We start from the raw sequence: 57,671 nt of genomic DNA, 5'->3' as shown, positions 1-57,671 counted from the left end.
CGGGTAGGCTCGCCGGAGTGGATTTCAAGCGCAGAGGATTTCGCACGGGACATCTCCCGTATCCTGGACCTTGGTGCCGCGCACGGTGATGACATTGAGCCAAAAAGAGCGTGCTGACGCTAGTTTCGCTGCGAGTCGGATCCGCCAGGACGCTCTGGCAACGTAGGCCTCCGTTTCTCGCTGCTGCTAGACGGGTACCCGTGCTGGAGCGTGCGCTTCATTATCGCCGCAAGCATACGCCGGCGCCCAACCGACGCATGAGTCACGAATTTTCCAAAAGAAAATCGATCTGATTCTCTCGACCGATGCTGCATAGCGTCTCATACAGCCTGAAGGCTGCATAGTGCTGAAGGTTCTCCGGCGACATGGTCGCTGCGACTGCTGGGCATGAATCGGCCCCCGACCGGATACGGAACGACGAAAAGTCCTTGTGGATCCACTTCATGGCGTGCAATCGATCTTGCTTTAGACGATCCACCAACATGAACCCCAAGCCAGATTTCGCTTCGGCAGCTTTTCGCAACATCTCATCCACTGCGTCGAAGCCCTTAATGTCGGAGATCGCGTAGGTAATCAGCGTGTGTACCAGCGCCTCGACCTTTTCCAACTGAGCATCTGAATCCAATTCGTAAGGCCGGCTCTGTGCCATGTGAAGCACCTCCTTCTTAACTTGTTCCAGCGTTCGGCCCTCGAAAGGTACGTCAAGCTGGCCAGCCATAATATGGAGGTCTTTCGGCCCACCTTGCCAGGCTGCGGGATCGAAATTCCAGCTAGTTATCTTTTGCAAGTACTTCTCGACACCTGGATTTCCAGAATACGTGGACGACAGGTGAACGTATTTCTGGATTGCGCCGAACAACTCTACGTAGCAATAGAGGTCTCTTCCCCTTGAAAACAGGAAGAGCTGGTGATTGGGATACCAATCCTCGTGATGGTATTTACCCGTCTCATAAAGCTTTTCCTCGTCGGTTGTCGGATAATATTGCGTGACCGCTCCGAGCAACTCCGTGTCATCGCACGACTTGATAAACCGGTCTCTGAAGTCGACAAGGTCCTTGATAGAAACCCCGCAATGCAGCGCGTATTCAATGGCAATCTTCGCCAGCCCCCGCAATACTTCGATGCTTTCGAGGTCGACCCTCAATGCCGATTGGACAACAAATTGCGCCATATCACTTGCGACAACGACCCTGTACCCGTCATCGCGTAGTTTTCCGATTTCCGCGTTTTGCATGAAGGTCTGCGCCTGCTTATGAATTGAGCAGCAGATTGTAGCCAGTCGCTCGTCCTCGTCGACAAAATAGATGGGACGGTCTGGTGTGATGGTGAAATCGCTATTCAATGAGAAAGTCACCGATTTCTTACCGCCCATTGGCGTGACGCGGGAGATCACCTCTACGGCAGCCTTCTTCGACTCACCTCTGTCACGCGAGACCCCGTGCAAAACCGAAAAGACCTGTAGATGCTCATTGAATGATGAATCGATTGAAACGGATAGCTTTCCGCCGCAGCATTCGCATAAAAACTCCGATGACTTGAGCTTGCCTCCGATTGCGTTGGGGATGATGTGCTCATCATGACGTTTCACCTTGACGCCGTCGAAGGGCTTATCGCAAAAGTAGCAGGTTTCCATCGTTACCTTGAAGTGTGTTTTCAATACGGGTGGGGGGTGCGAATGGCTATATGCTCGCGCCTCGGCCTAGTGGCCGGGACCGCGCGGTAGCCGCCAATGGCAATGTCGTCGCCTCCTGCGTAGCTCGCCCAACAGCGTTGCAGTCGGAAAACCAGTACGGCGAGGCGACAATGACCCGTCAAACAGGATTATGGCGCCTTAACCAATCCGGAGGATGAGCTACACGCGCTCTGCTTCACAAACTCTGTTGCGACCCGCCGACTTCGCCCTGTATAGCGTTGAGTCGGCCATATCAAGCAGAGCAGTACTTTCCTCAAAGGTTCGATTTCGCGAGGTAACCATACCGATACTCGCTGTCACACGCCCGCGATGGCTTTGCGCATGCTCAATGCCGAGGTCGTAGGCAGCATTGCGGACCTTCTCTGCTACATACATCGCCCCGACTGTCCCCTGTGTCGGGAGCGTTCAACAAGCTTCTAGCCAGCGCATTTCGGATGCCCTGCCCGACAACTGCCTTCGTATGGCAGGCGGGTGCGTACCCATCGGCGCACAGTCGCACTCACGTCAATTCTGAACAAGTCGAGATGCTTGCATGGATTTGTTGACGCATCAAGGCGGCACAAATTAGTAGCAGTTGTACACGAACATAAATTCGGATTGATGGATCATATGGATTCGCAAAGATAAGATTGATTCAACTGTTCTTTCAAAGCCACAAGCTTGCGAGAGAGGAGAATCTGCTTATCCTCTGATGACAGAATCGCTTCGTCCGAGCCGGGCGTACGCATCGAGTTGCACGCGGAAGTTTTGCTTTGCTGCGAAGCAGGTATCAATCCCGCCACGTTTGCGGGACTTGACGCGCTCTCCAAAGGCCCGGAGAAACCGCACCTTTCGTAGTTCCCGCCAAGTTAGACGCGTCTTCATCGACGATGTGTCGCTTGCATTGCCCGCGCCGATCAATCGCTTCCGCATTGCCGTTCAGTCAACCAAATATGGGACAAGCAGCAGAGGCCCCGCTGCGACGACATCGACACTCGGCATCCCGGCGTCAAACCGACGCACGGCATCTCGCACGAACGTTGTCAGGCTTTCCCTGCGTACTACCCTCTTTCTAACGAAGCGATTTGCGACGCGTCTCCGGCGCAGAAATGCCGCCGTACGGGATCATGCGGGCCACCCGCCCACCAAAGCATTGTGAACGTGACGGAAATCGGGCGAGGCCGAAACGCACTAACTCTCACGAAGGACAGTATGGTCCGCCGGCGCTCGAGACTTATTGATGTAAAGACGGCCGCCGTGCTCAGCACCCTGGACGAGGAAGGTCAACAGAGGTTTTTTGACCAGGTTTTTTTCTCCAACCGAAGGATAGAGGTGTCACGCCTCCCAAGGTACTTCGTTACGCTTTTCTCCGGTTGGAGGTTCGCCTGACCACACACCTAGCGAGTGGTACAACATGAACATAACAATCTCTAAACGCATCGCGATTACATTGGCAATAGCGGTGCTGTCCATGGTTTTTATCGGGTCTTATGGGACCTGGCAACTCAGCGGCGCGCAGCACAGATTCGAATATTTTCAGGACAATGTCACACGGACCATCGCAGATCTGACCACCGGCGATGAGCTAGTCTTCTCAAGTCGCATCCGGGCCTACCGCTACCTGACACACACGGATCCGTCCATAAGAGCTGAGACCGAGCAGCAAATGTCGTCGAACAACGAAAAAATCAGACGAGTTCTAGGTCAGTATGAAGAGAATGGCATCGCTGACGAAGCCGACAGAAAACTTCTCGAACTAGACAAGACAAACCTCGTGGCATTTGCGGAAGCACAGCGCAAATTCATAGAAGTGTGCGAGGCGAACAATACCCAAGAGGCATTGGCGATGCAGGAGGAAGGTGGATCTCTACGCACTGCAAGCATAGCCCTGCAGACATCGCTTGAAACGCATGCTGCGTTTAAAGCCAAAGCAGGCGCAGACTTACGTGCTGACAATGCGGCTTCTTATACCAGATCATTTTGGACTTTGGTCACCGTCATATCGCTCGCCGCATTGCTCTCGGGGACCATGGCCGTTCTGCTACAGCGCGGAATTCGACAAAGCCTCACCGGCATTCGGTCTGCTCTGGAAGAATCGAAGGAAACCCTCGACCTTACACGCAAAGCCCCAGTACACCGTATGGACGAAATCGGCCATACAGCTACAGCGTTTAATGAGCTGCTGGCCCGAGTGGCGGAAGTGATTGCGTCGGTCCGACAATCTGCGGGCGCCGTCTCCATCGCCTCGCAAGAGATCGCCAGCGGCAACACCGATTTGTCCGCTCGCACCGAAGAGCAGGCCGCCTCGCTCGAGCAAACTGCATCGAGCATGACGCAACTGACGGAGACAGTAAAACAGAACGCCGACAACGCTCGCCACGCCAATACGCTTGCGACTAGCGCCACAGACATGACCGATTCAGGGAACGAGGCAGTTCAAGCGATGGTTAAGACCATCGAGATGATGAGCGATAGCTCCGGAAAAATTTCTGAAATTACGGGAGTAATTGAAGGCATCGCGTTCCAGACTAACATCCTTGCCCTCAACGCGGCCGTGGAGGCGGCCCGGGCGGGCGAGCAAGGTCGAGGATTCGCAGTCGTCGCAAGCGAGGTTCGCAGCCTGGCTCAAAGGTCATCTGCCGCAGCAAAAGAGATCAAGAATCTGATTGAATCATCGGTTGCGACAATCCATGACGGCGCCCGACAGGCGGTGGATGTGGGCACCACCATGGGCCATGTGAAGCAGGCCATCAAGCAGGTTTCCGATATCGTCGGCGAAATTGCTGCTGCGTCAGGGGAACAAAAGAACGGCGTTGAGCAGATTGCCGTTGCAGTCAACCAGATGGACGAAGTAACGCAGCAAAATGCGGCGCTGGTCGAACAGGCTGCTGCCGCGTCGCAGTCGCTGGAACAGCAGGCGAACAATCTCAAAGACGTGGTTTCGGTGTTCAAAGTCAGTGAAGCGGAACATGCTGGCTCTCATGTGCCGGCGCGACGAGGCGGAACCGTCCCCCCGGTCGCAAAGCCTCTATTGCAGCCCCGAACGGCGCCGGCGAGAACGAAGACCGGGCGGCCGAACGTTAGCGGCGGAAACATCGCCGCCGTCGAAGCCGCAGATTCCGACTGGCAAGCCTTCTGAGCGAGGCGGAAATTGGACAAGACAACTGAGTTGCTCGATTCGATGAGCGCACTTATTGCCAAACACACCAAAGCTGCGGCAGTCCTTTCCGCACGCGCCATGGTCTTGGGTAAGTTCCTGGACGCAACGTTTCTGCACCTTACGCAAGCGCAAAGCGCAGAGATCCGAAAATCATTTCGGGCGGGCGTCGAGGACTCAATGGCGATGATGGATGACGTCCCGCTGTCTGCCGACTATCACGCCTCGCTGCTCGAGTTAACGAATTCCATCTTGGAGGCACTTGCCCAGCGAGGAGCAGGGAACAGTTGAGCCACAATCGGTTATATGCCATATTTTCGCGGCCCTCTCAGTCAGGATTTTGCCCCCTTCACCGGCTTCACATTCTGAAATATCGCAATCACTCTTTGATTCAGAGCCGAATCTCTGTGGTCAACAACGCGGGGGGCGCCGTTATCGGCGCGATGGAGGAAATGAGCAAGGCCGATATCCGATTGCGGACCCCGATGCATCTTCGCGTCTAGCTTTTACGGTGGGTGACGCCCCTTAAACCTTCAAATCAGATCTGGCCGAATCGCCTACGCCGAGCCAACGTACGGTCGAGGGCTCCCTGCATCAAGGCCATCGCCCCCTAACGCGACTTTCAAACGCTAGGCGACGCGACGGGTGAAAGAGTCGGTCCTCCTTGCACTCACCATCCTGGAAAATCTCACTCAAAGCTGAGCTATTTGCCTGGTGAGGCCTGTTCATGAAAACTGCTCACCGGCGAGAACCCGCCTTAGTGAATGCGGGTATTCACCGCGAGACCGTCTGTATGCCGCATCGCAATAATCGCCTCACCCGGAGGGTGATTATTCTCCATCTGCAACCTTCACCTGCTAGCAATCTGCCTGCCGCGTACCGCGCGACTCCTTCGGGTGATCTTGATGCGCCGAAAACACTCACCTTTCCATCAACCATTCGCTCTCCTGGAAGTCCTCACCTTTGCGAAGGGTGGAGCACCTCTCCACGGCTCTTTGCCTCCTGGAAACGCTCACCATCCAGGAATTCCTCACCATTCCCGAAGCTCGATCTGCGTCCTCCGGATGAAAAAGTTTCGCGGTAAACTACCTTGTCACGTTAAGGAGCAGCGCATGTCGCAGTACAGCGAGCTATCGAAGCAGCTCGAGGAACTAGTTCGTAGGATCGAGGAAACGAAGCGCAACGAATATGGGCCGGCGCTCGAAGATGTGCGGGCGACCATTGCGGCCTTTGGCTTTTCGCCGGTTGAAGTGTTCGGACAGTCCCATGGGAGCGCGGCCAGATCGAAACGCGAAGCCAAAACTGAAAAGCGCGGCACACTAGTAAAACGTTCGGGATCGACCAAGTCGGATAGTGCGGATCCTAGGCAAACTCAGATTGAATTTGCATAGTTAATCTACTGGTGGCACGTGTCTTTGCGTCCTTCGCCTTGCTCGCGGCACCGTGGAGGAGAAAACACCAGTTGCACGCGCGTTTCTCCAGCGAGTGTCGTGGACCAATTTTTGAGCTCTTCAAGCTGAAGTCGATGTACGGGCCCAGTAGCCTGCCGTTATCCCAAAGGTTGTGATGCTGATCGGCCTGCCCTCCGCGTAGTTACGCCCGAGAGACACCACGTTGAACGTTTCACAGCCGCGCGAAGTCTGGATGCAGCCGGGGCACGCACCGCCCACGTCGCTGCAGATAGGGTCAAACGCACAGTTGAAACCAAACATAGACGCGTCTTCAGTAACCGTCCGACCCTGACCGTATAGACGCCTGATGAAGGCGAAGCCATGCTTTCCGGGGGCACAAATGTGACTGTGTCCACAAAGGAATCATGGACACAGTGACTGAATTCACCGAAGTCAAAGGCGCCCGGAAGTATCGTCGGCGCACCGTGGACGAGAAACGCCAGATCGTCGAAGAGACGTTATCCAGTGGACGTTCGGTGGCGGAGATTGCACGCAGTCACGAGGTGAACGCGAATCAGTTGTTCGACTGGCGCAAGCAGTATCTGGATGGACGCCTTGGCGTGAACGCTCGCGAATGTGCCTTACTGCCGGTCACCGTGAATGAGGCCAGCGACAACGGCAGCGGCGCGGCCGAACCGGCTGCACCGACGCCTTCGGCACAGGCGCCCGGCACGATCCGAATCCAGCTGTCACGAGGCGAGGTACTCGTTGAAGGGAGCGTCGATCCCGACACACTTCGCGTGGTGATCCAGTGCCTGGTCCGATGATTGGTCCGCTCGCAAACACGCGAGTCTGGGTTGCCGCCGGATTTACGGATATGCGCTGCGGCTTCGACGGACTGGCCGCGAAGGTGCAGACCGTGCTGGCGAAGGATCCATTCTCTGGCCACATATTCGTGTTCAGGGGCAAACGTGGCGACCTCATCAAATGCCTGTACTGGCGCGACGGCGGCCTATGCCTGTTCGCCAACTAGCTGGACTCATACTGCAACTCCTATTCGCGGATCAGAGGGTTTTAGAGGCTACGCTCGATCGCGCCACTTTCGCGCGGTCAGTGAGTCGATCCCATCGGCTGCTGTGCTTTGTTGGCGGGTCGGAATCCGGGACTTCATAGAGAAACGCATAATCGTTATAGGCGTGTCGTTTGACGAGGCCGTATTCGACCCACCTGATGAGCGTTGCAACGTGAATTCCAAGGCGGCTCGCAGCTTCCTCCTTCGTCAACATGCCTCGTTCCCGCAACCTATCGCGGCGGGATCGAAGTCCGTTTCGCTGTGCGATGTATGAGACGCGCAGTGCGTCGAACCGAATGTTGCTCTTACCTGGACGGACACAACCGCCGGGGCGGATACCCCGATCATTAAGGAGCCGCGCAATCTGAGAGCACGTATGGTCATCGAGAAGCTTGTCGATGAGCTCCAGGACCTCTGGCTGGGTTTTGACCTGTTGTGCAGATGTTTTGGGATTCTGCGCCGTGAGCGTTTCAGTCTTGCCGGCCTTGAAGCGAACGTGAATCTTTGTTGTCCCTTCGTCTGGAAGTTTGACCAGTGTGACGTCCTCGACGATGTAGGCTAGCAGCCGCTTCCGCTCTCGATTCGCCAGCGATGGATCACGCCAAAGTGTTTTGAAGTCCCCCGTCATTGCTATGAGCCGGTCGCGGATCGCATCGTCGAGTATGAGACGTTCCTGCTGCTGGCTACGCTCCCTTTGTTCCTTCGCATCGGCCAATGTGCGCAACTTATCGTTCCATTCCTGCTCGAGGGTGTCGGCAACCAGCCGGTTGTTCGGGTCGACCAGCATGAACCGCCGTTGTGCAAGATCTGCGTCGAACTGGGCGCGTTCGATTGCGCGCAGACGTAACCGGTCGGCTTCATCGTGGCGGGCTTCGATCTCCCTGCGAATCTCACACGCCAACTCAACCGCCGCCGGAGTCATCGATGCGACGACCAGTGCACCAACTGCTTCATCGATCGGTGCTCCGGCAATCGACTGGCACGTAGGTTCTCCATGAGCGCCTTGTGCTCGGTCGCAGACATACCAGGCTTCCTGTCGTCCGCGTCGCGTCGCGTACCGAAGCCGGAGATACCGGCCACAACGTCCGCAGACGGCGCGGCCCTGCAGTAGAGCAGCTCCCTCGCGTGGTGGCGACGATCGCGCAACTTTGTACCCGCGACCATTCGTCTCCAGAACCGTAAGGTTCTGCTGGAATTGCTCCCACGTAATGTATCCAGGATGTGCGTCCGGGATACAGGCAAGCCAGTCATTGCGATCACGCTTTCTCGGCACTTTCCGTCCGTCAGCAAGTCTTCGATAATGCCGTCGGCCGTAGGCGTAAGCACCGGCGTAGCGCGGATTGTTTAGCATCCGAAGTGCCGTCGACGCGGTGAGGTGCTGGAAGACCAAGAACTTCGCGTTGCGCATACGGGACGGAAACAGGAGGCCTTCCTTCTTGAAGACCTTGACTGTCTGGGTGGCAGAGCCGACTCGCAAGAACGTCTCAAAGAAGTATGTGATGGTCTCTCTGACCTGGGAATCTGGGTCAAGCACTACGTTACCAAGGTCGTCGTACACGAAGCCGGTCGGTAGCAGGCACCGATACTCACCTCGATTGACCTTGTTCAGAATTCCCCCTCGTAGTCGCGCTTTAAGAACATGGAGCTCGGCTTCACTCATTGTTCCCTTGAGCCCAAGCAGGAGCCGGTCATTGAAGCTTGCTGGATCGTATATCCCGTCTTCGTCGAGAATCAGCGTATCAGCGAGCGCGCAGATTTCCAGGAGCCGATGCCAGTCAGCATTGTTTCGGGCCAGGCGTGACACCTCCAGGCCCATGACGATGCCTGCGCGGCCCATGCCCACGTCAGTGACCAATCGTTGAAACCCCTCCCGCCAGGACGCCGATGCTCCAGACTCCCCCTGGTCGCTATCGATAGTGACGATCTGCTCGTCGCGCCAGCCGAGCGCCGTGGCGCGTCCACGCAGGGCATATTGCCGCTTTGTGCTTTCGACGTTCTCGAGGACTTGCCGCATCGACGACTGCCGGACGTAGAGGTAAGCGCTCCGTTCGAGGTGGTGAGGCTGAACTTTAAGGGACGCGTTCATCGTGTTCTCCGCTCATTGACCGTCACAGCCATGCCTGCGAGTACGTAGATAAAGCTTTGGCGCTCGATGATGGGCTGAGCGTTCGGCGATGACCGGGTAATGATTGGTTCGAGCGGTGCGTGCCCTGGAACCATCATGCGTGCCCACACCCACATACCGCGAGCAAGAAAGACGCTGAGTCCGCGCCGGGCTTCTGCGGGCAACGCCTCGCCAAGAGCGGCGGAACGCATCACCTCGTATTGCGCGACGATCGGCGACGAAACTGCCGACGGCCAGGCACAGCATCCCGTTATTCCACCGTTTTTTTTACACCGAACGCTCGCTCGATCGTTCTCGGGTGTACATCCAGACCAAATTCTTTGCGAACCAGCTTTGCCAGTTCACGCGCCCGAAGTGGCTCTCCGGGCGTGTGTTGTAACTTGAGGAACGCCAACACCTCGCCCTGGATCTTGTGCGGACCGTGCGGCCCTCGTTTCCTCGGAACCAGCCCTGCGATTCCTCCTTGCTCGAAGTCCGCCCGCGCCTGATAGAAGGTTGGCCGCGAAACACCATATTCGTCGGAGATCTGCGTTATGGAGGCCTTCTCAACAGAAACGCGACGCAACATCTCATACTTGACCTGCACAGCGTCATGGGGATCGAAGAATCCACCCTCTTGGAACTTGGCATCGAGAACGTTCGACGGCGTTGGATTCAGCGTACCGTCCTCCGCGAGGACATCCGTCTTCGAGCGCTTGCGTTCATTGGGCGGCACATTCACTCCAAATGGTTGCATCTCAATGTAATTAAATTATGCCGCGAAACACGCTTTGTCAAGCTAGATTGTGTTCGGTTTTTAACACCAAAAAAGGCTGTCATATCTCCACGTGTTGAGACGTATCCTGGAATTCAGCGGCGTTAATTACCTTACATGTGCGGCAAAAATCCCTTTACGGTTAAATACCGCTCCCGGCACGCCTGTACGAAAGGCGTCTCACGAGTAGCGCAAGCTCCATCAAGTCGTTGACCGTGAACAACGCGCGCTCTCGTCCCATGGACATCTCGGGATCAGGCTCGCTCATATCGGTCCACTTCGGAGGAACGGAGCAATAACTCCTGTCGTCGATGCGCAGCAGGAGGCGTCGACCAGACCGGTTATAGCGCTCGCCTACACAAAGAAGTTGCTGTCCGCTGAACGGATGGAACGGGTGAGTGATGCGGACAAGATGTTCTGTGGCAGCCCCAGAGCCTGCATTTCGAGGTATGTTACAAACGCCTGGAGCGTGGGCGCTTTGCGTGGCCCCGTGCCGACGGCGGGGTCGTTTCGCTGACCAGCGCTCAACTCGCACTTCTGCTCGAAGGATTCGACTGGCGACAGCCAGTTGATGCAGCGCGCCCCTGCAGCGCTTTGTAAACGTATGTGACAACGCGGCCGTAGCGCAATGCACGCGCGTAAACTGCCTGCATGGCATCCAGCGACGCTACGCTTCCGGACGATATCGAGGCCTTGAAGGCTCTCTTGATCGCGCGTGAGGCGGCGTTACGTGAACACGAAGGCGAGCTCACGGATCTGCGCGACACTGTAACGGCGCTCCGGAAGACACTCTCCGACCGGGCGCTCGAGATCGAGCACCTGAAGCTGTGGATCGCGAAACTCCAGCGCATGCAGTTCGGGCGCAAGTCGGAGAAGATTGATCGCCAGATCGAACAGCTGGAATTGCGTCTCGAAGATCTGCAGGCCGACGACAGCGCGGCGACGATCGACGCACCGACAAGGCCCCGTCCAGAAACCGGCAAGCCGACAGGACGTAGGCCACTTCCGGAACATCTGCCGCGCGAAGACGTTGTACATCAGCCCGACGACGCGTGCTGTCCGCAATGCGGCGGCACGCTTGGCGAACTCGGCGAGGACGTTTCCGAGCAACTCGACTATGTACCGGGGCATTGGCGAGTGCTTCGTCACCGCCGACCCAAGAAGGCCTGTACGTGTTGCGACTGCATCGCGCAGGCGGCTGCGCCCAGCCGGCCAATCGATCGCGGTATGCCGGGTCCGGGATTGCTCGCGCATGTCCTGGTCGCCAAATTCTGTGACCACCTTCCCCTGTATCGACAGTCAGTGATTTACGCGCGCGACGGTGTGCAGCTCAGCCGTTCGACACTCGCGGACTGGGTCGGCCAGTGCAGTGCGTTGCTCCGACCACTGGTAGAGGTCGTTCGCCGGTACGTGATGGCCGCCTCGAAGATCCACGCGGATGACACGCCCGTACCTGTGCTCGAGCCCGGGAACGGCAAGACCCGTACCGCACGTCTTTGGACATACGTTCGGGATGACCGGCCAGCCGGCTCGAAGGACGCGCCGGCGGTCTGGTTCGCATACAGTCCCACAAGGGCTGGTGAATATCCGCAGGCCCATCTGAAGGACTTCAGCGGAACGTTGCAGGCCGACGCGTTCGCTGGGTACAACGCGATCTATGAAGGTGGTGATGTGCGCGAGGCTGCATGCATGGCGCACGCGCGCCGTAAATTCCACGATCTGTTCGTCGCACGCAGGAACGAGGTCAACACTGAAGCGTTGCGCCGGATCGGCGAACTGTACGCAATCGAGGCTGCGATTCGCGGCAGCCTCCAGACGAACGAAGACGTGTCAGGCAGGAGCAGGCGCGTCCGCTACTCGATGCGTTCGAGATCTGGCTGCGCTCGACATTGGGTACGGTGTCGCAGAAAGGCGATACCGCCAAAGCCATCAACTACGCGTTGAATCAGTGGGCGGCGCTCACACTGTACGTCGATGACGGCGCCGTGGAAATCGACAATAACGCAGCCGAACGCGCTTTACGTGCCGTCGCTCTCGGCCGGAAAAACTTCCTGCACTTCGGTTCCGACAGCGGCGGCGAACGCGGGGCCGCAATCTACACCCTGGTCGGTACCACCCTATGCCGGATGCGGCATAGGGCTGTTCATGCCGAATCCCGTGCTATGCCGAACGGCTGATGCTGATGGCGATTTGGGCACCGCAAAAGCGACCTCGCTGCCGATCATACATCGGTCGCGCTCGGCATAGTCGGACTCTTCACAACGCGGTTAGGAACTCAAGTAGTTTATCGCCTGCACGGTATCGACCCAATGGTTTACCGTTCGAAGACTTGACTTTAGCCAGCGCGGCTTCCTTGAGGGCTAAATGAGCGTGCAAATAGACCTGAGTGGTTTCGACCGATTCGTGTCCTAACCACAATGCAATGACGGAGCAGTCGACGCCGGCATGAAGTAGTTCCATTGCAGCGCTGTGCCTGAGGACGTGTGGCGTGATTCGCTTACGTTTCAAGGACGAGCAGCAGGCACTCGCGGTGGATACATACTTGCCCAGAAGATGTTGCACAGAGTCAGAGCTGAGCCGACCACCACTTATATTAGGGAATAACGCGTGCGCGCCGTTGCGCGGGGGCTCTTGCAGCCAGGCTTTGAGCGTGGCGATGGTATGCGTTGTCAATGGCGTGCATCGTTCTTTCCGATCATGCAAATATTTGCATGAACGGAACTATGACGAACTCGGGAATATGCGCAGCTCCGCGCAGGGACGTCCGTTTGGCGCCTTGTAAAGGGTGTTTGGTCACGGGTACCGGTAGTGGACTGCGCATAATAAAAGTGCTTTCCTCAGGAGGCAGGTCGACAAGTTCGGCTTTTTGAGGAGGGGTATCATGAACAGCGACTTCGCGTTACCGCAGCGGACCCGGGCATGGTTGACGGACGGCGTGCTCAAACCCAGCTATCAAGCCTATTCGACGTATTTGATTGGGCGCGGATATTCGTCGTGGAGCGTCCGTAAGTATTTGTGCTGCGTCGCGCACTTTGCTTATTGGCTGCGCAAGCGACGCATCAAACTCAGTCAGATTGACGAAGCGCTGATCCGCTATTTTCTGGATGAACACCTGCCTCAGTGCGACTGCCCATTGCGCACGCCAAGAAGCAGGAACCATGTCGGGTCGGCCTTAAAGCATCTGCTTGTCGTGCTGCGCCAGAGGGCGGACATACGCCATCAGCCCGACTTCACACCCCGTCTGATACGGGAGGAGATCAGGGAATTTGACGCACACCTTGACCAGGTCTGCGGGCTGGCCGCATCTACGAGAAGGTTGCGTACACGCATCGTACGGACGTTCCTGTCGGAGCGATTCGGTGCATCGAGAATCACTATGGCACAGGTCAAACCGGAACATGTTCATCGATTTGTAGTCAGCCACCTCGAAGGATGCAAGCCGAGCACCGGCAAAGTCCTTGGGAGTGCACTACGGAGCTACTTGCATTTCCGAGGAATGCACGGAGATCACGTCCGGTGCCTTATTGCCGCGATTCCACAAATCGCCCAGTGGCGGTTCGCATCGTTACCAGACTCGCTATGTGAGGCGGAGCTGGAACGGTTTCTTAACGCATTCGATCGCAAATCCGCGATCGGCCGCAGAGACTACGCAATGGCCCGGTGTATGGTCGACCTGGGACTACGCGCCGGCGAAGTCGCTTCGCTACAGCTGGACGACCTGAACTGGCACGACGGGACGTTGCGGTTATCAGCAGGCAAGGCGCGGCGAACAGATGTGCTTCCGTTGCCGCCCCGGACCGGGCGCGCAATTGCTCAATACCTGACTGACGGGCGCCCGGTCTCCGATAGCCGGGCGGTATTTCTGCGGCATCGCGCTCCACTTACCGAACCCGTCGGCTCGAGCGTCGTTCGCAATACCGTCCGTGCCGCTCATGCGCGATGCGGCAGCGATCCACGCTGCAGGGGAACCCATGTATTGCGGCACAGCGTAGGCAGTCGGCTGATTAACGCTGGAGTCCCTATGAAGGAAATCGCCGATATCCTTCGACACCGCAGCCTCGATACTACCGCGATTTACACCACGGTCGATATCAGGAGCCTTGCCAAGGTCGCGCTGCCCTGGCCGGGGAGCGAATCATGAAACGTTCAGTGAGAATGCTATCGCTCGCCGAGGACTACCTTGCGTCAAGACGCCGCCTTGGTTTTGACCTGCGGTGTACGGGACGCCGGCTTCTTGATTTTGCCTGCTTTGCCGACCGGATCGGCCACCAGGGGCCGCTCACCGTAAAACTGGCAGCGTCCTGGGCTCGATCTGCATCAAGTCAGGTGCCCTTTACCTGGGCGCGTCGGATTGAGATCGTTCGCCCGTTCGCAAGGTATCTCCAGCAATTTGACCCTGCCACCGAAGTTCCTCCGCTTTATCTTTTCGGCCGAGCCCATCGCCGTTTGACACCGCACATCTATGCCGATGAGGAGATCCGGGAACTGCTGGCCGCTGCTTCGACGTTGCCCTCGAAGGAGAAACTGCGGCCCGTGACCTACTCAACCCTGTTCGGGCTGATCGCGGCCACCGGACTGCGGATTTCTGAGGCGCTTAACCTGAGGCGCGCAGACGTCGACCTCGATCAAGGCCTGCTGATGATTCGGGTAACGAAGTATCGTAAGTCCCGCGTCGTTCCACTTCATCAAACGGTCGTGCGAGCACTTGCACACTATGTAGAGCTGCGGGATCGCGATTGGCCCATCACGCTAAGCGATCACTTCTTCATCGTGCACGGAAGCAGCATGAAGATCAGTACCGTTGAGGAGGTCTTCAGTTCCTTGCGTTCGCAGTTGGGATGGGTCGCCCGTGGTGATCATCCGGCTCCACGCATCCACGATCTGAGGCACTCGTTTATCTGCCGAAGGGTGTTGCTCTGGTACCAGCAAGGGGTGGACGTCGACAACGCAATGATCATGCTTTCGACTTACGTAGGGCATGCCAAGGTGACCGACACCTACTGGTATCTAACGGGCATCCCGGAACTGATGGCAATTGCGGCTCAGCGCTTCGAGCACTTTACAGAAGGAGTCTGTCATGTCTAAAAGGCAAAGCCATTGTTCGTCGTCGAACTTCGCCGCGCTGCTACAGCAATTCTTCGTTGAGCGGCTAATGCAACAACGGGCAGTCAGCCCGCAGACGATAGCCAGTTATCGGGATACCTTTCGACTATTCCTTCAGTTTGCTCAGGCGCGTCTGCATAAGTCGCCTGTCGAGCTGGCGTTAGCAGACGTCAACGTGGATCTGGTGCTGACCTTCCTTCGTCATCTGGAGGACAACCGGCATAATTGCGCGCGCACCCGGAATTCGCGGCTTGTTGCCATCCGTTCATTTCTGAAGTACGCAGCCCTCAAGGATATTTCTTCGCTGGCTGTTATCCAAAGCACTCTAGCTATCCCAATGAAGCGCTTCGACAGGCCGCTCATCGGCCACCTGTCGCGTGACGAGATCGAGGCACTACTCGCCGCACCCGACCCCAACACCTGGTGCGGGCAGCGGGACCGGGTACTGTTTGCAACGCTATACAATACTGGCGCACGCGTTTCCGAACTGATCGGTCTGCGGGTGGGTGACGTCGTTCTGGATAAGGCGCCCTGTGCACATATCCACGGCAAAGGCCGGAAACAGCGCACCGTACCGTTGTGGCGCTCAACCGCGAGCCAAATCAGAAGCTGGTTGCCGCGGATCCGGTCATCGCCTGATCAGATTCTGTTTCCGAATCGCTCGGGGAACCCGATGACGCGATCCAACGTTACGGATCGGCTCAAACTCGCAGCGCGGACAGCCACCAGGCAATGCCCTCAACTATCAAGCCATCCCATTTCACCGCATGTCATCCGGCACTCGACTGGGACTCATCTGCTGCAATCGGGCGTTGACCTGAGTGTCATTGCACTGTGGCTTGGACACGAAAGCCCAGCGACTACTCACATGTACGTCGAGGCCGACCTCGCGATGAAGGAGCGTGCGCTCAATACTTTGCAACCGCCTCACAGCAGAATCGCGCGATATCGACCGCCCGATCGCTTGATGCAGTTCCTGGAAAGCTTGTAATTATGCGCAGTTCACACCACGGATCCGCCATCCACAGCCCATCGCAGAAGAACGAATTGGCGTCTGTGGCGCGGAACTGCGCATATTCCCGAGATCGTCATAGTTGCGCCCCTTGCCAAGGCAGCGAACGTGTGCGCCGCAACCCAATTGCACCGAATCACGATCGAGCCCTGTCAATTCGGAGAGTCTCAACCCCGTCTGAATCGCGAGCAATAGCAGAGCATAGTCCCGACGTCCAAGCCACGTTGTTCTATCAGGAGCAACAAGAAGCGCTTCGATCTCGGTGCGTGTCAGAAACTGAACGAGTTGCTTATCGTATCGCTTGGTAGGTATCGCGAGCACGCGCTGGATGTGGGCGGCGTATGCAGGCTCCTCGAATGCGGTGAAGCGGAAGAAGGACCGAATCGCGGTTAGACGAAGGTTGCGTGTCCGTACGCTGACTGATCGCTGCGTCTCCAGATCCTCGAGAAACGCGGCAATCAGCGGCGCGTCAAGATCGCACAGGTCGAGACTGGATGGGGGCTTACGCAGGCAGACTTGTGCGAACTTGAACAATAGACGAAACGTGTCTCGATACGATGCGATAGTGTGTGGGCTGACGTGGCGTTGCCGCATCAATCGCTCTGTGAAGAAGCGTTCGATCAACGCAGGCAAGATGTGGGTTGGTCTCATGATGGGGCTCCCCAGCGCACGTCGAGCCTTCGCGCGGCGAGCCCCATCAATTCGGGACACGCCGACAGATACCAGTACGTGTCGCGCACACAGGTGTGCCCCAGATACGTGGACAGCACGGGCAACCATGATTCGACGCTTTGACCCGATCGATACCAGGTGAGCAGCGTCTGAACTGCGAAGCGATGCCGGAAGTCATGCAGACGAGGACCGGAATGGGCATCGGGGCTTCGAAGCCCCGTTCGCCGTGAAAGCTTCAAAAATACCGGATGAACGTATTGGTGCAACAGTTTGCCACCTTGCTCAGCGATGAAAAAGTATGGACTGTGCGGCGGCCAGATGTGCGCGTCTCGTCGTTGCGCATAGTGCGCCAATACGGCTCTGGTTGTGTGGTGGACCGGGACAAGGCGTGACTTACCGAACTTGGTGTCGCGGATCGTGATAACGCCGTCTTCCAGATCAACGTCTTCTCGTCGCAGGTTAAGTACTTCACCGATCCTCAGTCCAGTCACGGCCAGCAGTCCGAACAGACAGTGATACGTCCACCGACGCAAGCCATCTGCCGGAGGAAGTTCTAACGCAGCCGTCAACAACTTCTGTATCTCTACGTCGGTGTAGAGATAGGGTCTCGGGCGTGAGGGACCAACAAGAATGCCCAACGGTGGCACTTCCGTCCTGATTTCCGCAATGCGCCGATAGCGTGCAAATCCGCGCACGTCCGTTAAGCGTAACGCCCAGGACGCGCGCCCGTCTATAGGCAGCATTGCCCACTCAAGAGCGAGCTTGTGCGTGATAATGGTAGCGGCGCGGCCATCCATAAAACGGACAAAGCTCGTTAGCCGCCTCTCCTGGTTCTCAAACTTGAACCCAAAACCACGACGCATGAGCACGTACTGCCGAAGCGCTTGCGAGAGAGTGTTCATCGCACACCTCCCGGCCATGGCAGGCCAAGCGTGCGCAGCGAGGCGATATCGACCTTCGCATAGATTCGGGTCGTGTCATGATCCTGATGACGGAGAACTTGACCGATCTGTGTCAATGACGCACCGGCTCGGAGCAACTGAGTCGCGAGGCTATGCCGGAAGAGATGTGCGCCCTTGTGCGAAACATTATCGATTCCCGCGCGTGTGAGCGCCATCGTGGCGATCATGGAAACCGCCGCCGACGATGCAAACCCTATGTGCGGAGCCAGGTGCCGGAGAAACACGCGTCGGCTCCCGGATTGCGGCCGCCCGTGCTTTAGGTAGTCCACCATTGCGGCGCCAACCTCCGCCGGCAACGGTAGCTCAGCTCGTCGCCTTCCCTTGCCGTGAACGGCGAGTTGGCCAATACGCCAGTCAATATCATCGAGCGTCAGCAACGCAATCTCATTTGCTCGCAGTCCAAGGCGAGCAAGCAACAACAAGATCGCGTAGTCTCTGCGTCCGACGGGAGTATGCCGGTCACAGCCGTTGAGCACGGTTTGAACCTGGTCGGGCAGCAGATAGGCAGGAAGCGATGTGAGCTGCCACGCTCTCACACCTGGTACGCAGCTCGCAAGATCGGCGGCAATGTAACCTCGGTATTGCAGAAATCGCATGAACGCGCGAATGGCCGAGCACATATGTTTCGCGGATTGCGGACTGTGGTCTCTTGCATGACGTTCGATGAATGTCATGACGTCCGAACCAGTCAGGCTGGTGATTTGCGGATAGCCAGACAGGCAATGCTCCCGCAGAAACTGCCGAGCGAAAGGGACATGGCGAACGGCAGACACGCGCGCCAATCCGCGCTCCTGGATCAGATATCGGTCAAAATCCTGCACAACCTGTTCGAGCTCGTCCAGTGCGAAAGGTGGCTTGGCAGGAATTGCATCGATCTCTCGAAGCAGACCGAGCAGTCTGATCAATGCAGGACGATCACTGAGAAATGGACATCGATATCGGCGACGGAACTCCTGATACTCTTCTATCGATTGCTCGTTGATGTCGTCAAGCTCAAGCCGTTTGCGTGCGAGCCAGTGACTGAAGTCGCAAGCCACGCGAAGATTGCGCCATGCTCCTTGTCGACAATGTCCCTCTCGCAGCAGCCGCGCTGCGAACAGATCGATATGAACTCCCAACGGCCCTTCGTGAAGCCGTTTAAGCATCTTGGGACTGTCGTAATACGCTTCGATGGTCATGTCTACTCCTTCCCGCCAAAATGACAGGAGAGAGCCTCAGACTATGCCGAATGCGCAAACCGCATCGCATGACCAGGAGTGAATGATACGAACTGCTTCGGCATAGCGCGGGATTCGGCATGAACCGCCAAACTGAACGGCCTTGATCCCGAGGCCTACCTGCGCCACGTCATCGCTCGCATCGCCGAGCATCCCGTCAATCGCGTCGACGAACTGTTGCCATGGGTCGTTGCCGATCAGCTTCACCACGACGTCGCCTGAACTCAACGCGCTGCGCTCAACTGTCCGACATCAACATGCTGTCAAGAACGGTCGTGGTCGGACGGTTACCGTCTTCAAGCCATCGGCGCAAATAGTGTTGGAACAACATCGGCAGGCCGCCCGCCGTACAGTTCTGGACCGACGTTACGCAGATGATGAACGACATGTCCAAGCGTCTAGAAATACATCAGTTCACGGGAGCCCGTCACCCAAGTAAGCGGTGCATGACGACCGTGACTGACAGCGATGTGCGGCGCTTGGCTGCGTCAGACTGACGCTGACACCTCAATTTTCCTGAAGCGAGCCCGGCGGAACGCGTTGGCAAGCCAACTTGCGCCGCGCAGCTATCGCAGACCTCGGTCACCGACCATCGAAGCGAATACCTGGAGGATCTCGACCTTCGTGCGCCCAGCTCCGATGACGTGTATGAGTTCGTCGAAGTCAAACACTACGTACTGTGCCAATCGAGGATTAAGCAGAACGCCCTCCGGCCATTCCTGCCCACGATTCTCAATGGAAGCCGCATATCCGAGCAGCCAGTACATCACAATCTGGCGATAATCGGCGGACGAAAAATTCTTGTTCGTGCACTTGACTTCGATAAGGGCAGGACCAGCGGCGAAATCGCCGCGCCCGGAGGAAATCCAGTGCAGGCCTGGTATCTGCGGAGCAACCGTCACATTTCGACCACGTGTCGCGGCCATACTGGAAACTATCGACGCGATGTTGTGCCCAACTTTCTCCGCGACGCTTCTGTCGAGGTCGCTTATCCCTTCAGGAATATCGGCGTCGAAGTATCGTCGTTGGCGCGCGACTGAAACGCGTCGACACTCGTCCCAGTCTATAGGCCTGCCCTCCAGCAGCATTTCCCCCACTGTCGAACCGAGTTCAAACAGCATGGCCTTTTGTAGCTTGCTTTGCGCAATCAGGCTGGTTGCGACCGGATTGACATCGGCAGCTTTGCGCGTGCGGTTGAAATACGCGACGACGCCCGGCGTCAGTTGCGGGAAGACAACATCGAAGAGCCCCGGGACGTCACGGGCAACCGTCCGGGGATCATGCAGTAGCTTCAGCGTCATCGCACCAACCTTGGTAAAGCAGAGCGAAGGCCGGGCTATTTTGCCTCTCGATGCCGAGTTGCCAAGCGCGCTTCAGACTGGGTTCAACCTGGCGCCGGAACCCCTCCCCCTGATCACCAAACGATGCAGCCGCGAGCCACACCAGACGCTGGCACTCTGGGCTCATGCTCGACCAGTTGTTCCGAAGCGCCGTGAAAGCGGCCCGGTCCTTCCACCTGCGCCAACACTCGATGCAAGCCCGCTTCACGGTCTCCGAGCGCGTGATGTCATACACGCGTTGGACAAACGTTGCTCGCTTTGACGTTCGCTCCATGTGTAGCGTCCGTATATAGTGCAACACGCTGGCTTCCGCCTGCAGCAGATGAGATGAATGCTCGGGCACTGCGTCCAGCATGTGATCTATTTGCGGAAAGATATCCTTGAACGCGAGGGTAGCGCGAAGGCCTGCGATCCCCCGCATGATTGTCGACCATGAGGCGCGGAACGCATGAAGGTTGTCAGGGCTAAGGAGCGTCCTGACAAGTTGCAACGCCGCTGTGGGCGGCTGCAACTTCAGCGTCCTGCTAACTTGTACGACCAGAAAATTGTCGGGTAGAGACTTTTCAAGCTCCCTTTCCAGGATTGCCTGCACTTGCAGACCCTCGACAGTCTGCTTGAGTGACTCATAGTCTTCCGCCCCTGCATCCGAATATGGATCGAAATACAGGTCGATTGCCCGCAACCGGGCCGCATCATCTCCGTCGCTGCCAAGCTGCGCTGCAACATAGTCGACGTAGTGTTTCGACGTCAGCAACACCGTTTTCGTCTTGTTCAGCGTGATGCCGTAGTCGGCTAGAGCATACGAAAGTGCCGCAAGCGCACGGTACGCATCCGGATAGGAATCCGCGACGAGTACATAGTCATCGACGTATCGAAACCATCGGAACCCGCCGACCGTCATCTTTTGGTCAACGGAGTCGAGAAAGAGCTCCGCAAGCACGCGGGAAGCCTGACCGCCTACAGGCAATCCGAACGAACGCCCCGCCGAGAACTTTCCGAGCAACGCAGTTATCTGGTTGCCTATCCGTCCATCAGGAAAAAGGTCGTTCAGTGAATTCTGGACGTGATGATGCGAAATGTGCTCATAAAAGCTCGAGATATCCGTTTGCGCAACAATCGCCCCGCCCGCAATACTGTTTGCCTCTGCGACAGTGGCTTCACGAAACGCTCGCCATGAAAAATTCCTGTTGAACAGTTCATCCCCACCGTCACGCAGGAACCGGTATGACCTTGCACACAGGTCGCGTTGGTCTTCGAGCGCGTCTGCAATCGCGATGCCGAGACCATTGAAATAGACGGTCCAGAACGGATGGATCTTCGTGGATATCCGGAATCCAGCGGGCCCAGTGGGGGCCAAAAGACGCTCATTGAAAACGCTGAGCTCCGCGAGTTTCCGTGCGCTGTTCTTGACAGTGTCGCATTGCAACTCCTGATACAAGGAAAACGCCATTCCGGCAAGTTCCGCATGGCGCTGCTCAACAAAGCGCGTGTCTATATCGAACGGCAACGTGTCGTTGTCGCCGTGAGCTCCTATATCGGCGCCGGCGCGCTCGAAATGTTCCAATGTAACGTCAGGCATTTTGGACGATCATCCAGTTACTGGAAAAGACGAGGCGCTCGAACGGTCGGGTTCTACTAGCGCACCCGATCTTTGCGCTGAACAGTTCTCGTAGTTTTGAACGGAGCCTTGACATCAGTATGCACCGTTATCTTAACTGATGCGATCGTCTCCCCGCTTGCGTCAATGACGTCGTACTCGTCGATATCTTCGTTTTGCATGAATCCCGCGACGCGTGAGCGATGATTGACGAGTTTCTCACCATTATTCAGTTTGAATTCTTCTTCAACAAACATTCCGACCTCCGCAGCAGAAAAATTCAGCCGCATAAATTTTCCACGAACCGTTCAACCGTATGGCTGACAGACTTGAACGCCTCGCACCTAACTATGGAACTGCCTCGCAGAGAGATCAAAGATGAAAGCCAGCTCCTGTGACCCGTGCAGTGCAGACGCCATAGTTGCACTGGGATCGCGGTATTGCACGACCATCAACTTACGCTGCTAGCTGCTCGGCCGGCGACTCGGCCACGACATCAGAGCCAGCGTCCACTGCAGGCGCCCTAGCTCCAGCGCTTTTCCGGTCGCTGGCCTTTTTGGCCGCAACCCTCTTGACTCTGGAGGTAGCCTCCATCTTCGTAGTCGACACCTCTTTAATGACAGCTTTCTTTGCCGTAGCTAATTTCTTCCTTGCAACCTTCTTCGCTCCGACGGCGCCTTTTTGGATCGCCGTTGGAGCGACCTCTTCCTTCGACACAATTCCTTTGACATCGACAACCGGATCGATCAGAAACTTCGTGCGATCCTTTGCAGCAGCCAACCAAGACGGCGCGCGTCCGCGTCCGCTCCAGGTGGCGCCCGTCTTTCGGTCGACGTACATCGCTGGCTGCGTACCCTTAGGCTGTCCGGTGCGTACAACGCCATTTGCAACGACCGTCGATTTCTCATCTGTTGCAGAGACTGCTTCAACCCTAACATCGGCAAGGAACTTGGTACGGTCCCTGGCGCTCGCGATCCAGGCGGGCGCGCGTCCACGGCCGGTCCAGGTCGCACCGGTTTTCCGGTCGAGATACTTCGGCACATCAGCAGCTTTCGCGCCCTTGGTTTTAACAGCAGCCTTGCGATCAACCGAAGTCTTCGCTTCACGGCGAGCCTTCACATTTGTTTCGATGTCTGCGATCGTGAGACCGTGCTTCAACATCAACTCACGAATCTGGTCGACTACCGACTGTGCCTTCTTGGCGATCAACGCATCAGCCTGCGCCTGCAGCTTTTTCAATCGATTCTGAATTTGTTCTAGCGTTGCCATATTGAACTCCGCGTGGTTAAGAGAATGATCGCACTATGCCACGCACATATCGCTTAGCGTTAGTCTTTTGAGAACGATAGACGCTGTCGCGTAGCCATGTACAGAACAAATAGCGGCGGCAGATGCTTAAAAATTCAATCCAGTTTCGGTTCGGAGAATGCTGACACGAAATCCGCTAGACTGCTCGGAGCGAGTTGGAGTGAATCGGCCAGCCCGCCATGAGGATTCCCGCACCATTTATCACTTGCACGACGTGGTCGCAACGACATCCCGAAGGTTGAAAAACACAATGAGAATCACACGCATACGGAAGGCAAAGAACTATCGGATCTTCCGCGACTTCGCCTGGCCCGCGACGAGTCTGCCAGACTTTAGCCGATTTAACATGATTTATGGATGGAACGGCACAGGTAAGACTTCGATCTCGAACATCTTCAGGCATTTGCAGACCAGGACTTCGCTCACCGACGGCGATGTCGAAATCCAAATCGACCAGACGCGTGTGGCTGGCGCGGATTTTGCCAAAGCGGCAATGCCGCCGGTACGCGTGTTCAATCGCGACACAGTCGACCGGAACGTATTCGAAGTCGGAGGGCAACAGTTTCCCCCGGTGTTCTACTTGGGAGAAGATAGTGTCGAGAAGCAAAAGCTCATCGAGGAGTTAAAAAAGCAGCAGGCAGTTCACGTCGAAAAGGAATCCCGCTTCAATCGCGCGAAAGCCGAGGCTGGTGCAGCCATGGAGTCATTTTCCGCCGAAGAGTCGAAGGGGATCAAGAACCTGTTGACTGTCTCAGGCGGCGGAATCTACAACAACTACAATGCTGCGAATTTCAAGACAGCCATCAAGAAGCTCGCCGACTCGGCGCCGTCCCCCCAGCCTTTGACGGACAAGCAGAGGAAGCAATATCTCGCTACCAAGGAAGGAAAGGCGATGGACAAGGTGTCCGATCCTTCGATTCGCTTCCCGGATTTTGCCGATCTGACAACACGTTCCCAGACGATGCTTGAGCGCTCGCTCGTTTCTGCGACAATTGCTGAACTCGTCGAAAACCCCGCCGTTTCCCGGTGGGTCAATTCCGGGTTGTACCTCCACACCGAACTTCAGCAGTCAGGCACTTGCCTGTTCTGCGACCAGCCGTTTCCACCAGCGCGGATCGCGCAGCTTGAAGCACACTTCAACGATGAATTCAAGCGATTCCAGTCAGACCTCGACAGTTTGATTATCGAGGTCGAAGCGGCCTGTGAGTTCAGAGATCGGTTGCAGGTCCCGCCGAAAGAGGCACTCTACTCCGAGCTTCGCGACGAATATCAAACCGCAAGGGACTCCTTAAGCCAGAGCGCATCCACTTTGCGACTCTCGCTTGAAGTCTTGTTGCGCGGGTTAAAAGCGAAACGCGAGGATCCTTTTAAGCGTCTCGAGCTTTCCCGCTTCATGACAGGCGATGGTAGCGCCGACTACCCTGTCGGGAAAGTCGAGAAATTCTTCCAGGCTGCGATGGCCGGCGTCGCTGTTTTCAGCGCAGTGATTGGCAAGACCTCTTTCGACAAGCTCGCGGAGATTATTCAGCGCCATAACTCGCATACAGACACCTTCGACGCCAAGATGAAGGAGGCTCGCGCCGCACTGGCGCAGAACGAACTGGTCCGGGCACTCCCAGGCTGGCGGGAGAAGTCCACGCAGGTTGAGGATGCAGGAGAAAAAGCGACGAAGGAGCGTGAAAGTGCGGACAAGCTCACTAAGGAGATAGCTCAGCTGGAGCGCGAGATCCGGCAACATAGGCGGCCGGCAGATGAACTCAACGTGGAAGTCGCGTCATATCTTGGGCGCGACGAGTTACGTTTCCACGTCGAACAGAACGGGTATCGGATTACCAGAGGTGGCCAGCCAGCAGCCCATCTGAGCGACGGCGAACGCACTGCAATCGCCTTCCTCCATTTCCTAAAATCGCTCAAGGGGGCTGATTTTGATCTCACCAATGGCGTTGTCGTTATCGACGACCCTGTTTCGAGCCTAGACGCCAATTCTCTCTTCAGCGCGTTTGGTTTCATGAAGGAACGCACCCACACGGCCGGCCAGCTGTTCGTGCTGACGCACAACTTCACCTTCTTCCGCCAGGTTCGCAACTGGTACTACAACCTCGAGGGGCAAAACAAAAAGGAAACCGAGGCCCGGCCGCGTCCAGCACGATTTTACATGCTAACCAGTGAGTTCATCGATGGGCAACGAACCGCACGGCTGTCCGAACTCGACCCGTTTCTTCACAAATATGAGTCCGAATATCACTACCTCTTTAAACGGGTACACGAGGAGGCAAATAAGGCTTCAACTCTGAGCATCGAGGCTTACTACGCGATGCCCAACATCGCGCGACGGCTGCTCGAGTCGTTTCTCGCGTTCCGGGTACCGGACAAGGTCGGTGAGCTGTATCAAAAGCTGCAGGGCATTGAATACGATCCCAATAAAAAAACAAGAATCCTGCGATTCCTGCACACCTACTCGCACTTCGACCAGGTTGCCCAGCCGGAGCATGACCTGTCGCTCCTGGCGGAGACCCCCGCCGTCTTGAGTGAAGTGCTAGATTTCATACATTATTGCGATCCGGGTCACTTCACTAGCATGGCCGCGCTGGCGACTCAGCAGACTGACGAGTAGCGCAATTTGCTCTGAAGGCAGCGTCTCAACGACATCAGCGGCGACTGTGTTAGCGGGCAACCGAGCGAAGATGTGCGGCACCTCGCCGTCGTTCGGTTCGAACTAGACTGACAGTTCAAACAGTGTCCTAAGTTTGTTGATATGGCGGAACGTACGTAACCAGTGGTTTTTCGCTCCACGGAAAATCTGCTTGTTAATGTCAGAGTTCGGTGAAAGTCAACGACCCGCCTTTACAGCGGCTCGTCCTTCAGATTTCTCCAGTCACCAAGCGGGACGAAACCGGCCCAGTAGTACGGGTGCCGTAGTTCAGGATGTGTCAGCATATCCAACTGAACCTGCCTCAGTGCATCGCCACGGCCCGCTCCCGCTAGCAGACGCTTGTAAAACGCCACCATCAAATCTCGAGTCGCCTTGTCGTCAACCTGCCATAAGCTCACCAGCTGACTTTCCGCTCCAGCCAAGACGAGGGAGCGACGCAGGCCATACACTCCGTCGCCGCTCCTCACTTGCCCTAGCCCGGTTTCACACGCTGAAAGAACGACGAGCTTGGTACCCGAGAGATCCAGGCCCGTAGCCTCAAGTCCCGTCAGAATCCCGTCCTGCCCTTCACCACCATTTCGGGAGTTCGCTCCAGCGAAGACCAAACCTGAACGCAATAGAGGATTTTCTACTAGCGATTCTCTGGACTTCTTCACATCCGGTCCGATTGACGGCGGCACAGGCGGTTGATCAGGCAAGAAGAACCCATGGGTCGCAATGTGCAAAATCTCCGGACCGGCAACCTTCTCAAGGGCAGTTACAGTGGCGTATTGCCCCTCAAGAAGCTGCGCCTGTGGCATCAATGCTTTCACCGCTGCAGCTTCCTGTGCGGTTCCCGGCAGCGGGTCCCAATGCATCCGGGGATAACCAGATCTTGCTGCAGAAGAGCTTCCAGTCGCGTGCACAGAAGCAACTGTTTTGATAACATCGAAAGTGAAGGCTGGGTTCGCGATGATCACCGGAGCGCTACGACTGGGCGCATCATTTTGCATCCGCAACAGGTCACGTCCGCTAGTAAGATACGTTATGGAATATTGCTCAACCAAATAATGGTTCCGCTCGTCGACGAGGGCTGCGAACGGAACCAGGTTCAGCGCGCCGTCCGGGGCAATTAGTAGCTGCGTGGCGTTTCCGAGCAGTGGTCTAACTGGAGACATCACGTTCTCGTCCAACGCCCGCGCCAAACGCTTCGTGTGCGTCTCGTCGAATTGCTCAGGGTTGGACAGCGCTTCTCCAAAATCGCCGATTTCCCGATCAATTGCCTTCGCGTCGCCAAGGTCAGCCGATCGGATATCGCCATTTTTCGTCAGCACGTAAGCTGCGTAGCGTCGTGCGCCCCATCTTTCGCTACGTGCAGCCTTGGGATCAAATGGAAAATAAGCAACAAATTCGATCAGTGCGGCATTGGCAGGTATAACCTTGCGGACCCGATCTACCGTCACTTGTTGCACCAGCGCGGCTAAGCTGGAACTACGTGCGGCTATCTTTTGCTCAAGATCGTCGGCCTTCGCACTGATGCTCGATATTTCTGAACGATAATACGAGGTGTCACTTGAGTCCGGCCCCTTTGCCGTCAGCTTAGCCAGCTCGCTACGCTGGGCCGCCAGCTCGTCCAGCAAAGCCGCGTCGGCGGGCGAGAGATGCCGGCGTACAACAGCAATCTGATTGCTCGCAGCGTCGAGAGCGCGGCCCTTACGGCGCAGGATCGTGGTCAGCGCCAGTTCGGCCGCCTTGGGATCGCTAGGCGAACCGTGCAAGTGGAGGTCAACACTGACGTTTAAGCTGTTCGAGATTGTTCGCAAATACTCAAGCTTCTCTCGCTCTGATCCGACGGTAAGTTGGATAGCCAGGATATGTTCCTCGATGTCAGCCGAACGAGTTGCAAGTCCTATCGCCCCCCGGACATCATTAAGCGACCAATGAAGCAGCGCAAGATTCTGCAGGGTTAGCGCCACGCTTTCATCCTCAGAACCCAGGACTTTCTCGCGAATTGCCAAGGCCCTCTGGTACAGCGGCACGGACGCCGCGTACAAGCCCAATTCTTGATCCAGCAGACCGAGTTTGTACAACGAGTTAGCTACTTCTGGATGCTCGGGGCCCAAGGATTTCTCGCGAATTTCCAGCGCCCGCTGAAGCAGGGGTTGCGCCTGAGCGTACTGCTCCTGAATCATGTATAGCGATGCAATATTGTCGAGCGATGCAGCAACAAGCGGATGCTCTGGGCCCAAGGTTTTTTCCTCGATCGCGAGGGCTCGCTGAAACATCTCCTTTGCCGGCGCGTCTTCGACTTGAACCATAGCCAGATTACTGAGCGCAGTGGCGACCTCTGGACTCTCTGGACCTGCCGTTGCCTCTTTGATCGCAAGAGCACGACGATACAGCGGCTCCGCCTCTGCAAACCGACCTTCATTTAGATAAAGACTTGCCAGATTGTTAAGCGAATTGGCGACGTCTGGATGATCGGGGCCCAAGACTTTCTCTCGAATCGCGAGAGCACGTTGAGACAAGGGCTCGGCCGTCGTGTACTGCCCCTCAATTGTGTAAAGCGTTGCAAGATTGTCGAGTGATGCAGCGACATCCGGATGCGCAGGAGTTGACAGTTTCTCCTGCATCGTTAGCGCGCGTTTGTACCACTGCTCCGCTTCCGGATATCGACCTTCGTCTACATAGAGTCCCGCAAGGTTGTTCATCGAGCGGGCGACCTCTGGATTCTCTGGCCCGATACTCCGCTCGTAAATCGCCAGAGCGCGTTGGTAAAGCGGCTCTGCAGCTGTGTATCTGCCTTCATGCTGATAGAGTCCGGCCAGACTGTTGAGCGATGTTGCTACACCGCCATTTACTTGCCCGGGAACTTTCTCTCGAATTGCGAGGGAGCGCTGCAGCAGCGGCTCTGCCTCGGCATACCGCCCCTGATCCATAGCAAGCTGCCCCAGCCTGTCCAGGACGTCGGCAACCTCCGGATGGTCAGGGCCGAAGTTACTTACATAAATTGTTAAGGCTCGCTTACAGAGAGGCTCTGCCTTTGCGTACCGTCCTTCGTCTTCATAGAGCGCTGCCAGATTGGTGAGCGCCGTAGCTAATTCTGGATGGTTAGGTCCGAGAGTCCTTTCATAAATCGCGACGGCCCTCGCGTACAACGGTTCGGCCTTCGCGTAAAGGCCGCGAGACTCATAGAGCGCCGCAAGGTTGCTCAGTGTTTGGGCGACATCCGTATGATCCGGACCAAGCGTCTTCTCTCGAATCGCAAGCGAACGCATGAGCAACTGCTCTGCCTCTTCATTGCGCCCCTCATACGTATAGATCAGCCCAAGATTGTTTAGCGCTTTGGCTAAGATAGGACTCTCAGGATCTTGCGTTGTCTGGAAGATCGCCAAGGAGCGCTCAAACAGTGGTTGCGCCTTAGCGTAATCGCCTTCCTCTTGGTAAAGGGATGCCAGATTGTTCAGAGCCGTTCCCACCAGCGGGTCAGTGAGGCTTAATGCCTTCTCGTAGGTCTCCAACGCGCGAACAAGCAACGGCTCCGCCTCTTTGTATCGCCCTTGTACGTTGTACAGTAACCCTAGATTTCCCAACGCTTTGCCTATATTTGGCAGATTTTTTTCCGTACCTGTTTCGTAGATTGAGAGTGCACGCTTGTACAACGGCTCCGCCTTCGCGTATTCACCTGTGGCCTGGTAAAGATTGGCGAGATTGTTAAGGGCGGTTGCGTAAGACGGGTTTTGAGGACTGGTAGTTTTCTCGTACGTTGCCAAGGCGTGCTGGTAAAGACGCTCGGCCTCGGAATATTGCCCGAGTTCATCGTAGAGGATTGCCAGACTGTTTTGGGCCGCTGCGACATTCGGGTTAAGGTCCCCGAGAACGCTCTCCCGAAGCGTCAGGATTTTCTGAGCGATAGGCAATGCTTCCTGAAACCGCCCCTCGCGGTACAGACTTTCCATTTGCTGATTGAGCTGGTTGGCCTCAACCAAACGAGGATCCTGGCTACCAGCCGTGCGGAACTGCCCGCTTGCGCCGGGCGCATAGGGTACCTGCTGCCCCCACTGTCCGTTCACCACGCCAGTCCAAGCCAGAGCGAAGACGGTCATAAGTGCGCGGGCGCCGGCCGGCAAGAAGACTCCGGCATGGTTTCGCATGTATAAGCGTGTCCTATCCATAAGAGAACTTAACCGCTTCGTCATAATGCGCTCCAGGCTAGAAGCACCAATGTTGGCAATCAGGTTGGTTCTTTACTTGTGGGGGGTGTCGGCCTCTTTGTCCCCCTCTCCTTCTGATGTCGGATCTTTCCGGGCGAAATACTTACGCATCATCTCATTGACTTTATGATTGAAATGGACCACACCCTCTTCCATGATCACTAATATGGTGAGGAGTGCACTATACGGCCATAGCTGGAATGATCCTGACAGATAGAACAAGGGGACAGCGTCCAGCACGAAGATGAGACTGATGGTCAAGGCTAGCCCGAACGACTTCCAGGAAAACAGCCAATTGAGTACAAGCACTTGCGAAATGGCCAGAAAAAATAGCTGAAGCCGGGTAACGCTTGCCTGCGAGCGATGGTTAATCTCGGTCTCGATAGCGTTCGCCAAAACGTCAACGCCATCCATCTCTCCGGCGTAAGGCGTTTTGTGTTTGTCGGCCGCGTCGTAGCGACCACCGAGCAAAACAATCTTTCCGTCTATTGACCCGTTCCAGCCAAACCCAGGAGCGATGACCTGTGACGCGGTATGCTCAGGGCGCGGCGGGAAGTCCGTGTAACGAACGTCCCTGACGACGAAGTCATCGTTAGGGGACGTCACGCTTCCCTTTGAAGACTCTTTCCATGACTGCTTGGCAATGGCCCACGCAAAGGTATCTTCAGCTCCTCTGGTTGTATTGACCCGCCGCTGATACCGACGGGTTGCCGAATCCTCCGAATCGTCAGGAAACACGGCGACGCCGGAAATCAGTGTTGCCGGGCTATCGCCAAGGACGTCGCCCGGGTCAATGCGGTCTTCGGACTTCGAGATTGATGCCCGTGCCCATACAACCTTATTCAGGTCGGGTAAATTATCCAACGACTGAAACTGCGGATCGGCGGTCTGGATGTCCACCCCGAGCGCAGCCGGATTTCCCTCGAGAATCTTCTCAATGAGTTTCCGTAATTTTTGATCATTGAGGGGACTCTGATCGTGAAAAATCTGCTTATAGTCGTCCTGCTCGATACTCACGATGGTCACTTGCCTCGACCCTACGGGCAAGGCATGGAAAAGTTGCGCCTGGAGATCGAACACAAAGTCTCTGACCTCCCAGACATTGTGCTGACCCAGTAACACAACGAAGGCATAGCAGACCACCAGATTGGCAGCCATCCCGCGCCATCCCCTCCTGGGCTTCAATTGCGTAGCCAATCGCTTGAAGTGGTAGCGCATCGCAACGACACCGGTCAGTGGTAGGTTAGGTTTTACTTATTACCCTGCTTCGCCAACAGATCGAGCATAGCGCGCAGGAGCGTTTTCTCCTCCGTCGGATCGATAGACGTCCGCGCTTCCAATTTACGCTGCGCATCGCGAAAGGCCGCACTGTCCGCCTTGAACGTCCTCGCGTCACAGATAAGTACCCAAGCGGTGGCAGCGCCGGCTAGCCGATACGTATCATCGTCTCGTCGTACCAACGATACTTCGTATAGTCCCGGCCTGAGTCCGTCGGATGAGCCCCAGGCAGGTGTTGATGGAGTCCTTGCGTAAGGAATCGGTCCGACGGGATCACCTTCGGCGCTCCGGTCGGATATCGCCAACGGTTGCCATCGGAGGTAATAAGTCGGGTCCGATACATTACCCAACACGGAACTTAAATCTATCTTTTCGTCCGTTATTCGAACGACTGTTTCATGCAACGCCAAGCCGCGTGAAATGTGATTGCTGTAGCGAGTTGGGTGAGCTCCGACCATCGCGCTCGCCTTTTCCAGGAGAAAGGTCAGCAAATCGGCATGCGGCGCGGAAGCGGGTTCTTTGGGGGGACTACCTTCCGCCCGTACTCGAGGCATAATCATCCCGGCCAAACATAGATAGCACGCCAGTAATCTGAACCTCGCAGCATATTGCGAAGAAAACATGGCGGCTCTCCGCGCTAGTCGTCCGCCTCAGCGTAGTTTGAATCCCTCCAACAATCAATCGTCCAAAAAAGAACTCTAACGTGCAAGGGTTCGCGCCGCAAAGACGGAAGCGCGGCGACCGAACATATGGCGTGTTGTCGCCGTTGTGACACATTCGAGGTCGCCGTGCTCAATTCGTCGATCTGCAAGCTCCGCTGCCGTTGCCTGATTGACCTGCGCTGCGGGCGAACCGACTATATAATCCAGAACGGATGCGTTGCTACGTGCCCAGACGGCAGCATCAATGAACAACGGTATCCGGCCCCCGGCAGTCAAACATAGCCCACATAGCTCGAGCAGGTAGGTCGTCTTTCCGATTCCACCCGAACCGAACAGAATTAGATTTCTGCCGTCATCGATGGCCGAAGCCAGCTCAGCAATCGTGATCCGTTGGGATTCACCGCCCGCATTCGACTTGTGCTCCTCTAGTGTCAACGGTGCAACGGACCGAGGCATCTTCCAACTTCGGCGGCCAGCTACTAGCAACCCCGTGGCAACCTTCCTCGCTTTGGCAATCACGTCCTCTGCAGACGGCGGCATCACCAGGCTTTCGATGCGATCCAGTTGGGCCGTATTCCGGTAACCCAAAGCAATTTGCAGCGCGCTTCGCCCTGCATCGGTAGCGTTCAGCTGCCCGTGTATGTAGGAAATAGTGACGTTAATCCAGCCTGTGGCGAGCTTTGAAGTCTCGCCCACCGCCTCCTGAAATTTATCTGCGAGCGAAGCGTAGGCGTTTGCCGCCACATCATCCCTGCCGCCGGCTTTCGCGACAAGAACGGAGACAAACAGGTCGAGATTGGCGAGCGAGGTAATCCAGCTTCTAAACGCTTCCGACCGAATCTGCGGTAAAGCCAAGGGGTCTGATGCGAGTCTTTCCAACTCCATCTTGACGAGGTACGGAAGACTGCCCTCGCCGGCAAGATCTCCACCATCCATCGACTTCCGGCTCACGCCAGCCCGGGTGAACCAGTCGACACCCCATTGCTTTACTTTTGGCCACGCCCAGCCGACCCCGGCCTTCACCCAAACTGGCAAATCGATTGGCATCCCCATACCTATTAGCTGAACGACCCGTTAGACCGCCGCCTGCTTTCAACATCCGGCCTCGCGAACCAGTAGGCGACATCTGTTTGTTGCGAGCAAAACGATTGAAGCACCGGTCAGGGACTGGGTCAAGGATGGTCCGAACTCGCCCATCGTCGTAGCGTTTCGCCGGTACTAGCCGGCCCCTTCAACAACTCTCATCGACATGGCCTTCATCCACTCGACTGCCAATACCTTGAAGCAACTCGGCTCAGACATTTAGAATCGGCTCACTTTAAGCGAATTTCTGAGCAGATTAATCAGCGCAGGATGCTCTCAAACAACCGTCGCAACACGCGGGAAGGTCCCATCCAACGACAATCTTCTGACGTTCTCGCTAGCTGACTATATTTACGTATTTCTAGCACGAAGCCTGCCGCCGTCATGATTCGTTGATCGTCATTAACGCCGCAAGCCGCGCAGTCACCCCGACAGCTGATCGTCGGCGCGCCTCTCTCCAATGGTTCATGAAAGTAAAGCTCACGCCATACACGTGCAGGGACCGGTGTTCGATAGTGCCTCTCAATTCTGACCGGACCACTGGAATCACATCTGACCTCCTCCGTCTTTCTGCTGAGATCACTCGGCATCGGAACCCACGATAAGCGGCATAGACCCTACTATCGATTTCCCTGGAACCGTATCATGTAGCTCGCAATTTCACAAAATCCGATTGACGACAGTGAAATGAATGAGTCATGCTTTGAAGGAAGACACGTTACGCCTCGTGCGTTTTTGACCTTATTTAGTCGTCCAATGCGAGTATCGACAGATATTCGCCATGCCATCCCGATTTCCGCTGCTTCTTTTACATAGGCGCATGCATATTAATGCGGCGTCCACAGTTGCTATTTTCAATCTGGGTTCCGCTTTATGCAGTCCATTGTTACTAAATGGAGACATCGGATGAACAAGCGTACCGTGGTGCTGCTCGTCACTATCAGCTTCTCTCCAGTATCTGGTTGGGCCCAAAATGCTGACACCGACTCCATCCGGCGGCATGAATTGCTCATTTTCGTGAAACAAAAGGGTCCTGCGATCGCCAGCGCTCAGGGACTTGATTCATTAGCGAGTACATACGACATAAAACCCCTGTCGCCAGCGTCGGAAGCCGAGATCTTAAGCAACGGCGAGCAAGGGAGATGGCTCATCGCCGTACCGAAATTGCCTCCCACTGCGGACACCAATCCTTGGGATGATGCATATACGGCCGCCGAGACTGCGCGGGGACCGGGAATTGCGTCAACATCATCCGGAGCGAATGACGTTTATATTGAGCCAAATGTCGAGAGTAAGGCACCAACCTCCGTGCAGGCAGTAGGTCCGTTGCCGCCTCCGTGGCCAAATGGCAACCGGTTCGCGTGGCACCTGGAAGACGCTTACTCAGGGCTTGCTACCGCCAGGACTCAAATAAAGAAGGGGGGGTGCATTCCAAGGATAACAATTCTGGACACCGGGATTTGGCCACAACACAGCAGCACGCCGCGTCAATTGCAAACCAAGCTTCAGCGTAATTTCTTTGACGGGGACAAGGTCGGAATCGACAACGCTACCGATCCTGGCACCTCCACCGCGTTGATCAAAAATCCTATGCATGGCACTGGAACGATTGGCATTCTTGCGGGTGGAAAGGTGCTTGCCTCTGAGAATTCCGATCATTTTCAAGGGGACCTTGGTGGGGCTCCAGACGCGCTCATTGTTCCCGTCAGAATCTCTGACTCGGTCGTGCACTTTTGGACGAAGGAGATGGCGCAGGGCATAGACTATGCGGCAACTCTACCAGGTGCCGGAACGGAGCAATTTTGCGACGTCGTATCAATCAGTATGGGCGGACTACCCTCGCGCAAATGGGCATCCGCAGTAAATAAGGCCTACTCGAAAGGGATCGTAATCGTTGCCGCAGCCGGCAACAATTTTTCCAACTTTCCGACTCACTTTACTGTCTATCCGAGCCGTTTTTCTAGGGTGGTCACCGTTTCAGGTGCAATGGCTGATTACACGCCCTACTTAAGTCCGCCGGGAGCCGATGGTTCCATGGAAGGAAATTACGGACCAGCCTCAGTGATGCAGAAAGCTGTTGCAGCTTATACGCCTAATATTCCGTGGGCCAAGTGGGGGACAGAGCATGAATATGACCTTGACGGAGCTGGTACGTCAGCAGCGACTCCTCAAGTCGCTGCGGCATTCGCACTTTGGCTTCAGTCCCACGCTGTTCAAGAACATATAGCTCCGGGTCCGACAAGAGTAGAGGCAAGCATGAAGGCAATTTTTGAATCTGCTGACGTCGCAAAGGCCGGTGCGAAAACGAGTCGCACCTACTTCGGCAATGGACTTCTCAGGGCCGACGTCGCAATGAAGCACTCCGCTAAGGGACCATTCAAAGTAGAAGAGCCGGCGCAGGTGAGTTTTCCGTTTTGGAGAATTTTGTTTGGGTTGAATGAGCACTCGAGTTTGTCTGCAATTGACCAGATGCGTGAACTTGAGGCCTTACAGGTATCGTTACAATCGCCCGAATTGGCGAAGTACACCGATGACCAGCCAGAGGTTTCGACCCTTGCGAATCAGCTTGACGCAAGGAGTACTTTCATCGCTGCTCTGAAAAAAGAGAACATATCAGTCGAGTTGAGAAAGTATCTCGATAGCCATCCGCTTAAAGGAGGTTAGCCCATCGACACTCTGCAAAACCTGGCGGCGCCTCATTCCCTCTTCGACTACACGGCTTCCACGTCTATATGTCGCGCTTTGCCTCCAAAAGGTCTGCCCCACCTCGCCGCCGCCAACGATGTGCGGTGGATATCCGAATTGAACAAGGGGGCGCATTGAACTCGGTCGCATCCTCCTCTCATTGTAGCCGTCTGATCGATCTCGTTCTCATTTGGATTGTGTCCTCGGCTTCCAGCAGGTCAGTAGATTGAAAATCGGACTGGTGGGCCCCGACGTTCGGATATTTCGTTATCAAACATCCACTGGTCGGCGTCAAATCACCATGGCCCAAGCCAGTGCTCGCAAGTCGAAATGTGTTTCATCGCAAATAGAGATCGCTTAAAAAATCGCAACGACGAGTTTTTGGTCATACATATTTGAGAAACTTACAACAACCAGGTGAGGAGCTCAGATGCCTAGCTTTGGACAACCGTACGCCGGCAGAGGTCTGAATCCGTTTAGAATGATTCGGTGTTTAGTTCCACCGATTCTAGCGACTGTCGCCGTGTCCACAGCCGGAGCAGCTACTACGGACTGTGCATTCGACTCCGCGACTCTTGAATTCTCGGGCACGCGACTCGAACAGGCGAAATGCCTTTTACAGCCTGCGGGTAACGACCGGCAAGCGCCGCGCAGAGGATCCTCGCTGCCGCCTCCCTTCGAGTCGCTGATGACTCGGAAATTTACGCTAAACACCGAGCGATTTCGTTCTTATTTACACGGCAAGGGAATAGGCGAAGACGAAGTCGGCGGCCAGCTCGACAAGCCTGTCTCCCATTCGTCAGCGAACGATCACCCCGAAGCGCGATACTTCGTCATTCACGACACAAGCATCAACGTATGCACACGTACTCAACAATTTTCTGAATCCGACTCCTCTTCCGCCACCTGGAATCGCAAGGAACGGTGGGAAGACAGCGGGGACGCTCATCTATTCATCACCCGTGACGGCAAGTCTATCCAGCCGCAAGGACGTGACTTTTCGACACCATGGAGAGCGACCAAACTAGAGAGTTTTGTTGGCGACCGCACTCGTGGCATCTTCCTGCATGTGGAGAACGTTCAATTACGGACGGTTGACTTGCGTCCTAGCGAGGGGCCACTGAACGCAAAGGGCAATTGTCGAAATGACCGGATTGCCCAGACGCCCGGGTTCACCGACGCGCAATATGATCGCCTCGCGTTGGCATACATCGACGCTAGTGTACGTGCAAAACGGTGGCTGGTTCCCGCATATCACGTTGCCATTGATCGCGGCATCCCCGACGGTCACGATGACCCACGCAACTTCGACCTCGCGCGGTGGGGAGGGGCTCTTTGTGACAAGCTCGCCGCATTGGGCGAAAAGTGTGATTAATCCGCTCCGGTAGCAGGTCCCCATTTTCGCTCCACCCAACCCAAAATCGGCTCCGGGAAAGCTTCACCAAGTCGGCAAGTCCTGACGTCGCAAGAAATCTGTTCATGGCGACATCCAGTACCTGTCAACTGCAGAGCCTTGTGGACACGGTTTGCCTCGCAGACTGATCTCAACTTGGCCCAGGGGTCCAGGCGACGAGTTCACTTCTTCACTGGGCGGCGATAGCCGTCTATCGGCATATAACCAACAAGGGGAAAGTGAGATACATTCACGGAGGTGAAGTGCTTGCCGGCATGCTGATTCCCACCGAGCACAAACACTCGGTCACCATCTCGATATAGAAACAGCGCGATGTGACCGTGCCCCTGCCTAGCGGCGTCAGGATCCTTGTCGCGAAAGACAACGAAGTCACCCGGTTTCGGATCTGTTACCTGCAGCCCATATGTTCGGAATGATCCTGATGATGCGCTATTTGTACCCTTAAAGCCCAATCTATCGAGACACCAGTTCTGAAACGCTGCGCACCACGGGACGAGGTCGTTATGTGCTGTGCTAGCGGTCGACCGGAAGAACTGAACGATGACGGGATTCCATCGATTCTTCCACTGCGAATTGTAGAGCTCACCGTCTTTGTTCCGCACGGTGAGATTCATGAAATAATATTCGATATCCTGAAGTGAACCCGTTGTGGGCGCTGCATCAAGAATCTGACGAGCAAGCTTCTCCTCCTCATCCAGCGCCGGATTTGTACCAAAAGGGATGTCATGAGGTAAGGAGTCCCCTGTATCGCTGTAGTCGATATCGCCAGAAAAAACTGGATCGGCCTGCTCCACTCCAAACGCTAGTGGCGTCATCGCAAGCGAAATAGAGACTGCAGCAGACTGCCCAAAAAAATTGCGTCGGTTCACAGGTCTTCCCTTTACTCGATTGGTTTTTGAATCGTGATAAGTGTCCCAAAGAATGCGGCAGGACCTCCATTGGTTGCAGGCGAGGAGGCTTTGTATGTCTGGGTTACAACTTTTGCATCTTCGCTAAGTACGGGTACATTCGCCACTATCCCGTTTGCCGCGCTAGAAACAATGTGAAAGTCCGTTATTTTGTATCCGGGCTCTGCAGCAAAGACTTTCACGGGCAACGGAGTGTTGCCGACGTGCCCCAACGTAATCGAATATCCAACCTCCACCTGGCTGAGATGACGGGGAAGCGAGGCGGGCTTGGCCCAACTCACGCTGGGCGCGGGAGCTGCAAGCGCGGTCGCCCCTGCAATGACCGAATTCCAGTCAAAGTTCTCACCCCAGACCGGCGCGGCAGTTTGCGAATACCAGTCGAATCCCTTGCCCGTTTTTGTCTTCTTGGGACTATCCTGGGTTGTCACGTAGTAGTACAAGTCAGGCGACTTCGGACCTTCAACCCCCACGTACTTATGTTCCCCCTCCGACGACGTCTTCGAAGTGTCGAACCATGTTTTGTACAAGACCCCCACTTTATTGTTTACCTTTGAAGCACCCGCCTTGACGTCAACATCAAACCGCACATCTTGCGAGATCAACGCTTTTGCGGCCGGATCCGTAACATCACTGAAGTCCAACGCTTGCGGCGAGTTTGACGACGGTGCCGCCGCCCCCCACGTCATGGATAGCAGTGTCAGACGAAGATTGGTCTCAGACGGAGAGGCATGAAACTTTTCACTCGCAGCAATGACACTCTTTAGCTTGACAGCCACAGAACTGAACAAGATAACTCGTGCGTGCCCCATCTCCTCACCGGACAGCCCGTTCTTCTCCTTGAATTCCGAGTTGGGAACGCCCGAGTGCACAAAGCCGACTACTTGTCTCGTCGTTTTAAGATAGACGGGGCCGCCGCTAAATCCCGGCCAGATGTCGATATCCGTATCGACGACTTTATTCAACTGCGGCGCTGTTGCCACGACTCCGTGGTAGTAAGCGACCTGGGAGTCCCGCCTGCTACCAGCAATGATGATGTCGGTTTGGGTCTCTACCGGAGAGCTCGAATCCAGGCCTAGCTTCTTTAAGCCGACCGGATTTTCGGCCTGCAGGTATCCGATGTCGACGGTTGCACTTCGATCAACGTTCGACGTACGGATGAGCTTGAATGCCGAATCGTTAAAGCCTCCGGGATACCCATAGCAAAGCAGAGGATCGCTGGCCGGGATATCGGGAATCACATGCGCAGCGGTGAGTACGAGGCCCGAGTCGCTCACAACGATTCCCGTTCCCATACTTACCTTCTCGCCTTGGTCCCATGAGCAGGTTATGCGAAGAACCGAAGATTTGTCGCGGACGGCAATGTCCGTCTGCCCAAAGGCAGGCATTACAAATACCGCATTGCCAAGCAGGGCAACAAAAGTAATTTGCAGATATCTACGAGCTAGCATACGCGTGCCCTCTCGAACCGTTCGGACGACAACGAGGACGCCATTCTGTCGCCCGGGATCCGCCACATGACCAATTAGCGGCTCCGACCATACAAGCTAGCTAATCGTGCGTGTCTGTCGCGAGCAGGCTCCTGCTCGAGCACACTCCGCCGGACTCTGGGGAATTTGCACGAATCCACTCAATTTTTTCAACGGTTTTGCGCATGGTTACGCCGGCGAAAGCCGCAATCGAGTCAGCGACTGCCTCGTTGTTCAATGCAGCGATATTTGCGCCTCTGATGGCTAGGCCCGTCATAGATGTAGCGAATGCATCCGCTGACGCAGCGTCGGTATCGATACGGTCAACAATAGCCATGGTCGTTGGTGGCTTCCCGCTGTCGGGCAGCGCATGTGCGGAGTCGCCAGCAAGACAATCGGAGCCAGAATAGAGGTGCTGCGTGCAGGCCGTAGACGTCGCGACAGCAGGCACAGTCGGCCCCGCTCCGTCAAAGACCGCTTCAACAAAGACCTTCACAATCTGCGGGGCGAATGTCGCTACTTTCGGATATTCGAAGTTTGGTTTCAACTCGCCTTTCTCACCTACCGAAACTGTCACACCTGAGAACTGGACGGATTGACCGGACCTGGAAACAAAGCTTGTAGCCCCCAAAGAGCCTGTCACAAGGCACGCGGATTTTGCATCCGCTGGCTTCGTTTGGCAGATTTCCTGCAATTTCGAAGCGATGGAGGTCGTCAGGGTCGCTTTGCCGGCGCCTAGCTCCGTTTGAATATCCTTTGGCAGTTCACTTACTATCTTTGTGGCCGCCGCCTGAGTGTCAACTGACACAGCGACAACGTGTCCGTTCCGAAAGTACGCGGTCTCATACGCGATAAGGAACCTGGCGGCATTGAATATCGGCTTTTCGCTGTCGGCACTGCCTTTGTCACCCTTGACCAGAAATCTGGCCATCTTTCCCGCCCTGTCCTGTGCCATGGCGCAGAAAGCTCCGGTTGAATGCAATCGCATAGCTTCCCGGACTAGCTTCTTGTCAGATACCGAAAATTTTCCCAAATCAATCTGCTGCTCTCCGTTGGATTTGACCGCTTCCTGGAAGCCAACCTGCCGTTGTCCGATCTCAATCACAAATGCGCTCGCATCATCCGCTCGCGCTTTGGCGGTTGCTAGGGGAGTGAGCTCCATACTCGCGCAATCGGCAGCGCTAGCTCCGAATGCGTTGCGCAAAGCTGCCATGACACGAACCGCAGTGTCTGGGCTAGAACTGATGAACCCTGTCGTAACCTCGCCCGATGTGGATCCCGACATCAGACTGCGACCTATCTGAATGTCATCAAGAGAAACAGGGGCGGCCCCCTTTCCGTAATCAGCGCCAAGTGACGACTGCGAATCGGAGCTGTTGATATATGTCAATACGGTCGACGCCAGCGTCTTGTCATCCATGCTCCTGACCGAAGCAGTGGCAAAGATACCCTTCATCTGCTCCGTCGCGTTATCCGTTCGCAGCCGGTATTTGGCGTCGTTCGACTGTGGCGATGCGCAACCGGTATCCGTGTAGCCCCAAAAAGCCTGTGATGCACAGCCAGATAACAATCCACAGGACAGTACGACGCACCATGCGCGCATTTTCATAGGGCTCCCCTCATCGCTTTGCGCTATTCTTGGGCATTACTTCGCTGTACGTCTGGCACCACGAAACTTCTCCAGGTCACAATCAGCGTTTCTGCCAGAGCTCTGGCAGAATTCGAACCACAAACTAACTAAGTTGCACGTCGCCGGGGCAAGCGGACTAGACCTAACAGTTCACTTAAAAGGTCTCGCGATAAGCAAACCTGTTCCCATCCTCAATCGGCCCAAGGCAAACGCGGCTTGAAGCTAAAAACAGGCTTCTCAAACTACTAGAGTCCAACCGGTACTTCGCGTCGTGCGATTCGTAGAAACCGCCGATCACACGAGAAGCTACCGCGTCGTTCTGCGCGAGGTCGCGTAACAGAATTCACTGCGGTACAACAACAGGTTAGGTTCTTGTCACGCGCGTCTTATGCACGCTAGCGGGCGAAACGGACGCTGGATAGAACAAATAGGAGCAATTCTGATGCGGCGGACTGGGGACAGCTAGCCAAATACATGAGTCAACAAACAGCAGGCATCCGATAGAGCGGCCAATGTGTCCAGTTGCGTCGCTCTCGGCAATCGCAATGCCTATGATGCGGTCGTGCTTGTACATTAGCACGCATTTTCGGACAAACAAGAAATATTGACGTGCGTCGTAGACCACCTCGTTTCGCTGCTCGTTTGCTGTCGACTAGGGCTTTTCCGTATCAACAGCAGCGGAAACGAGCGGCGCTGAACCGAGCGAATCTTGATACTGACGAGCCACCACCGTAAGCGCCTCGCAGGCAATCCAAGTTATCTTCTCCGATTTCTATTTGTAATCTTTCCCGGTAGTACCTAGCATTAGCTTGCTGCATATCGACGCAGCCGTACTGGTCTTACGGTAAAGATATTAAGCTACGCCTTCGTTTCCGGGAGGTGACTGCGCTTCCAATGCGCTCTCGAACAGCATTTCTGTTACGTAAGGGGATATGCCATGTCTCCGTTCTTAGCATGCAAGGTCCCGGTGTACAACCGAGGGGTGGCGCCGACAGACTTTCTGGACGAGCTCGTCAGTTGGGGTAAGTCAGCACCCAATGAAATATTCCAGCCCCGACCAACCCACGAAATCTACTCTTATGTCGTCGGCGAGCTCGGCCCCTACCCGCCGGGCGACTTGACCTATCGAAAGGCCGTGATGCTCGAAGTCCTGCGTGTACTGGCTGGCTTTGAGAGCTCGTGGAATTGGAATGAAGGCGTGGACACAAAAAATCCCGATTCGAACAAGCCTTGCACCATGGAGGCTGGCGCCTTCCAGGTCTCAGGTAACTCAATGAATTTCGACGTATCACTTCGAAGTCTAACCATTGAGGTCGCAGGAACCGACGACTGCGACAGGTTCCGGGAAGTCACCAAGTCCAATCATCCGTTCGCTATTGAATACTGCGCCCGGTTACTGCGATTTACGACGCAGCACCATGGTCCGATTAAGAACGGTGATGTGCTCAAGTGGATTACCAAGGCAGCCACGAAAGAATTCGTCGCAGCTCTGAACGAATGATAGTTCCGGTGCAACGCACGTCCGCGCTGGAACCCGAGTGGCCCCGCTATAACGCTGTTGCGCCCAAGCAGAATTATCTGCTGCAACGACAGACAACGCTTGCTAACCGCGACCTAATCGTCCGCCTTGCAGTCCCAAGATCCCGTTGATCATCTGTTTGACGGATGCCACGCCTTCCCATAGCCGCCCGACGAAACTGCTGATCCTCGGATTGGTTAGAGTCGTAGCCTCGTCGGGCCGCGATGCCGCCTGGGGCATTCGATCGATATAAGGACGGCGTGCGATTTCAACCGTAGTATGGTCTGATTTGATTTAAACTGAGTTCCGCCGCATCGGACCGGCCAGAACCGTATCGATTGTGGCTAAGACAATAACAAGTCCGCCGCGACACCGGGATTTGTAGCAGTCGCGCCGGATCACCGGGAGCTTCGATGGAATTTGACTTGCGCAATGCCATTAACGCCATTTCCGACGTGGTTCAGAATCGCCCTCCTCCGTTACGGGAATTCGATCAGATATACATGAAGGTCGCCGACATGGTGATCCAAGCAGAGTATGTCGCACGCGTGTTCAACGAAAAGGACGTTGTCTTCGTCGGCGACGGCGACGGTATCGCGCTGTCCGCCGCTCATCTGAAAGCGCAAGGCGTGATTGGCTACGGTCCCAGCTCCATCACACTTCTGGACTTCGATGAGAGGATCGTGAACTCGGTCCAGCGCTTTGGCGAAAAGCTTCAAGCTAAAGTCAAGATCTCCGCCGAACTTTACAACGTTGCAGACCCACTGCCTGCAAAGCATTTTGGCGCCTATGACGGGTTCCACATAAATCCGCCGTGGGGAGCTAGCAATGGAGGGCAGAGCGTTCGGGCATTCTTTGAGCGAGGAAGCGAGGCCACCCGTGACAGGAGTCTGGCAATAGTGGTAATTGCGGATGATCCTGACCTTCCTTGGACACAAGAGGTCCTCCGCGATACTCAAGTTGGAGCGATCGAACTCGGATATGTCGTTGCCGAGATGCTGCCGCAACTTCACCTATATCATCTGGACGACGCTCCAGACCTTCGGTCGTGCTCATGCCTGTTCCGACGGATTGATTCAACATGCATGGCCGCTGAGTCGCTTCCTTTGACTTCGGCAAGACTCGCTAACTTCTATGGGAAAAGCTCGCCGTTGAGATACCGGTATATACGCGAGCGCGTCAGCCTAAATCCCGACAAGGAGCCGGAACAACTCTATCTGCTTGATGCGCTGGAGGTGAAGAATGCTTGACTCAAGGAAGGGAGCTGGGCTGATCTACATGAAGGTCGGGCTTCATGCCCGGGAGACCATCGATGATATCGTCTCGCGCAAGCAGCGTGAATATGAGGAGGCGGGCTCAATTTTTTGGGGATACGGCGGCAGCACTTGCCATCCTATAACGATGGTTCAACCGTTCGCAAAACAGGTCGAACAGGCCGGTAATGAGGTTCTAATCATAATGCAGAAGATGAACTCTAAGCATGCCGCACCGCCAGAGATTGCAAAGGAGTACTCCGATGATGGTGTGGACTGGAAGCCCATACCAAAGGGAATCGAAGTACGAGGCTCCAGATACGCGCTGGTACTGGACAAGCTCGAGGTGGAGGAATTTGATGTCGACCTTGGGGAACTCGAAGTGGGTGTTGGACCTAGTCGCGGCAAGAAAGGAGACCGGTATCTGGTCGGCCAGTCGGATAAGGGGTGTTTCTTATACGCTCCGCGCGACGTTCCTATTGCGCCCGACGAGCGAATAATTAAGCATATTGGCCTAGTCGCGAGGGTGAAGGCTCCCTTCGCCGTTATTGTCAGGAACTAAGGCGGCAGGGCATATAGCAGCTGGCCGGTGGCCTCGCGCAGGCTACCTATATATGAGCGCAACGCCTCGAAGACGGACTGTGGATCAGCTGGAGCAGATACCCCAAAGGCGTACGTTAGCGCTTTGTCGACATCGGGCTTCAGCCGCACCTTATCCTGCACCGCTTTCAGCCCATTGCTCGACAGCATGGCGAACAGGATTTCAAGCGTAACGACCCGTCCATCGAGCGCGTCTCGCACAATCGCCAGCGAATCGTCAGTACAAAGCGCCGCTAGGGCTCGCTTGTCACCCGTGACAATTAATGTGTCAACGTGTGTTGCCGCCGAAGCGAGTAGCAACGCTTCGCCCGCGTCAATGTTTGGTTGACCAGTTAGTGTGTCAAGCAGGTCCGCGTCAGCTGTCTGAGCGTCTATACGACCAACGCCGCCAAGAAACGCCTCAATACGTCGAGCACTGTCCTCATCTTTGCACCGCTTAAGCCGTTCCTTCCCCGGCAGCAAGACGTACGGCGCGGCGACAAGCACCTCGACAGCATGCGGTTGAACGCCCAGCACTTCTAGCGTAGGCGCCAAGAGATCGTATCGCGCCAGCTTCAACAACGCATCGTTATCTATCAGGACGCGCATGGAATTCAGTCTTCCAATGAGCCCGTTACCCTGCGCAAAAACTCGAGAGTGTCCTCCGGTAGCGTTTCCGGAAGAATGTTCTCCCACATCGCCTGATTAATTACGTCTTGAGCTGGCGGGTTTTGTCCCTGCAGTCGCCTCGCCGCAGCGACTCCCGTCTTCCAGTCTCCGGACTTGTGCGCGTAGTTCAGCGCAATGTGACCGGGATCGATGCGGTTTTTTTTCCCAAATGTGAATGCGGCGTCAGCGAGCTCCGCGCCATTGACTGCTGCATCGGACGTGGTATAGGTTGCGTCGCGTCGGCCATTGAGGAGTTCAATTGCAAACGTATCGGCCGCGCGTTCCTCGTCGTCCTCGTCCTCCAACGCGTACGAATCCACGCCGAGCTCTTCATCGATGAGGATTTCATCGGGACAAACGTGCCCCAGCGCAATATGCGCAACCTCGTGCGCGAGGATGAAAAGTTGCCAGGCCCAAAGGTCTGAGCCCTTTGAAAGCACGATGACGGGGCGACCAGCGGTGTGAACAACCATCCCATCCATCTTGGACACACCATTGCCCAACTCGGCCAGGTAAACAACTGGAATGCCTGACGCCCAGCAGGTCATCAACAGATTCCTGAGTCCCACCCAGTATCCCTTGAAAGACTCCAGTATATGTCGGCGCAATTCACCAGCATCCGCCGGCAGCGACACAAAAGGCCTCCCGCAAGCAGCAGAAATAGACTCTGCGATGCTCGCAGCGACGGACGTAGCAGCGAAGAGGTTCTTGTGACGACTAGGAATCGAGCGTTTGTACTTGGTATCGCGTCGTCGCAGGCTTTCTACATTCGGCGCCTGATTGAACAACGGACTGGCCCGCAAGCCAAGTCGCTTAGCCAGGATTGCAGCGACTTCCGAAGAAGCAGCTTCATCGGAAAGTACGTCGGCGGTCACCCACTCAGGCAGCAGCGTTTTTTGGAAGGCACGAGGGAACCCAGCCGCTTCGAGCGACCCGAATATCCTCTCAATCTGCTTGGCTACGGCCACGTGCACCTCCTCTGTTCATGTCAGGCTTGCCTTTCAGACCCTTCAGCCCTTCTATTACTACAAGAAGTGCCTGTCCGTGCTCCTCAGAACCATCCCAAGCATCCACGATAGCGTCGCGTAGCAGCTCATTGTATGCGGTGGCACGGCGACCCAGCGATTCGCCATGTACACCATAGAAACTGCATAGCTTATTGAATGACGCGCTTCCCCGAATCCGCCGACCTTTGACCAACCGGAAACGCGAAACAGTCGGCTGGCTCACTCCCGCCAATCGCGCGATCTCATTGGCCGATCGCGGATCTGCCATGAGCCGGCTCATTAATTCGCGCACCCTTAGGTCGAGTTCAAGATCTTCCATTTCATACATTATACCTATACATTAACTCATAATGAATTGGCGACCATATCTGTTATGATTTCGCCATCTTGGGGAAGCCGATGACACTGAAACACCTACCGCCCGCGTTCTGCTGGACCAAAATGGGCACCGAGTCTGGCGAGACCTTGGCAACGATCATTCTGCGAAAGGAATGGGAGCGCAGATTGGGAGGCGGTCGCTTCCTTTGGGGAATCGGACAGTCCCTTGGTGACAATCCGGAAACGGCGGCCAACCTCGTCGGTTCGCTCATGGCGATTTTTTCGCCGATGCCGAGCAAACCCAAAGCAATTGACGTCGAACCTGGTGAGGTCGTCCTGTGGAATGGCTGGCTCGACAACAACGGCCAGGTCCGCTCGCTTCCGGCCCACACGTTCGTGACAAGCCGAGCGCGACTGCCGTCAGGCAAACGCAAGCAATCCCATTACGCACTCGTCTGCTCATCGCTTGACGAGCTTGCAACTGATAGTGAGCTCGAGGTCCATCCCTATCGGTTGACGAACGTCGGTACAGGCAAGGGCCTGGGTGCGTCCCAAGTCACAGCAGTTGTCGCCTGCGCACCGGCTGGCGAACCTGCGTCGGGCAAGAGTTATCCCGTCGCATTTGCAGCGGAACTCGAGGCTCCTTATTTTGTCAGACTGGCACAGCCCACTCTCTTGAAGCGGCGGGACGTGGCGGAGGTCGGCGCCGCGTCGCGAGATGGCGACTTTGACGGCTGGGTTCGCCTAGTGAAGCGCCTCCGAAGCAAGCCCGTTGTTGCGCGCACAGTCGGAGTTACCCCCGACCTTTTTGATTTTCAGACGAACGACGGCTCGACTTCGCTTTTCAATTCCATGCGCAATGCAGCGGCCTTCGCCTAGTCAAAGGCCGAAGGAAAGGCGTGGCATTTGTGCGTGGACAGCACATTTGCAAGGCGCAAGTTCACCACAGGCAGCAGTCAGGCAATGAGAGCGACGAAATGGGAAAAGTCGTCTATTTAACTGGTGCGCCCGCGACCGGAAAATCGACCCTGTGCCAGCGCGTCGCCCAACTCGTACCTGACTTGCGGGTACTGTCCTACAGTACGTTACTACGCGACTATATCGAACGCAAACACGGCCTTCAGTTCGCCGAAGACGGCATAAGGAAGCAGTCTGCGCTGGTAGTTACAAGGGGTGACGTCGCGGAAGTCGATGAGTGGTTGATTAATGAGGTAGAAGCGAGTCGCCCAACTCGCGATGTCATCATTGATAGCCATCCCGTCACAAAGGAAGAATACGGTTTTCGGGTAACACCGTTTTCGGTCAATAACTTAAAGCGTCTCGACGCTGACACTTTTATCTGCCTTTACGCGAGCCCTCAGGTGTTGGCCGACCGGATCCGGACCAATCCCGCTGGACGCCCATTGCCAACCGAATTTGAGCTTGCCATGCACGTACAAACACAAGTGTCACTGGCAACGCAGTACGGATTGTTGCTTGAGAAATCCTGCTATCTGCTCGACAGCGCTGTCGACATGGACGTGTTGGCGGCCGCCGTGCTCACAACAGCAAAATTGCAGCGTGCGCCCTGACTTTAAGTATCCACGATCAGGCCTCAAGATGACCGGAGCAGAATAATTCGACTTTTGATCCTCTTGAGCAAAGGGCTCGTCAGCGCGATGAATGCAAAAGTAAGCCCATGTTGTCCACCGAGGCGGTCAACGCCCCGAGCATCAGATCAGGAAACACAACCCGGCCTCACCGGTCCCTGTCAATAAAGGGCTTGGGCCCTTCGAAAATGTAGTCCAGTCCGCGCTCGACAATCGGGAGTTGATCGCCTTTCCCGGAACCTCCATGTCTACACCAAGCGCAGTAGCCTTTCTACCGTCGCACTCAAACGAGACGGCCCCGCACCTACACGTGTCGACTTTGCGAACCTAATCTCACGGTTTACACGCGGTCGCGATCCATTCACTGAGCTCGTGATTGGAGGAGACCCAGACATCGACGCAACCACTCACCATGGGATTGTGCCCCCAAGGTAAAGCGGTCCTTATGTCGCTCTTGAAGCCGACGATGAACACTCCAAGTGCCTTGCCGTAACCAAGCTCAATGCAGACGCCCTCGTCCAATGCTCGTCCGTCAAGAACGGCGACAATTACATCCGCATCGCTGATGGCTTCGATATCCTTGGCGAAGACGGCTTCACATATGGCTTTTTCATCGTGATCCCCCTGCTCCCTCAGAGATTCCACCAACAAACCATCCCGCTGGGGTAGATACACATCGCCAACGCGCTCGAGCAATGCAGTGAGACTAGTGTTTAGCTCACGCTCCATTGGACTGAACAACGGGGCCGCGAGGTAGAACTTCGGCCTCCCCGCCGGTTTCTTGGCAGATTTCTTGAAAGGAAATTTCATCGTAATTCTCAAAAAGAATAATCTCGAGTACGCGCTTGACAACTTCGGGCACTGTCATGTGCGTTGTATCGATATGCGTCACAGACGCACAGTTACGCCACTGTGCATCGACCTTCGTCTGATGTGCGTTGAGTTGCTCAAGCGAGTAGCGCTTTTCCCGTGCCCTCAACCGTGGTTGCAATACTCCTACATCGCAAGTAAGCATGATCAAATGTCCCGGGGCAATTTTCGCAACGTTCCCCTCTCTAGGGACCATCGCAGTAATCAGTTCCTTTGCACGAATGCGTTTTGCATTCTCATCTGTCGCGAAATATAGCGGATCGATTGGACTTCGATCAATCAGCGAGATTCCTTGCCGGACTTCGCTGATGCGACGGTTCTTCTTTCGAAACTGCAAATTGATCCAATCATCTACCTCGGCGCGCTGGGCGTCCGTCAACTCTTCCTGCGGTATCACCAACAGCGGAGTTTTACGGTCAACCCACTCGTCGAAGGTATCGAGGCAACGAATGTACTCAAGCATGGTCGACTTGCCTGCGCCAACTGGTCCGGTAAGGTAGTAACGAAATCTCGTCTTTACGCCATTCGGCTCATTGTCGCAACGCTCAGCAAACGCCTCCCGTTCTGCGACCAGCAACTTAGAAAACTCCTTAATCTCATCTGCCGTAAAAAATAGCGTAACCAGGTTGTACAGCGAAAAATTCGCCTCACTTAGGGCCTTTTGATAAGCAGCGTCGGGCTTCTTCTCGTGGCAATAGTGCACGACGTAGTGGAAATGGCCAGGATTGTTACGGGCAGATGTTCTCAGCACATGTTTCAACGAGCTGTCGCTTACAGACAGCCCCATAAAGACTACGGTCTGCTTAGAGAAATGATTCAGCAAAGACGCGTAGTGACCATCAGCGACATCGATTAACTGGTCTGCGAACTCCTGCTCCATAAAAACAATGTCGTCGCTGAAGCCATCCGACAAGCGATGTGGCAGAAACCCGTTCGGGTGATAGATGACCCCTTTTTGTCGCCTGAACTGGACCGATGGTTTCCAGACAACTTCGAATCCTCTGTCATCCCCACCTACGTTGTTCTCGGCGTTGAAGAGATAAAGCAGTCGCTCCACACTATCGTCAAAGTTGTAGTTGATGGTCATGGCCGATTTCTTGACCAACGGCAACAGATCCCACAGGTACGGATGATCTTTAAGCCCCTTGTCGTCGACTGTCGCCTTCCTATACAAGCACTGGTGCACAATATGCAACCATTGGGACGCGGCCATACGCTTGGCGTCAGCAATGTTTTCGCCAGCTGCACGTGCAGCTTCGACCTTGTTTTCGCGGAACCGTTGATATAGCAATTGCGCCTGAATCGCCAACCCTTCCGACGTTTCGGTCAAATGTTTGCCGTCGACGTCGGGGTGGGCTCCAATTTCTTCGACAAGCTTTCCCCATAGAGGAAACCCGAAGTTGACGCTTACACCGGCGCCGAAACAGAGAGCCAGCATATTGTCTTCATGAAGACGTCGCCGCAAATGCACGAGCGTCTTAATGTTCTCTTCGAGGAAGGAGGCCATAACAATTCCCGTGTATCCATTGAATCGGTTGGTTCGCCCGCAGGACGTATGTACGGCAGCAATCTGGCATTGATGAAAGTCGGCGCCTTCAAATTCCGCTAGCATGGCCCTCGGAACTACCAATGTGCTGCCTAGAACGCGATTTTCCGCGATCACCACGTATCCTACAATTGTTGTCGATTCGAGGCCCCAGCTTGGATGAACAGGCGGAGCTCATTGATTCGCCAAGTTTGGCGACATTCTGCTGCTTGCATGGTGCACAAGCGGTGAGGCTGTGTCCTTGCGAGAAAGTTGTCCCCAAAGGCCAGAGTGCGCTCGAACACCGCAACTTCCGCTTCGGCGTCGCGTCCAACCAAAGGTTCGGGCGAGGCAGGTCTCTGCTCGGTAGCGTTCGACCAAGTCTTCAGCCGCCCCCTAGCCGACAAGTCACTACGTCGGCGTCTTTGCGCAATCAAGCTTCAATCTGCGTGGCGCCGGCGCCGGTACCTGGTGGTGGTACCCGTTGCCCTCTGTCATTTGCGGGAGGTGTAACCGGCATAGCCTGAATCGCTTCGTGCGCCTCCATGAGCTGACGCAACGCCTCAAAAAATGGTCGAAACCCGGACAAATCCGGCTCGGAAAATGGCGCGGTCTGCAGATTCACAAACATTGCAAACTGGCGCTTCGATAGTGCTACGCTCGTTCCTCGGCGCTCCCCTGCTGAGAGCACAACGTCGCTGTCGACAATCAGAGATGTCTTGGGCTGGCGGGATAGGAAGTCCTCGCTCTTGTGAAAGCCGCTTGGCAAGAATTCGTCGCGCGCGAAGAGCCTTCGCCCGTCAGCATCGTACTGATACAGGAACTCGTCCGAGTAGAGATGTTCAATGCACATTGGCGACGATTGGTCACGATGCTTAGGAACGGGTAGGCACATCGAGACTACGCCGTTACCGCGCAATTTCGGCGATCCATCTGGCGCCTCGGCCTTAGTAATGGTGTCAGGGACGTCCCTATCGAACACGAATATGCACAACCGGTCCTGTTTGGGCCCTTTGGCAATGTCGTCGCATATCTGTAGCAGACGCTTATCACCCATCTGTTCGCGCTTCGTGTGATCGTCCCACTCAACCGTGACATCGGCAAATTCGCCAGCTTTCCTGAATCGCTTTAGCGCAGCATCAAGGTGCAGGTAGTCTGTCACCCCCTCGGTAAAGAGGTAGGCGCGCGGCGCGGCGTGCTCTTCGGGAACACGGAAATTCGGATCTAGTATCGGCATGCCTCGCGCCAAGGCCAGAAACGCTCGACTCGAGTACCCTTTAATCCGGCCAACGTACATGACTCGGCCTCTGATGATTTCGGCAAAGGCTGGAGCAGCTTTTCCCGGCGGAACATTTTTTCCATAGTGCGACGCCATGAACCTCTCTTTCGCGGCCTCAACACCGAATTTTCGGCAAGCGTACAGGATTGCCCTCAACTCCTTGACGTACTCCCGTCCTAGGTTCACCTTCTCGTTGACCGTCAATCCGGTGACCTGCTGCCGCGCGGTGCGCCCAAAGAGCCGTGTCTTACTGTCGCTAACCTTAAAACCTTCGCCCTCAATTTCTTTTCGAAGCGTCTCGCCCACCCGAATCGTAGGCGTCTCCGACAACTCGTCAAGAACGGTGCAAATTCCCGAGCTCATGTGCCGCTTGTTCGTCGAGAAAACCAAGTCGTCTGCGTATCTGGTGTAGACACATCGATGTTCACGAGCAAGTCGACGAAGACGAGCGTCGAGTCGCCAGAACAGGATATTGGAGATAATTGGCGAGGTCGGTGCCCCCTGCGGCAGTTCGTTCGTGTCGACACAAATCTGTGCAAGAACGGTAGCGAGGCTGTCTGGGAAATTGAACGGCTTAGCCCGGAACATGCCGCGCACACGGCCAAAATTAAATGTACCGAAGAAATTCTCAAGGTCGATGCGTGCAACCCAACGTTGTCCGACGTGCTGCTTTGCCTTGTCGACAACATCGCGGTGCTTGACGTAGCCATAGACATTAAGCGGGGTCTTATAAACCGCTGACAGCTCATTGGCCAAGCGGCGTTGAATTTCCTTCAGCGGTTTGATAGGGCTTTTGATTGTTCTCGTGCCACTCGATTTTTTCTTCTTGAGCTCATAGCTGCGATATCTATCGCCGGGCGTCAAGACATAAAGAAGAAAATTCAGCCGCCTGTGCGAGATATCGAGGAAGCTACAAAGATCCTCGACGCTCCGCAACAACAGGAAGGGAGAGATGAGCGGCGGTTGAACCGACTCGTCGAGAAGTGAAGTGATATTGAGAGTGCCCATCCGATTCTTCCTATCTGCGCTGCCGAACATGGCGTCCGGTATCTCGCGCCATTCCCGGCTCCGGCGATGAAGATAAAACCAAAAGACCATTAACCACGACGATTACATCGTGGAAAGACAATCGGACGGGCGGTGAACTATAACACTGGTCGCTCATTCGTTGCGCGTGCGTCAATCGCGTACTGAATGTCGCGTCAGTTCGGACCGCACATATTGCTCTGATGCAAGCGAGTCTCGCTGCATCACCATCCTGAAAAGCCTCACCCGTGCGGATTAATTCTTAGGTGACGCTGACCCGAGAGAACTAATCACCAATGAGACAAGCTTCTACTGGGCGAGCGCTGGCTTACCCACAGCCAGGCTGCATGCAGTTTCGCAATAATCACGGGCCCTTGATAGGTTATTGTTACCCACCCCGATCCCTACCCAGCCAGAAATCCACTTGTGTTGGCACTGCTCGATTACTTCGGGTGATGCTGGACTGCCTGAAACATTCACCGTTCCTTCGGTCATTCGCTCTCCTGGAAGTCCTCACCTTTGCGACGGGTTGACCACATCTCCACTGCTCTTGACTCCTGGAAACACGCACCATCCTGGAAGTCCTCACCATTCCCGAAGCGGAATCCGTACCCTCCGGGCTACAGATTTTCGAGGTAAACTACCTTGTCACGTTAAGGAGTGGCGTATGTCGAAGTACAGCGAGCTCTCGAAGCAGCTCGAGGAACTAGATCGCAGAATTGAGGAAGCGAAGCGCAACGAATATGGGCCTGCGCTCGAAGAAGTGCGAGCGACCATTGCGGCATTTGGCTTTTCGCCGGTTGAAGTGTTCGGACAGTCCCGTGGGGGCACGGCCAGATCGAAACGCGGAACGAAAGCTGGAAAGCGCGGCACACAAGAAAGACGCTCGAGATCAACGAAATCGGAGAGTGCGGATTCCAGGCAAACTCAGATTGAATTTGCGTAGAGAACTGCTGGCGGCGCGTGTCCTTGCGTCCATCGCATTGCTCGCGGCACCGCCTGTGCTGCAGCACTCAGTGCTGTTTGGTTGCGGGGCCAGTTCGTCCGACGTCGGCCCGCATTCCGTAGCTCCACTGTCCCGAGCACAACTCCGGGCATGCATCCGAGGCAACTAAGTGAACTATCCGGCGTCGGGCTCACGCGATGCAATGGCTGCCGAATCAGTACCGGCGCCCGACATTTCTCCATTCGCTCGCGAGGTAGCCGCCTTCAACGCTGCAATGTGCTGCGAGTAACCCCAGCGGAACCTGGTCAAACTATGTCCGCTCGAGTAATGCCGGCTGCCCCATGCGTCTGCGTCCCAACCCGCCGATATAAGATCTGATACCGCGAAGATGAACTCGAGCGAGTCGGTGAGGAACGGCATAAGCGGCTCTAACCGCTTATAGTCCAGCCCATCAAGACTTCCGTGCACGAAGAAGTTGCGAATCTTTACGGCGGTTCGTGCTGCTAACGCCAAGTCGGGAAACCACGTGCCGAGCCGTGAATTTACAATCCCCACCCGATACAATACCTTCTTCGTAAGCGATGGTTTGTCCATTCGACCTAGCGCACCTAGAACACTTGAACGTTCCGGGCTGTCTGGCAGGCGCCTGAAAATCGCCCGGCATTCCGTTTGAGCTCTCACCTGTTCTGAGGTTAGCTCGGCAGTCCGAGGGATGGCGTCATCTGGCAGAAGATCGAACAGGTTTGCTGCTGCCACAAGCCGATCGACATCATAGGAGTTGCCCTTCCGGACACAGCCCTCGTAGCGAATCCGTGCGGTTCTCCACCCAGATTCGCGGCTAACCCACTCAGAGACGACGCGTTTAAATTCTTCCGGGCGGCGAATTGCGTCCAAAGGCATGTCTCCTGGATGAGGAGCATCGTTCGATCGATTGTCGCCGCGCTTCGCTCCCTTGGGGGAGAACGACCAGCGTAGTTGCAGCAGCGGGCGCTCAGGGCGGTCTTCTGCGAGTTCGAGAAAAATCGCCTTGAGAGTTTGGCGGCGCCCGGAAAGTAACGACAACAGCCGGTGGAAAGACATCAGCCGTTCGATACAACCGTTGAAGGTGACTGAATTGGGAAATTCCAGCCTCACCAATATATGATTCTTCAAAGAAGTGTCTTCGGGGCCGCCGACGCTCATCGTTGGGCGGTGAAAAACCCGAAAAATCCCCAGCACTGTTTCGACAGAGACGATTTCTGTCTTGCCAGAAAAATAGAGTATCTCCGGGGACTCGCCCACCGAGATCTCGCGATTAGGCTTGGCCGCGTCTATCACCGCGTCAATGATTGAACCGGCGTTCACGACATAGCCGAAAGCGTCGAAGTCGTAAAAAACCGAAGCGATGTCTTGTGTGGTGAACTGGATTGCCCGTATTGAGGCTTCGCCCTCGGGCAAGTGGTAGGCGCCTGTAGCAACGAAGCCGACGTGAACATTCGCCGAGTGATGCTGGCGGCCGTCTGCTCCAAGCCCTTGCTGCGTCGAGCTGACAACGCAATTCAGACAGGTGATTTTCCCCTGGCCATGAAGCTCACCATGTATGACTCTGACGTCTCTCAAGCCTGCCAATGACTCGCCATGGTGTAGATGTAGACGTGAATCACTGCCAGCGATTTGGAGACTGCCGAAAACACTCTGCCCGTCCGGCAACGTGAGCAATCCGGTCAAATGTGATGATCTCTTCTTCGGCATTTTCACCATTAGTTTGTTACCCCCAAGGGCAGTAGCAACGCCCTCTGCTACCAACTGGCCCCTAAAGATTCTCTTCAATCGGTCGCAGTTGCGTGATGGCGATGTCTACGCGAACGATACGCGTCTCTGCGACGAGGACAGCAAGTGGTAGGCAACTTGAGGAAATCAGCACCACGCTCCCGTATCTCGCTCCGCGCCGTACGCGAACGTCCGAGGTCGTTACAGATGAATCAAAATGAATAACGTCGAACTTTATTTCTGCGACGAGAAAAAGCTGTCAAGGTCTGAAAAAATCGTGCTTAGGCAGGTCATCGAATGGCTTGTTGAAAACAACGTCCCTGCGGTTGTTCTTACCAACTGCTGGCTTGATAAAACTCAGATCGACAGCCGTCGCTTGCAGTTCGTCTGGAATGCGATCCACGGCATCATGCAGGCCGCTGCCCCAGGTTCACGGTGCATGTAGCTGTACGACGCCTCGAAGAAATTGCTGGCTACCGAGACACCGTTGTTCGAAGCTGACGTCCAAATTCGTAATTGTCCCGTTTGCGTCCCGGCTCAATTGGTCGACGGTAAACTTTCCATCGACCTCGTTACAGGAGTGACTTGCACCAGACAGCGAAATTCCCGCTCTACTCTCTTCCTGAAACGGATATCGTTGAGCGCGTTGGTATGTCTTTGTGGCAAGCGTCTCGTGGCTTGGTGCCGCTATGTCGAGTTCCCATCCGTCTTTTCCAACGAAGGTAATCTCGAGGCTCTGTGCATCCGGCTCGGTCACCGTCACCCAGGGGGTGGCACGGGTCAGGTCGATCTTCCGTCCGCCGCTTATGAATTCGCCGGCAGAACCTTCAAACTTCAAACTGCCCGACATCCGGTGTCCTTGCTTGGCAGCCCCCTGCGGTGGGGTGGATGATTCAGGCGCACAGCAGAACGTTGCTGTAGTTCCCGTCGCTTGACGGTCTTCCTGACCATGTGACGAATTGCCAACTGCCTGTCCAAGCAAAACGCTTCGATTATCCAAGCCGGTCGCATGGGTCACCGGCGGGCGTGTTTGTGAGTCCAGTTGTGCCGAAGTTAACCTGGAAACAAATCCCGCAAGCGTTAGAAGCTTACTGTCCGCCGTCTTCATTTCCTCGTTGATCAAATACATGCGACGCGCGATCGGGCCCAACGAGTCCGTTTTGGGGCTGGTGGGATCAGGTGCCAAGGGGACTTTCGTGCCAGGTTCCGCAGAGAAGATGACAGGGTTGGGAATGTGATATTCGTTCTGAAAACGAAGAATGGCCGCCACGGAAGCAAGGCTCTGCGTTGCTTGATTGGTTAGTACCGGCGATTCGAAAGACTGTGCCTTTCCGTCGTAGCAGGTGTCCAGTAACAGCACGAACGGTATTTTCAGGGACTCAAGGGCATCAACCAGTTCACCAGCATAGATGGTGTGCTTCGCAAGCTCCTCGACGTCCAGCCTCTCCATCGGACTACCGTATATGAAGTTTCCTGGGACCGAAAAGTGATTCCATGCGACGCCTTCTGACAGACCGTGGCCGGCGAAGTACACAACCAACAACGGCTTAACCGGATGCCGGACCTTAATCTGTGCCGAAACGGCCGTCAGCGCCCCGTAGAAGTCGGCCCTTGTGAGATAACGGTCTGATGTCGATACCAGAGTAATGCCCGCAACAGCCCCATGCGCGAGAAGTATCTGCGATACAAGCCGAGCGCTCGAATTCGCTCCGCTCAACTTCTCGAACCCGTGTTGCCCCGCCCTTGTCGGCTGAAAATAGTTTGACGACCCCGCCGAAAGAAAAAACACCTGATATGTTTCTTGTGCCCATGCGCTTGGTCCCTGAGCAAACATGACCATCAACGTCAATGCTGCGAACACAATGCGACAAATCATTTCCCTGCTCCACCAGGAGGCGCATTCCGTGAAATTGACGCCTTGCAGGCTTCCGCCAAACGGTCGGCTTTGATCTTCAGCGGTTTGTTATCCCGAGATTGACCGCTTCCTG

Annotated in this window: 46 protein-coding genes and 3 pseudogenes (1 of these 49 cut by a window edge); 21 read left to right on the top strand and 28 right to left on the bottom strand. The window is 55.5% G+C overall.

Annotated features, from left to right (window positions below; genetic code table 11):
- Positions 1-262: 262 nt before the first annotated feature.
- Both AYM40_RS21140 and AYM40_RS38775 read right to left on the bottom strand, forming a co-directional pair.
- Positions 263-1,633 carry an HNH endonuclease gene (locus AYM40_RS21140; RefSeq protein WP_063498252.1) on the bottom strand — a complete coding sequence of 457 codons (1,371 nt, stop codon included), beginning with the start codon at positions 1,631-1,633 and terminating at the stop codon, positions 263-265.
- 219 nt (positions 1,634-1,852) lie between these two features.
- Positions 1,853-2,071 (bottom strand): annotated as a pseudogene (locus AYM40_RS38775) (diguanylate cyclase); the annotation flags it as partial.
- 1,015 nt (positions 2,072-3,086) lie between these two features.
- Here AYM40_RS38775 and AYM40_RS21135 point away from each other — a divergent pair.
- The 5 genes from AYM40_RS21135 (at position 3,087) to tnpB (AYM40_RS21115) (ending at position 7,253) form a co-directional block, all read left to right on the top strand.
- On the top strand, positions 3,087-4,811 hold the full coding sequence (locus AYM40_RS21135) for a methyl-accepting chemotaxis protein (RefSeq protein WP_063498251.1): 1,725 nt from the start codon (positions 3,087-3,089) through the stop codon (positions 4,809-4,811).
- A 12-nt stretch (positions 4,812-4,823) separates the two neighbouring features.
- Positions 4,824-5,120: a hypothetical protein gene (locus tag AYM40_RS21130; protein ID WP_236721045.1), complete on the top strand. Its 297-nt coding sequence runs from the start codon at positions 4,824-4,826 to the stop codon at positions 5,118-5,120.
- An 821-nt stretch (positions 5,121-5,941) separates the two neighbouring features.
- The gene (locus AYM40_RS41445) at positions 5,942-6,220 is read left to right on the top strand and encodes an H-NS family nucleoid-associated regulatory protein (RefSeq protein WP_063498250.1); all 279 of its coding nucleotides are present in this window, start codon (positions 5,942-5,944) and stop codon (positions 6,218-6,220) included.
- 425 nt (positions 6,221-6,645) lie between these two features.
- Positions 6,646-7,047: an IS66-like element accessory protein TnpA gene (tnpA, locus tag AYM40_RS43275; protein WP_082855209.1), complete on the top strand. Its 402-nt coding sequence runs from the start codon at positions 6,646-6,648 to the stop codon at positions 7,045-7,047.
- Positions 7,044-7,253 carry an IS66 family insertion sequence element accessory protein TnpB gene (gene tnpB, locus AYM40_RS21115; protein ID WP_082855208.1) on the top strand — a complete coding sequence of 70 codons (210 nt, stop codon included), beginning with the start codon at positions 7,044-7,046 and terminating at the stop codon, positions 7,251-7,253. The genes tnpA and tnpB (AYM40_RS21115) overlap by 4 nt, the downstream gene beginning before the upstream one ends.
- 31 nt (positions 7,254-7,284) lie before the next feature.
- Here the strand turns inward: tnpB (AYM40_RS21115) and AYM40_RS21110 are convergent, their stop codons facing one another.
- The 3 genes from AYM40_RS21110 to AYM40_RS43740 all read right to left on the bottom strand — a co-directional run bounded on the left by AYM40_RS21110 (position 7,285) and on the right by AYM40_RS43740 (position 10,574).
- Positions 7,285-9,378 (bottom strand): recombinase family protein, encoded by a 2,094-nt coding sequence (locus tag AYM40_RS21110; RefSeq protein WP_063498249.1) that lies wholly within the window; start codon positions 9,376-9,378, stop codon positions 7,285-7,287.
- A gap of 289 nt (positions 9,379-9,667) precedes the next feature.
- Positions 9,668-10,132, bottom strand: a complete 465-nt coding sequence (locus AYM40_RS21105; RefSeq protein WP_063494968.1) for a helix-turn-helix domain-containing protein — start codon at positions 10,130-10,132, stop codon at positions 9,668-9,670.
- 181 nt (positions 10,133-10,313) lie between these two features.
- Positions 10,314-10,574, bottom strand: a complete 261-nt coding sequence (locus AYM40_RS43740; protein WP_408183663.1) for a DUF5372 family protein — start codon at positions 10,572-10,574, stop codon at positions 10,314-10,316.
- 14 nt (positions 10,575-10,588) lie between these two features.
- Between AYM40_RS43740 and tnpB (AYM40_RS43735) the strand changes: the two genes are divergently transcribed.
- Together tnpB (AYM40_RS43735) and tnpC are read left to right on the top strand one after the other, a co-directional pair.
- A complete protein-coding gene (tnpB, locus tag AYM40_RS43735) occupies positions 10,589-10,771 on the top strand; it encodes an IS66 family insertion sequence element accessory protein TnpB (protein WP_148662407.1) in 183 nt (60 codons plus the stop codon).
- 51 nt (positions 10,772-10,822) lie between these two features.
- A pseudogene (gene tnpC, locus AYM40_RS21100) lies at positions 10,823-12,348 on the top strand (IS66 family transposase).
- Between the two features lie 79 nt (positions 12,349-12,427).
- On the opposite strand, the gene AYM40_RS38760 reads toward tnpC, so the two are convergent.
- Complete coding sequence (locus AYM40_RS38760; RefSeq protein ID WP_082855207.1) at positions 12,428-12,874, bottom strand: tyrosine-type recombinase/integrase; 447 nt, start codon at positions 12,872-12,874, stop codon at positions 12,428-12,430.
- A gap of 178 nt (positions 12,875-13,052) precedes the next feature.
- On the opposite strand from AYM40_RS38760, the gene AYM40_RS21095 reads away from it, so the two are divergent.
- From AYM40_RS21095 to AYM40_RS21085, 3 genes are read left to right on the top strand one after another with little or no spacing between them, the layout of a single operon-like run.
- Positions 13,053-14,312 (top strand): site-specific integrase, encoded by a 1,260-nt coding sequence (locus AYM40_RS21095; RefSeq protein WP_063498247.1) that lies wholly within the window; start codon positions 13,053-13,055, stop codon positions 14,310-14,312.
- Positions 14,309-15,256, top strand: coding sequence for a tyrosine-type recombinase/integrase (locus tag AYM40_RS21090; RefSeq protein ID WP_063498246.1), 948 nt, complete (start codon positions 14,309-14,311; stop codon positions 15,254-15,256). The genes AYM40_RS21095 and AYM40_RS21090 overlap by 4 nt, the downstream gene beginning before the upstream one ends.
- Entirely contained in the window at positions 15,249-16,265 is a 1,017-nt protein-coding gene (locus tag AYM40_RS21085; protein ID WP_063498245.1) for a site-specific integrase, read from the top strand. Before AYM40_RS21090 ends, AYM40_RS21085 begins: the two co-directional genes overlap by 8 nt.
- Here AYM40_RS21085 and AYM40_RS21080 read toward each other — a convergent pair whose 3' ends face one another.
- The 3 genes from AYM40_RS21080 to AYM40_RS21070 are packed head-to-tail and all read right to left on the bottom strand — an operon-like array spanning position 16,266 to position 19,098.
- Positions 16,266-16,937: a tyrosine-type recombinase/integrase gene (locus AYM40_RS21080; protein ID WP_082855206.1), complete on the bottom strand. Its 672-nt coding sequence runs from the start codon at positions 16,935-16,937 to the stop codon at positions 16,266-16,268.
- Entirely contained in the window at positions 16,934-17,860 is a 927-nt protein-coding gene (locus AYM40_RS21075) for a tyrosine-type recombinase/integrase (RefSeq protein WP_063498244.1), read from the bottom strand. The genes AYM40_RS21080 and AYM40_RS21075 overlap by 4 nt, the downstream gene beginning before the upstream one ends.
- Positions 17,857-19,098: a site-specific integrase gene (locus AYM40_RS21070; protein ID WP_063498243.1), complete on the bottom strand. Its 1,242-nt coding sequence runs from the start codon at positions 19,096-19,098 to the stop codon at positions 17,857-17,859. Before AYM40_RS21070 ends, AYM40_RS21075 begins: the two co-directional genes overlap by 4 nt.
- Positions 19,099-19,221: 123 nt before the next feature.
- Here AYM40_RS21070 and AYM40_RS38755 point away from each other — a divergent pair.
- Positions 19,222-19,359, top strand: a pseudogene (locus AYM40_RS38755) (transposase domain-containing protein); the annotation flags it as partial.
- Positions 19,360-19,703: 344 nt separating this feature from the next.
- Here AYM40_RS38755 and AYM40_RS21060 read toward each other — a convergent pair.
- The 4 genes from AYM40_RS21060 to AYM40_RS21045 form a co-directional block, all read right to left on the bottom strand.
- Positions 19,704-20,438, bottom strand: coding sequence for a hypothetical protein (locus tag AYM40_RS21060; RefSeq protein WP_063498241.1), 735 nt, complete (start codon positions 20,436-20,438; stop codon positions 19,704-19,706).
- Complete coding sequence (locus tag AYM40_RS21055; RefSeq protein WP_063498240.1) at positions 20,416-22,056, bottom strand: RNA-directed DNA polymerase; 1,641 nt, start codon at positions 22,054-22,056, stop codon at positions 20,416-20,418. The genes AYM40_RS21060 and AYM40_RS21055 overlap by 23 nt, the downstream gene beginning before the upstream one ends.
- Positions 22,057-22,112: 56 nt before the next feature.
- Positions 22,113-22,364, bottom strand: coding sequence for a hypothetical protein (locus AYM40_RS21050; protein WP_082855205.1), 252 nt, complete (start codon positions 22,362-22,364; stop codon positions 22,113-22,115).
- Positions 22,365-22,530: 166 nt separating this feature from the next.
- Positions 22,531-23,343 carry an H-NS family nucleoid-associated regulatory protein gene (locus tag AYM40_RS21045; RefSeq protein ID WP_063498239.1) on the bottom strand — a complete coding sequence of 271 codons (813 nt, stop codon included), beginning with the start codon at positions 23,341-23,343 and terminating at the stop codon, positions 22,531-22,533.
- Between the two features lie 289 nt (positions 23,344-23,632).
- Between AYM40_RS21045 and AYM40_RS21040 the strand changes: the two genes are divergently transcribed.
- Entirely contained in the window at positions 23,633-25,996 is a 2,364-nt protein-coding gene (locus tag AYM40_RS21040; RefSeq protein ID WP_063498238.1) for an AAA family ATPase, read from the top strand.
- A gap of 230 nt (positions 25,997-26,226) precedes the next feature.
- Here the strand turns inward: AYM40_RS21040 and AYM40_RS21035 are convergent, their stop codons facing one another.
- The 3 genes from AYM40_RS21035 to AYM40_RS21020 form a co-directional block, all read right to left on the bottom strand.
- Entirely contained in the window at positions 26,227-30,168 is a 3,942-nt protein-coding gene (locus tag AYM40_RS21035; protein ID WP_158515298.1) for a CHAT domain-containing protein, read from the bottom strand.
- A 93-nt stretch (positions 30,169-30,261) separates the two neighbouring features.
- A complete protein-coding gene (locus AYM40_RS21030; protein WP_063498236.1) occupies positions 30,262-31,386 on the bottom strand; it encodes a CHASE2 domain-containing protein in 1,125 nt (374 codons plus the stop codon).
- An 818-nt stretch (positions 31,387-32,204) separates the two neighbouring features.
- Entirely contained in the window at positions 32,205-33,215 is a 1,011-nt protein-coding gene (locus tag AYM40_RS21020; protein ID WP_148662266.1) for a hypothetical protein, read from the bottom strand.
- Between the two features lie 942 nt (positions 33,216-34,157).
- Between AYM40_RS21020 and AYM40_RS21015 the strand changes: the two genes are divergently transcribed.
- On the top strand, positions 34,158-35,915 hold the full coding sequence (locus AYM40_RS21015) for a S8/S53 family peptidase (protein ID WP_063498233.1): 1,758 nt from the start codon (positions 34,158-34,160) through the stop codon (positions 35,913-35,915).
- A gap of 709 nt (positions 35,916-36,624) precedes the next feature.
- Positions 36,625-37,311, top strand: coding sequence for an N-acetylmuramoyl-L-alanine amidase (locus AYM40_RS21010; protein WP_063498232.1), 687 nt, complete (start codon positions 36,625-36,627; stop codon positions 37,309-37,311).
- A 200-nt stretch (positions 37,312-37,511) separates the two neighbouring features.
- Here AYM40_RS21010 and AYM40_RS21005 read toward each other — a convergent pair whose 3' ends face one another.
- From AYM40_RS21005 to AYM40_RS20995, 3 genes are all read right to left on the bottom strand, one after another.
- Positions 37,512-38,219 carry a TIGR02594 family protein gene (locus tag AYM40_RS21005; RefSeq protein ID WP_148662265.1) on the bottom strand — a complete coding sequence of 236 codons (708 nt, stop codon included), beginning with the start codon at positions 38,217-38,219 and terminating at the stop codon, positions 37,512-37,514.
- Between the two features lie 11 nt (positions 38,220-38,230).
- Positions 38,231-39,706: a S1 family peptidase gene (locus AYM40_RS21000; protein ID WP_063498230.1), complete on the bottom strand. Its 1,476-nt coding sequence runs from the start codon at positions 39,704-39,706 to the stop codon at positions 38,231-38,233.
- A gap of 100 nt (positions 39,707-39,806) precedes the next feature.
- On the bottom strand, positions 39,807-41,333 hold the full coding sequence (locus tag AYM40_RS20995) for a hypothetical protein (protein WP_148662264.1): 1,527 nt from the start codon (positions 41,331-41,333) through the stop codon (positions 39,807-39,809).
- A 958-nt stretch (positions 41,334-42,291) separates the two neighbouring features.
- On the opposite strand from AYM40_RS20995, the gene AYM40_RS20990 reads away from it, so the two are divergent.
- The 3 genes from AYM40_RS20990 (at position 42,292) to AYM40_RS20980 (ending at position 44,688) form a co-directional block, all read left to right on the top strand.
- Positions 42,292-42,855 (top strand): hypothetical protein, encoded by a 564-nt coding sequence (locus AYM40_RS20990; protein ID WP_063498228.1) that lies wholly within the window; start codon positions 42,292-42,294, stop codon positions 42,853-42,855.
- Between the two features lie 431 nt (positions 42,856-43,286).
- Positions 43,287-44,123 carry a bis-aminopropyl spermidine synthase family protein gene (locus AYM40_RS20985; protein WP_063498227.1) on the top strand — a complete coding sequence of 279 codons (837 nt, stop codon included), beginning with the start codon at positions 43,287-43,289 and terminating at the stop codon, positions 44,121-44,123.
- Entirely contained in the window at positions 44,116-44,688 is a 573-nt protein-coding gene (locus tag AYM40_RS20980; RefSeq protein ID WP_063498226.1) for a hypothetical protein, read from the top strand. The genes AYM40_RS20985 and AYM40_RS20980 overlap by 8 nt, the downstream gene beginning before the upstream one ends.
- Here AYM40_RS20980 and AYM40_RS20975 read toward each other — a convergent pair.
- From AYM40_RS20975 to AYM40_RS38750, 3 genes are read right to left on the bottom strand one after another with little or no spacing between them, the layout of a single operon-like run.
- Positions 44,685-45,314, bottom strand: coding sequence for a hypothetical protein (locus AYM40_RS20975; protein ID WP_063498225.1), 630 nt, complete (start codon positions 45,312-45,314; stop codon positions 44,685-44,687). The genes AYM40_RS20980 and AYM40_RS20975 overlap by 4 nt on opposite strands.
- Before the next feature lie 5 nt (positions 45,315-45,319).
- Entirely contained in the window at positions 45,320-46,342 is a 1,023-nt protein-coding gene (locus AYM40_RS20970; protein WP_063498224.1) for an ImmA/IrrE family metallo-endopeptidase, read from the bottom strand.
- Positions 46,320-46,700 carry a DNA-binding protein gene (locus AYM40_RS38750; protein ID WP_082855481.1) on the bottom strand — a complete coding sequence of 127 codons (381 nt, stop codon included), beginning with the start codon at positions 46,698-46,700 and terminating at the stop codon, positions 46,320-46,322. Before AYM40_RS38750 ends, AYM40_RS20970 begins: the two co-directional genes overlap by 23 nt.
- Before the next feature lie 80 nt (positions 46,701-46,780).
- Between AYM40_RS38750 and AYM40_RS20965 the strand changes: the two genes are divergently transcribed.
- Together AYM40_RS20965 and AYM40_RS20960 are read left to right on the top strand one after the other, a co-directional pair.
- A complete protein-coding gene (locus AYM40_RS20965) occupies positions 46,781-47,578 on the top strand; it encodes a hypothetical protein (RefSeq protein ID WP_063500589.1) in 798 nt (265 codons plus the stop codon).
- Positions 47,579-47,676: 98 nt separating this feature from the next.
- Complete coding sequence (locus AYM40_RS20960; protein WP_148662263.1) at positions 47,677-48,270, top strand: ATP-binding protein; 594 nt, start codon at positions 47,677-47,679, stop codon at positions 48,268-48,270.
- A gap of 351 nt (positions 48,271-48,621) precedes the next feature.
- On the opposite strand, the gene AYM40_RS20955 is transcribed toward AYM40_RS20960, so the two are convergent.
- The 3 genes from AYM40_RS20955 to AYM40_RS20945 all read right to left on the bottom strand — a co-directional run bounded on the left by AYM40_RS20955 (position 48,622) and on the right by AYM40_RS20945 (position 52,970).
- Positions 48,622-49,017, bottom strand: coding sequence for a nucleoside 2-deoxyribosyltransferase (locus AYM40_RS20955; RefSeq protein WP_063498222.1), 396 nt, complete (start codon positions 49,015-49,017; stop codon positions 48,622-48,624).
- Positions 49,007-50,821 (bottom strand): SIR2 family protein, encoded by a 1,815-nt coding sequence (locus tag AYM40_RS20950; protein WP_148662262.1) that lies wholly within the window; start codon positions 50,819-50,821, stop codon positions 49,007-49,009. The genes AYM40_RS20955 and AYM40_RS20950 overlap by 11 nt, the downstream gene beginning before the upstream one ends.
- A gap of 295 nt (positions 50,822-51,116) precedes the next feature.
- Positions 51,117-52,970, bottom strand: a complete 1,854-nt coding sequence (locus tag AYM40_RS20945; protein WP_063498220.1) for a reverse transcriptase domain-containing protein — start codon at positions 52,968-52,970, stop codon at positions 51,117-51,119.
- A gap of 685 nt (positions 52,971-53,655) precedes the next feature.
- Here AYM40_RS20945 and AYM40_RS20940 point away from each other — a divergent pair.
- Positions 53,656-53,934, top strand: coding sequence for an H-NS family nucleoid-associated regulatory protein (locus tag AYM40_RS20940; protein WP_063498219.1), 279 nt, complete (start codon positions 53,656-53,658; stop codon positions 53,932-53,934).
- A gap of 174 nt (positions 53,935-54,108) precedes the next feature.
- On the opposite strand, the gene AYM40_RS20935 is transcribed toward AYM40_RS20940, so the two are convergent.
- Entirely contained in the window at positions 54,109-55,665 is a 1,557-nt protein-coding gene (locus tag AYM40_RS20935) for a HEPN domain-containing protein (RefSeq protein WP_236721134.1), read from the bottom strand.
- A gap of 235 nt (positions 55,666-55,900) precedes the next feature.
- Between AYM40_RS20935 and AYM40_RS20930 the strand changes: the two genes are divergently transcribed.
- Positions 55,901-56,128 carry a hypothetical protein gene (locus AYM40_RS20930; RefSeq protein WP_063498217.1) on the top strand — a complete coding sequence of 76 codons (228 nt, stop codon included), beginning with the start codon at positions 55,901-55,903 and terminating at the stop codon, positions 56,126-56,128.
- Here AYM40_RS20930 and AYM40_RS20925 read toward each other — a convergent pair.
- Entirely contained in the window at positions 56,114-57,559 is a 1,446-nt protein-coding gene (locus AYM40_RS20925; RefSeq protein WP_063498216.1) for a caspase family protein, read from the bottom strand. The two genes, AYM40_RS20930 and AYM40_RS20925, sit on opposite strands and share 15 nt — an antisense overlap.
- Positions 57,556-57,671, bottom strand: the end of a protein-coding gene (locus tag AYM40_RS20920; RefSeq protein WP_063498215.1) for a hypothetical protein. Its footprint extends 397 nt past the window's final position; the window shows 116 of its 513 coding nt (coding positions 398-513); its start codon lies off the right edge, out of view; its stop codon occupies positions 57,556-57,558. Before AYM40_RS20920 ends, AYM40_RS20925 begins: the two co-directional genes overlap by 4 nt.

Origin of the sequence: Paraburkholderia phytofirmans OLGA172, from assembly GCF_001634365.1 — a bacterium.
GTDB lineage: Bacteria > Pseudomonadota > Gammaproteobacteria > Burkholderiales > Burkholderiaceae > Paraburkholderia.
The sequence above is the reverse complement of the archived record's forward strand: the minus strand, read 5'-3'. Positions and strand labels throughout refer to the sequence as shown.

Coding starts and splice junctions, on each gene's coding strand:
- AYM40_RS20940 (WP_063498219.1), top strand. CDS start 53,656: ATGTCGAAGTACAGCGAGCTCTCGAAGCAGCTCGAGGAACTAGATCGC.
- AYM40_RS20945 (WP_063498220.1), bottom strand. CDS start 52,970: ATGGGCACTCTCAATATCACTTCACTTCTCGACGAGTCGGTTCAACCG.
- AYM40_RS20955 (WP_063498222.1), bottom strand. CDS start 49,017: ATGGAGCGTGAGCTAAACACTAGTCTCACTGCATTGCTCGAGCGCGTT.
- AYM40_RS21135 (WP_063498251.1), top strand. CDS start 3,087: ATGAACATAACAATCTCTAAACGCATCGCGATTACATTGGCAATAGCG.
- AYM40_RS20960 (WP_148662263.1), top strand. CDS start 47,677: ATGGGAAAAGTCGTCTATTTAACTGGTGCGCCCGCGACCGGAAAATCG.
- tnpA (WP_082855209.1), top strand. CDS start 6,646: ATGGACACAGTGACTGAATTCACCGAAGTCAAAGGCGCCCGGAAGTAT.
- AYM40_RS20930 (WP_063498217.1), top strand. CDS start 55,901: ATGAATAACGTCGAACTTTATTTCTGCGACGAGAAAAAGCTGTCAAGG.
- AYM40_RS21045 (WP_063498239.1), bottom strand. CDS start 23,343: ATGGCAACGCTAGAACAAATTCAGAATCGATTGAAAAAGCTGCAGGCG.
- AYM40_RS21085 (WP_063498245.1), top strand. CDS start 15,249: ATGTCTAAAAGGCAAAGCCATTGTTCGTCGTCGAACTTCGCCGCGCTG.
- AYM40_RS21095 (WP_063498247.1), top strand. CDS start 13,053: ATGAACAGCGACTTCGCGTTACCGCAGCGGACCCGGGCATGGTTGACG.
- AYM40_RS20975 (WP_063498225.1), bottom strand. CDS start 45,314: ATGCGCGTCCTGATAGATAACGATGCGTTGTTGAAGCTGGCGCGATAC.
- tnpB (WP_082855208.1), top strand. CDS start 7,044: ATGATTGGTCCGCTCGCAAACACGCGAGTCTGGGTTGCCGCCGGATTT.
- AYM40_RS20995 (WP_148662264.1), bottom strand. CDS start 41,333: ATGAAAATGCGCGCATGGTGCGTCGTACTGTCCTGTGGATTGTTATCT.
- AYM40_RS38750 (WP_082855481.1), bottom strand. CDS start 46,700: ATGGAAGATCTTGAACTCGACCTAAGGGTGCGCGAATTAATGAGCCGG.
- AYM40_RS20990 (WP_063498228.1), top strand. CDS start 42,292: ATGTCTCCGTTCTTAGCATGCAAGGTCCCGGTGTACAACCGAGGGGTG.
- AYM40_RS20925 (WP_063498216.1), bottom strand. CDS start 57,559: ATGATTTGTCGCATTGTGTTCGCAGCATTGACGTTGATGGTCATGTTT.
- AYM40_RS20935 (WP_236721134.1), bottom strand. CDS start 55,665: ATGCCGAAGAAGAGATCATCACATTTGACCGGATTGCTCACGTTGCCG.
- AYM40_RS21075 (WP_063498244.1), bottom strand. CDS start 17,860: ATGAACACTCTCTCGCAAGCGCTTCGGCAGTACGTGCTCATGCGTCGT.
- AYM40_RS21035 (WP_158515298.1), bottom strand. CDS start 30,168: ATGCGAAACCATGCCGGAGTCTTCTTGCCGGCCGGCGCCCGCGCACTT.
- AYM40_RS21080 (WP_082855206.1), bottom strand. CDS start 16,937: ATGAGACCAACCCACATCTTGCCTGCGTTGATCGAACGCTTCTTCACA.
- AYM40_RS21000 (WP_063498230.1), bottom strand. CDS start 39,706: ATGCTAGCTCGTAGATATCTGCAAATTACTTTTGTTGCCCTGCTTGGC.
- AYM40_RS20965 (WP_063500589.1), top strand. CDS start 46,781: ATGACACTGAAACACCTACCGCCCGCGTTCTGCTGGACCAAAATGGGC.
- AYM40_RS21140 (WP_063498252.1), bottom strand. CDS start 1,633: ATGGAAACCTGCTACTTTTGCGATAAGCCCTTCGACGGCGTCAAGGTG.
- AYM40_RS21040 (WP_063498238.1), top strand. CDS start 23,633: ATGAGAATCACACGCATACGGAAGGCAAAGAACTATCGGATCTTCCGC.
- AYM40_RS21110 (WP_063498249.1), bottom strand. CDS start 9,378: ATGAACGCGTCCCTTAAAGTTCAGCCTCACCACCTCGAACGGAGCGCT.
- AYM40_RS41445 (WP_063498250.1), top strand. CDS start 5,942: ATGTCGCAGTACAGCGAGCTATCGAAGCAGCTCGAGGAACTAGTTCGT.
- AYM40_RS21020 (WP_148662266.1), bottom strand. CDS start 33,215: ATGCCAATCGATTTGCCAGTTTGGGTGAAGGCCGGGGTCGGCTGGGCG.
- AYM40_RS21050 (WP_082855205.1), bottom strand. CDS start 22,364: ATGCGGCTGAATTTTTCTGCTGCGGAGGTCGGAATGTTTGTTGAAGAA.
- AYM40_RS21090 (WP_063498246.1), top strand. CDS start 14,309: ATGAAACGTTCAGTGAGAATGCTATCGCTCGCCGAGGACTACCTTGCG.
- AYM40_RS21060 (WP_063498241.1), bottom strand. CDS start 20,438: ATGACGCTGAAGCTACTGCATGATCCCCGGACGGTTGCCCGTGACGTC.
- AYM40_RS21010 (WP_063498232.1), top strand. CDS start 36,625: ATGACTCGGAAATTTACGCTAAACACCGAGCGATTTCGTTCTTATTTA.
- AYM40_RS20980 (WP_063498226.1), top strand. CDS start 44,116: ATGCTTGACTCAAGGAAGGGAGCTGGGCTGATCTACATGAAGGTCGGG.
- AYM40_RS21055 (WP_063498240.1), bottom strand. CDS start 22,056: ATGCCTGACGTTACATTGGAACATTTCGAGCGCGCCGGCGCCGATATA.
- AYM40_RS21030 (WP_063498236.1), bottom strand. CDS start 31,386: ATGGCTGCCAATCTGGTGGTCTGCTATGCCTTCGTTGTGTTACTGGGT.
- AYM40_RS21015 (WP_063498233.1), top strand. CDS start 34,158: ATGAACAAGCGTACCGTGGTGCTGCTCGTCACTATCAGCTTCTCTCCA.
- AYM40_RS21070 (WP_063498243.1), bottom strand. CDS start 19,098: ATGACCATCGAAGCGTATTACGACAGTCCCAAGATGCTTAAACGGCTT.
- AYM40_RS20985 (WP_063498227.1), top strand. CDS start 43,287: ATGGAATTTGACTTGCGCAATGCCATTAACGCCATTTCCGACGTGGTT.